Raw genomic sequence first — 54,678 nt, 5'->3', positions numbered from 1 at the left:
GCTCCGCCGACAGCGAGCCGCCGAGGTTGATCTCACGCTGACCGAGCGACGCGCCGAGGTCGACCAGGGCCGAGTTCGGGTTGGCGGCGGTCTTGCCACCACGGAGGGCGATCGTGACCGGCAGCTTGAAGTTCACCAGCGACGCGCGCTTGACGAACGACTTCCGGTTGATGACCGCCGGGTTCTTCTTGATTTCCTTCTTGAGCTGCGTGCGGACAGCGGCACGCTGCTTCGCTGAGAGCTTCTTCGCGGACGCCGGGCCGGCAAGAACGCCGACCGCCAGAGCGGCAACCGCGAGGAGCCCGAGGTAGCGCCAAAGGCTACTTCTAAGGGACACCAGTCCTCCTCCTTGATGATTTGACCTTCCCCTGCGCCTCTCGTGCTGCTCTCCCGGTTCCTCCCTGGAGCCGGACTCCCGCAGCACGAGGGGCGACCGTAGAGGGGGCCCGTCACCCGGGGCATCCACCCGAAGGCTGATCTTCGTCATCCCAAAGGGTGAAATCCGGTTCAGGAATGCAGGAACCGGGCGATGGGCGCGACGGATGCCCTGGAAATCCGGGGCAAACTGCGGTTACAGTCGCGCACCCCACCGCTGGTACCCGCGTGGAGACGGGTGCCGCGCAACGGAACGCAGGGATGCGCGACGTGCCCGGACCGAGACCTTCTCGCCAGCCCCTGCTGGCGCTGCTGGCTGCGACCTCGCTGGTCGCCGGCATCCTCGTCGTGCCCGCGGCGGCGGGGGCGAGCGCCAAGCCGGCCTCCGCTGCCGCCAAGCAGCGCGAGCGCGAGCGCCGCTCGCTGCGCGCGCAGGCGGCCAAGCAGCCAACCATCACCCTCAAGTCGAGCTTCATCCGCCGCGCCCAAGCAGCCTCCTCGGTGCTCCCGTTCACCCTCCGGCTGCGGCGCCCGTACGAGGGCGGGCCGGGCGACGACGCCGTCTCGCTCGCGTGGGATCCCAGCGCCACGCCGTGGCCGCTTCCCGGCACCGCGCCGGCCCCGACGCCCGCCGTCACGAACCTCGACGGCGCGCTCACCTACCAGTGGGACTACGGCGCCGACACCAGCGGCTACGCGACGCTGGGCACCGTCGAGACGCACATCGGCGGCGGGGTATCGCTGGTCGGCACGGGCTTCCCCATGGCCACGCCCGAGGGGTCGACCTGCACCTCGCTGGCCTCGCTGAGCGCGACGGGGATCTCGCTCACCGCGGCCGGGGCGCGGTTCGGGACCGTCAACCCGTTCTCGGGCGAGGTCAACGGCACGATCAGCCTGCGGACGACGATCCGCACCAAGGCGGTCCCGTGCTCGGGGACGCTCACGCCCGAGACCGCGGTCGCGACGACCACGGGCGCCGACCCGCCGCTGCCCGTGGCGTTCTCCGGGCGGTTCACGGTCAGCCCGTCGGTGATGGCCGACGGCCGCGTGCGCTTCGGCGTCCTGCGGATCTTCGACACCCCGTCCACGCCGCAGCGCAGCACCTTCGGGCTCATGCACGCCTGCACGGACCCGACGGCCGCCGACGGCTGCGCCCGGCGGGCGTTCCCGGTGCGGACCAAGGTGCTGAGCATGGTCGCCGACGTCCTGGCCGGCGACGCGATGCCCGGCCCGCCGCCGGCGCCGCCCGAGCCCGCCGCGCCGCTGCCGGCCCCGGAACCCACGCCGCCCGACCCCGCGCCGGCCGCGCCCGCCGGTCCGTAGGTGCGCCCACCGCCCCTGAACGCGACCAGGATCCTGGTCGTCGTCGCGTTCTCCCTCACCTGCTTCGGCCTGTTCCTGTTCCTCTGGAACGCGTTCGGCGGCGACGCGCCGCTCAAGCCCAAGGGCTACCGGGTCACGGTCGCGCTGCCGCAGGCCGACCTGCTCTCCACGCAGGCCGACGTCCGGATCTCGGGCGTCACGGTCGGGCGCGTGGTCAGCTCCCCGCGCAACGCCTCGGCGGCCGACCCGAACCGCAAGGACGCGCTGCTGGAGATCGATCCCGAGTACGCGCCGCTGCACGGCGACGTCCGGGCGATCGTCCGGATGAAGTCGCTGGCCGGAGAGGAGTACCTCGAGCTGACGCCGGGCACGCCCGCGACGCCCGCGATCCCCGACGGCGGGCGGTTGCCGGGCGCCAACGTCGCCGCGTCGGTGAAGATCGACGAGGTGCTGCGGGCGTTCGACCCCGCCACGCGGCGGGCGTTCGGGACCTGGGTGCAGGAGCAGGGCGCGTCGTTCAGCGGCCGCGGCGCCGACGTCAACCAGGCGCTCGGCGCGCTCCCCGCGTTCGAGCAGGACCTCACCGAGGTGCTCGCCACGCTCAACCGCCAGACGCGGGCGGTGCGCGCGGCGGTGCGCAGCACGGGCACCGTCTTCGACGCCCTGAGCGAACGCGACGGTGCGCTGCGCGGCCTGATCGTCAACGGCGAGCGGGTGACCGACGTGCTCGCCCGTCGCGGCGACGCGATCGCCGCGACGTTCCGCGCGCTGCCCACCTTCGAGGACGAGTCGCGCCGGCTGCTGGAGCGGGCCGACCGCTTCCGGCTCGACACCGATCCCGTGCTGACGGCGCTGCGTCCCGGCTTCCGCGACTTCAGCGCCGCGGCGGTCGAGCTGCCCGGCACCGCGAAGGAGCTCAACGGGCTGGTCCAGCGCGTGCCGGCCCTCAACGCCGCGGGCGAGCGCGGCCTGCCCGCCGCGCGGACGTTTGTCGACGAGGCGCGCCCGCTGCTGGCGCAGTTCGTGCCGTTCCTGGGCCAGCTGCAGCCGGCGCTGGCCTACATCGGACCCAACGCCGACACGCTCAACACGCTGGTGGCCAACCTGGCCGCGCTGACCCAGCCGGTCGCCGCCGGCTACGGCAGCCAGGGCGAGGGCGTGCACTACCTCCGCGCGGGGATGGCCCTGCAGCCCGACGGCCTCGCGCTCTATCCGCGCCGCCAGCCCGACAACCGGTCCAACCCCTATGACTCGGGCGCCGCGCGGTTCGGCGCCGCCCAGCCCTACACGGTCTTCGACGACCGCCATTGCTCCCAGCCGCTGACGTTCCCGAAGCTGGGGCCGGCCGACGCCGACGCCAAGCTGCCCGCCGAGCTGATGGACCGCATCCGCCACTTCGTGCTCAACGACGACCAGCCGATCGCCCCGCCCTGCCTGCTGCAGAAGACCCCGGGCTCCGCGTTCCCCCAGGTCGCCGCCCTGTCCCAGACCCCCAGAGGAGCTCCATGACCCGCCTGACCCGCCGCCTCGTCGTGGCCTGCGCCGCCGCCACGGCCCTCGCCGCGCTCGGGGCGCCGGCCGCGCTGGCGGCCGACCACACCCAGCGCCTGGACATCGGCGCCGAGCTCGTCCGCCAGCAGGCGGGCGGCAAGCCGTGGATCGTGAACCTGTCGATCGGGGCCGAGCTGGGGATGAGCGACGGCTCGGTGCCGGCGCCGATCAGCCACATGCGCTTCTCCTTCACGCGCGGCGCGAAGGTGCACCCCGACGCGTTCGCCACGTGCGCCAAGCAGGTCCTCGACGAGCACCACCCGTCGCAGTGCCCGTCGACGTCGGTGCTGGGCACCGGCACGGCGGTGGTCAACGCGCTGGAGACCGTGATCCCGGCGACGCTCAAGGTGTTCAACGGCCCGGCGACCAAGTCCGGTCGCAAGCTCTTCATCTACGCCAACGCGCTGGGCACCGTGACGGTGCTGCTGGAGGGCACGCTGAAGAAGAGCACGGGCCGTTACGGTTGGGTGCTCGACGTGCCGGTCGAGAAGATCCAGATCGTCGGCGACCAGTACGCGTCGATCACGGGCTTCTCGGTGAGCGTCGGCGGGATCGGCCGCAAGGGCGTGCCGTTCATCGAGGCGCCGACGTCCTGCGCCAAGCCGGGCTGGCCGTTCCTGGGCGAGTTCGACTACAGCGACGGATCGTCGGGCTCGTCCTCGGCGATCATCAACTGCCTGCTGAAGGCCACCAACAACGACTGATCCCGGCAGAGAGCGAAGGGACTGCGACGCCCGCGGCGAAACATTGCTTAATGCGCGAGGACCGAAACTCCGCGCCGGTTCTCGCGTAGAAGGAGATAGACATGCCGCCCTCCCACACCTTCCAGTACCCCAAGGTCACCCCGCTCGCCGTGCCGGCGCCGCCCAAGCCCGCGACGCCCAAGAGCGCCGCGCCCCGCCCGCAGCGGTAGGAGCGCCCGCAGCGGTAGGCCCGCCGGTCGCCTAGAAGGCAATGCCCTCCAGGCGCAGGAGCGCTTCCTTGCGATGCATCCCGCCGGTGTAGCCGGTGAGCTTGCCGCTCGTGCCGATCACGCGATGGCACGGAACGACGATCGGGATCGGGTTGGCGCCCAGCGCGCGCCCCGCCGCCCGCGACGCCTTGGCGTTGCCCGCCTGCGCGGCGACCTGCCCGTAGGTGGCGGTGTGGCCGAACGGGATCGCCGCGGTGGCCTGCAGCACGCGCCTGCCGAAGTCCGAGTACAGCGTCCAGTCGATCGGGAAGTCGAACGCCTCGCGGCGGCCCGCGAAGTACTCCTCCAGCTCGCGGCGCACGGCGTCCAGGCGCGCGGGCGCCTCGAGGATCCGCGGGCTCAGCCGGGCGGCCAGGCTGTCGAGCACCTCGTCCAACCCGCCGTTGAAGTCCTCGTAGGCGAGGCGGACCAGGCCCTGCGGGGTGACGGCCGCGACCAGCGCGCCGACCGGCGAGTCGACGACGGCGTAGGCGACGTCGGGCTCGGCGAGCGCGGCGAAGCGCGCGGCGGCGGCGGCCGCGTCGGCGGGGTCGAACGGGGGTGGGCGAAGGGCGGTCATGGGGTGGGGCTCATCTCGAGTCGGAGCTTCTTGAGGCCCTCGTGGGCGGAGCGCCGGGCGGCCTCCTCGGAGCAGTCCAGCGCGATCGCGACCTCGGCGTGGCTGAGGTCTGCGGCGTAGCGCAGCAGCAGGGCGGCCCGTTGCTTGGGCGGCAGATCCCGCACGCGCGCCCACGTCTCGTCGTCGCGCAGCGGCGCGTCGTGCACCGCGACCTGCGGGACGTCGGGCACCGGGATCGCGTTCCTGGCGCGGGCGCGGTGGTGGTCGAGCGCCTTGCGGTGCGCGATCGTCAGGACCCAGGCCCGCAGGTTGGAGCCGGCCCGCAGCCGCGGATAGGCGTTCATCGCCGCCAGGAAGGTCTCCTGGAAGCAGTCGTCGGCGGCGTCCCGGCCCACGGACGCGACGAGGAACCGCCACACGGGCTCTCGCTGCTCGTCGAGGAAGCGCTGGAACGGGATCACTGCACGCACAACGCTACGCGGGCGCGCGGCGTGAGATCAGGCGATGACGAGCGCGACGACGTTGATCGACGCGATGCCGAGCATCACGAACCCGAGGATCCGCCACCGGTGCGGCGGCGTGCCGTCGGTGGCCTTCGAGGGATCCTCCTCCAGACGCTTGGCCTGCAGGAGGAAGAGCGCTGCCAGCAGCAACCACAGCACGGTGAGGGCCGCGGCGAACCCATTCATGATCGATCGTCCTTCGGCTCGTGGAACACGGCGTCGACGTTGTAGCCGTCAGGATCCCGCACGACGGTGCTCATGGCTCCCCATGGTCGTGCTCGAAGTGCTCGTGCTCGTGGAAGCCCGTGATGCGGCGCAGGAGGGGTGCGGTGCGGTAGCGCTCCTCGCCGTACTCCTCGCGGAGTCCGTCGAGGATCATCACCACGTGGTCGAGGCTGATCAGGTCCGCCCAGGCCAGCGGGCCCTGCGGGTAGTTCATCCCGAGCTGCATCCCGGCGTCGACGTCCGCGGCGGTGCCGACGCCCTCGCCGACCGCGAACGCGCACTCGTTGACGACCTGGGCGAGGATCCGGCCGAGGACCAGGCCGGGCGCGTCGGCGACCCACACCGTGCGGTGGCCGAGCGCGGCGAAGAACTGCTCGGCGCGCTGCGCGGCGACGTCGGCGGTCGCGGGCGTGCGCGTCAGCTCGACGATGCCCAGCGGCGAGAGCGCGTGGAAGCCCGCGGCGGCGCCTCCCTGGTCCAGCGCCTGGAGCGCGCCCTCGGCGCACAGCAGCACCCGCGGCGCGCCCTGCAACGGCGGGGCATCCTCCTCCGACGGTCCGCACTCCACGATCAGCCACGGCACTTCGCCGTCGGCGTCCTCGGCGACGTCGAAGCCGGCGTCGGCCGCCAGCTCGCGCAGCTCGTCGGCGATCGGCAGGAACCCGCTGATCAGCACGAGGCCCTCGGCGTCGGTGGCTGGCTCGGGCGCCGGCGGGTCGGCCGGGCGGTGGGGTTCGCCATTGTTGTAGGTGTACCAGCCCCGGCCGACCTTGCGGCCGAGCCGGCCGGCGTCGACCATCTGCGCGCTCAGCGGCGACGGGCGCCAGCGCGGCTCACCGAAGCTGAGCGTGTGAAACGACTTGGAGACCTCGAAGCCGACGTCGATGCCCACGAGGTCCTGCAGCTCGAACGGACCCATCCGGAAGCCCGCCGCGCGGACGATCGCGTCGATCGTCTCGACGTCGGCGATGCGCTCCTGCAGCAGCCGCAGCGCCTCCAGCCCGAACGGCCGGTTGCAGCGGTTGACGAGGAAGCCCGGCCCGTCGGCGGCGTCGATCACGCGCCGGCCCATCGCCTCGCCTGCGGCGCGCGCCACGGCCAGCGCCTCGTCCGAGGACTCCAGGCCCGCGATGAGCTCCACCAGCCGCATGAGCGGCGCGGGGTTGAAGAAGTGCAGGCCCACGACGCGCGTCGGGTCGGCCGCGGCGCGCGCGATCGCGGTGATCGGGATCGACGAGGTGTTGGACGCCAGGACGGCGGTCGGCGCGATCCGCGACAGCTCCGCGAACAGCTCGTGCTTGAGCTCCAGGCGCTCGGGCGCCGCCTCGACGATCAGCTCGCATCCCGCGAGGCCGGGGAGCGTCGTGGCGACCTCCAGTCGCGCGCCGATCTCGGTCGCGTCGCCGGGCAGCCGGCCCTTGGCCACCAACTTCGCGATCCCGGCGCGCGCGGCGTCCGCGCCTGTGGCGGCGGCGCCCTCCACCGGGTCGAACAGCAGCGTCCGCGCACCCGACTGGGCGGCCAGCTGCGCGATCCCCGATCCCATCGTCCCGGCGCCGACGACGCCGATCACCTGCGGTGCGCTCATGGCGTCAGCTTGACGATGACCTCGCTCGGGCGCTTGGTCGTATGGCCGAGGACGTCGGTGGCGCGCACCAGCAGGCGGTAGGTCCCGGGTCCGCGATGGAGCGTGCCCTCGAACGCGCCGGACTTGGTGACGTCCTGCCAGCGCGGGCGCTCCCGGCCCTGGACCCACGCCACGGAGATCGCGCGGATGCCGGTCTGGTCGACGGTGGCGAGCGTCGTGTCGATCTGGTTCGCGGTGACGGTGCGCGGCCGGTCGCGGCGCAGCGCGACGAGGCGCCCGTGGGCGTCGGAGAGGACCGACTCGGGCGCCTCGCGGTCGTCGGCGGCGCGGAAGGGCTGTCGCGGCGCGGGCGTCCACCACGCCGGCGCGCCGAACGCCGCGCCCGCCAGCCCCTGCTCGGTCGCCGCCACCGGCTGCGGCGGGCGGTGGCCGGCGAGGTCGATCACCGCTCCCCGGGCCTTGGCGTCGTTGAGTGTGCCGACCAGCAGGCGCGCGCCGTTGCGCGAGAACGCGATCGGCATGCGCCCGGCGCCGGCGACGGCCCGCAGGCCTCCGCCCACGTAGTCCACCATGTACACCGGCCCGCCGGGCTGCGTGAGCGCATAGGCGCTGCCGTCGGGGGCGGAGACCGCGTCGAGGCGGCCGACCGCGGCGACGCGCCGCAGCCGGCTGCCGTCCGGCCGGACGTCCCAGAGGTCGCCGCCGCCCTCGAACCGGATGCGCGAGCCGTCGGCGAGGTAGTGCGGATCGGTGTCGGCGTGGTCGGGGCCGGCGGCCGCGACGAGCCGGCGCGCGCCGCTGCCGTCGGCGGCGACGGTCCAGACGTCGCTGCCGCGCAGCGTGGCGCGGAGGAACGCCAGGTGCGTGCCGTCAGGCGACCAGCTCGGCATGAGGTCGCCGAAGAACCCGGGGGCCTGCGCTTCGGCCTCGGTGGTGGCCACCGGGGTGGTGGTCAGCACCGCGGGCGAGGAGCCGTCGGCGCCGGCGATGCCCAGGCCGTCGGGTGGCGACATCCGCGTGAAGGCCAGCCGCGTCCCGTCCGGCGACCACGACGGCCACTCGCCGCGGGGCAGGACGACCTGCGGCGCGGCGGCGAGGTCGCCCGCGACGACCGTGATGCCCGCGCTCGTGCCGAACGCGATCTTGTCGCCGGCGCCGGCCGCGTGGGCGGCGCCCGCCGGCGCGGCCGCGGCGAGCACGAGCGCCGCGACCGCCGCCCCACGGCGTGCGCTCACGCCGGCACCAGCGCGTTGATCCCCGTCTCGGCCCGCCCGATGATCAGCTTCTGGATCTGCGACGTGCCCTCGTAGAGCGTTGTCACGCGCACGTCGCGGAAGTGGCGCTCCACGGGGTGATCGTCGGCGTAGCCGGCGCCGCCGTGCAGCTGGATCGCCTCGTTGGCACACCAGACCGCCGCCTCCGAGGCGTACAACTTGGCGATCGACGTCTCGGTCGTGTTCGGTTGGCCCGTGTCCTTCAGCCAACCGGCGCGCCACACCAGCAGCCGCGCCGCGTCGGTCCGCACGCGCATCTCGGCGATCATCGCCTGCACCAGCTGGAAGGACGCGATCGGGCGACCGAACTGCTCGCGCTCCTTGGCGTACTTGACCGACTCCTCCAGGCAGGCGCGGCAGACGCCGACGCAGCCGGCGGCCACCGAGAAGCGCCCGGAGTCCAGCGCGGTCATCGCCACGCGGAAGCCGTTGCCGACCTCGCCGAGCACGGCGTCGTCGGCGGCGAAGACGTCGTCGAGCTGGATCTCCGCCGTGTCGGAGCCGTGCAGGCCCATCTTGTGCTCGATCGGCGACGGCCGGAAGCCCTCCTGATCGGTGTCGACGAGGAAGCAGGCGACGCCCTTGTGCTGATCGGTCCCACCCACCCCGGTCTGCGCGAAGATCAGCGCGACCCCGGCGTGGTTGCCGAGCGAGATCCACATCTTGGACCCGTTGATGCGCCAGCCGCCGTCGACCTTGACCGCGCGCGTCTTCTGGTTGGCCGCGTCGGCGCCGGTGTCGGGCTCGGTCAGCCCGAAGCACCCCAACATCTCCCCGGAGCAGAGCTTGGGAAGGTACCGCTGCTTCTGCTCCTCTGTTCCGAACTTCACGATCGTCGAGCACACCAGCGAGGTCTGCACCGAGATCACCGTGCGCATGGAGCTGTCGCCGCGCCCGACCTCCTCGACCACCAGGCCGTAGGTCCGGTAGTCGAGGCCCGCGCCGCCGTACTCGCGACCGACGATCGCGCCCAGATAGCCCTGGTCGGCGATCTTCCGCACGAGGTCCAGATCGAAGTGGTGATCGCGCGAGTTCTGCTTCGCGGCCGGCACCACCTCGTTGTCGGTGAACTCGCGCGCGGTGGCGCGGATGAGCTCCTGCTCATCGGTCAGGCTGAAGTCCATGGCGCGGACCGTACTCGGTGCGGGCGACGCCCCGACTGGTCTCCCGCGGGCGCGTAGACTCGCCGCGGTGGACCCCTTCACCGCGATCATGGTGGCGATCGGGGCCGGCTTCCTGGTCGGCCTGCTGCTGCTGGGGCTCCTCCACCCGCGCACCGGTGCGCAGGCGCTGGACTGGAGGCCGACGCGGTCGGCCGAGCTGGAGGTCCAGAACGAGATCGACGACCTCGACCAGATGCTCGAGGCCACCAACGCCCGGCGGCGCCGCCGCGGCGAGCCCGAGCTGACCGAGACGAGCCTGCGCGCCTCGATCGGCGCGGACGTCGCCCAGACGGCCAAGCGCCGCGACGACTACCTGGAGGACCTGGACATCGCTCAGATGCTGAACGCCAAGAACGCGCGACGCCGCGCCAAGGGACTGCCGGAGATCACCGCGGAGGAGTACCGCGCCCAGATCGCGGGTGAGCGCCGATGAGGGCGCTGCTGGTCGGCGGCGGCCGCCCCGGCCTGGCCCTGACGCGTGAGCTCGTCGCCGACGGCCACGCCGTGCGCTTCGTCACGCGCCACGACGCGTTCCGGCCCGAGATCGAGGCCGCCGGCGCGGAGTGCTTCATCGGCGATCCCGACCGCATCGGGTCGCTGCGCTACGCCCTCGACAACGTCACGGTCCTGCTGTGGCTGATGGGCCCGGCGCCTGACGGCGACCTGCACGGGTCGCGCCTGACGATGATGCTCGAGCGGACCATCGACACGACGGTGCGCGGCGTGCTCTACGAGGGCACCGCGGCGGGCGCCGCGGAGGTCGCGCGCATGGCCGGCTACAACGAGATCCCGCACGCGATCCTCGACGCGCCGCGGGCGGACGAGAGCGCCTGGGTCGCGGCGGTGCTGGCCGGGATCGACGGTGTTCTCGCGGCGCCGCGCGGGCGCTAGACTCGGCAAAACCCCTGAAAGCCGACTGGAATAAAGGAGCGTACGCGTGGCCGATTACGCGAAGGACGTCCTGGTGGAGACGAGCTGGGTCGAGGAGCATCTCGACGACGACTCGATCCGCATCGTGGAGGTCGACGAGAACCCCGCGCTCTACGCCGAGGCGCACATCCCCGGCGCCATCGGGTTCGACTGGCGCAACGACCTCCAGGACCAGGTCAAGCGCGACTTCCTCGGGCCGGAGGCCTTCGGCGAGCTGTTCGGCTCCCACGGCATCTCCAACGACCACACGATCGTGCTCTACGGCGATCGCAACAACTGGTTCGCGGCCTACACCTACTGGTACCTGAAGTACTACGGCCACGACAACGTCGTGCTGGTCAACGGCCCGCGCGAGAAGTGGATCTCCGAGGGTCGCCCGACCAACTCCGACGTGCCGAGCTACGACCCGGTGACGTTCACCGCGCAGCCCGGCGACGACGAGATCCGCGCCCTGCGCAACGAGGTCCTCACCGCACTGGACTCCGACCGCAAGCTGGTCGACGTCCGCTCACCGCAGGAGTTCTCCGGCGAGCTGATCGCCATGGCCGGCTACGAGCAGGAGGGCGCCCAGCGCGGCGGCCACATCCCCGGCGCCGCGTCGATCCCGTGGGCCCAGGCGGTCCAGGAGGACGGCACGTTCAAGTCGGCCGCCGCCCTGAAGGAGCTCTACGGCGGCAAGGGCGTGCTCGACGGGCCGTCGATCATCGCCTACTGCCGCATCGGCGAGCGCTCGGCGCACACGTGGTTCGTGCTGCACGAGCTGCTCGGCCGCGAGGACGTCAAGAACTACGACGGCTCGTGGACCGAGTGGGGCAACCTCGTCAACGTGCCCATCGAGAAGGGCTGATCGCCCACCTCGGTCACCGCGCGCCCGGCGCGGTGACCGACCGCGCTCACGCGGCGCGCCGCGCCCCGAGCGTCCGGACCGCGTCGATCACCAGCGCCCAGAAGCCCCCGTGGTCGAGCTCGACCGCGACCCGCGCGTTGGGCGCCGCGCCCGTGACGCCGAACCGGTCGACCACCGTCGCACCGCGCGTGTGCGTCCCCGCCAGCTCGATCGCCACGTGCGCGTCGACGCACGCGACGACCTCCGGCGCGATCACGCGCGCCACTGCGACGGGGTCGTGCACCGGCGCGGCCGCAAACCCCCAGAGCGCCTGGTAGCGATCGGCGAAGAAGCCGAGCAGGTCGACGACCGTCGTCGCCAGCGGCGTGCCCAGCCCGCGCAGCTGCGCCAGCACGTCCTCGGTCGCCAGCGCCTGATGCGTGACGTCCAGCCCGCACATCGTCAACGGCAGGCCGCTCGAGAAGACCACGTGCGCCGCCTCCGGGTCGGCCCAGATGTTGAACTCGGCCAGCGGCCGCCAGTTGCCGGCGCCCGTGCTGCCGCCCATGACGACGATCTCGCCGATCGCGCTGCGCAGCTCCGGATGTCGCCGCAGCAGCAGCGCCACGTTGGTCAGCGGCCCGGTGGCCACGACGGTGGTCGGCTCGCCGTCGCGCGCGTCGCGCAGCACGTCGGCCAGCAGGTCGACCGCGTGGCGCTCATCCGGCACGACGTCCGGCTCGCCAAGCTCCGCGCCGTCCATCGCCGACGCGCCGTGGACCTCGCCCGCGGTGTGCAAGGCCCCCAACAACGGCGCGTCGCACCCGGCCGCGACGGGCACGTCCCGGAGGTCGGCGAGCGTGCACGTCAGCAGCGCGTTGCGCGTGGTCTGCTCGAGCGTCCCGTTGCCCGCGACCGTCGTGATCGCGCGCAGCTCCACGGCCGGGCTGCCCGCAGCCAGCAGGATGGCCACCATGTCGTCGTGGCCGGGGTCGCAGTCGAGGACGAGGGGGATCGGCGACACGGCGGCGTCAGCCCGCGCGGTCGAGGCGATCGAGCAGGTCGGCGAGCATCCGCGCCGTCGCGCCCCAGACGAGGTGCTCGCCCACCATGTAGGTGTCGGTCCGGAACGGGATGCCGCGGCGCAGCATCGGCCGGCGGGCGTAGCCGGCCCGGACCTCGCGGAGCGTGGGCTCGAGCACCTCGGCGACCTCGGCCTCGGCCGGCCGCCAGGTCTGGCCCGGCTGGATGATGCCGACGAAGGGGTAGACGGCATAGCCCGTCGCGATCGTCGGCGTCGGCTGCAGCGCGCCGACGATGTCGACGCTCTCGGGGTCCAGGCCGATCTCCTCCTGCGCCTCGCGCAGGGCGGTCGCGACGAGGTCGGCGTCCTCGGGGTCCTGGCGGCCGCCGGGGAACGAGATCTCGCCCGCGTGGCGGCGCAGGTCGTCGCGCCGCCGGGTCAGCACGACGGCGGGCTCGCCGTCGCCGTCGAGGTACAGCCCGACCAGCACGGCCGCGTCGGTGCCGCCGTGGACGTCGAGGGCGGTCGCCTCGACCGGGTCGAGCAGGACCGCCTTCAGCCGGTCGCGCAGGTCGGTGCGCCTGCTAGCGCGCGAGCGTGACGCGCTCGACCCGCTCGTCGAACATCACCTCGCCCTCGAGGGTCCGGTGCACGGGACACTTGGCCGCGATGACGCGCAGGCGCTCGACCTGCTCGTCGCTCATCGAGTCCGGGAAGCGCATGACGAGGTTGAACCGCGTGGGGCAGCCGCGCTCGGCGGGCGTGTAGTCGCAGGCGACCTCGACGTCGCCGACGTCCCAGCCCTTGCGGTTGGCGTACATCTCCATCGTGATGGCGGTGCAGGCCGCGAGGCTGGCGGCCAGCAGCTCCTGCGGGCTCGGGCCCGTGTCCTCGCCACCCTTGTCCGTGGGCTCGTCGATGGTGAGCTGATGGTCGCGGATCCGGATCGCCTGACGGAGCGTTCCGGATCGGTTGGCGGTCGCCTTCATGCGGATGCCTTTGCTGCGAGGAGGTCGGGTCGTTGGTCCTTCAGGGCGTCGATGATGGCAAACCGCTCACGCGAGGGGGTTGAACATAAGTCCAGTCGGCACCTTCGGAAAGAAGTACGTCGACTTCGGCGGCATGTTGACGCCCGCCGCGGCGATCTCCTGCACCTGGCCGACGGGGCTGCCGCGCAAAAAGAACGCGCAGTCGTAGTCCTTGGACAGGACAGCCTGCAGCGCCTCGTCGTCGGTGCGCGAGTAGCCGAGGCCGTTGAGGTGCGAGATGTCGTCCTCGGTCATGCCCAGGACACCCTCGAAGACCAGCGCCTCGAGGACCGCCGTGTCGAGGTGGCGGTAGGGCTCGGGGTAGTCGGCCAGCGCGGCGTCGGCGATCGCCTGGTCCTTGAGCACGAGCCGGTAGGCCTGCTGGTGGAAGCTGTCGATGTAGCCCATCGTGAGCGGGGTCGGTGCGCCGGCGTCGCCGGGCGGGCGCAGCTCGGACTGCTCGATCGGCGCGATGTCGAACGTCTCGCGCAGGTACCTGCCCAGGCGCTGCTGGACCTCGGGATCCTTGACCTGGTTCAGCAGCCGGTGCGTCGGGAAGATCGTCAGCCCGGGATCCTGCAGCGCCACCAGGCACATGAGCACGTAGCGGTGGTCGCCCTCGCCGCCGATCTCCTCGGCGTAGACACGCGCGGTCTCGTAGCGGTGGTGGCCGTCGGCGATCAGCAGCTCGGTCTCGCCCATGGCCATCCTGACGCGGGCGATCGCCGCCCCGTCGTCGATGCGCCAGAGGGAGTTGACCGTGCCGTCGGCGTCGGTCGCCGTGCCCCACGGGTCGCCGGTGACGTGCGGCGCCAGCGCGCCCCAGGCGGCGCCGGCCGGGTCGTCGTAGAGGCTGAAGATCGGCGAGAGGTTCGCCCTGGTCGCGCGCGTGAGGCGCAGGCGATCCTCCTTCGGACCGGGGTGCGTGCGCTCGTGCGGGCGGATCCGCCCGGCGCCGTACTCCTCGACGCGCACGCGCGCGAAGATCCCGCGGCGCGTGAGCGACCGGCCGTCGGGACCGACGTAGTCCTGTCGCAGGGCCCACAGCGCGGGCGTCTCGTCGCGGACGACGGCGCCCTGCCTGCGCCACAGCTCGAACAGACGCGCGGCCTCCTCGTAGGCGTCGCCGCCGAGCGGCGCCTCGGGCAGGTCGACGTTCACGACGTTGTGGGACGAGCGCGCGGCGAGGCGCGCGCGCTGCTCGGGATCGATGACGTCGTACGGCGGGGCGATCACCGACTCGAGGGAGCCGACGACGCCGAGGTCGTAGCGGAGGGCGCGGAAGGCTTGGACGTCGGCCATAGGGCCGCGACACTAGTGGGTCGCGTTTCCGCGTGGCCGACGCGCGCCGCGGGCGGGGGACCGGCCCGGTCCGCGGCCGGGCGCTACCGGCCGGTGCGGTGGCCAAGCTCGTTGACGTACGTCGCGCCCCCGCCGCCGGTGCGGCGCGGAGCGCCGGTGGCGAGGCCGACGCCGATCTCGCGGAAGCCGCCGTCGAGGATGTTGCGCCGGTGGCCGGGCGAGCGCATCCAGGCCTCGACGATGTGCGCGGGGGTCGCGGCCGCGCCCGAGCGCCAGGCGAGGTTCTCGCCGAGCGACCAGCCGCGGACGCCGTCGAGGTATGGCGCAGACCAGGGTTCTGGACGGTTGTTCTCGTCAGTGTCAGGGGGCAGACGCACCAACGTCGGCAACCCTCACCACGCCGCGAGAGGCGCGCGTGTACGCACCCGGCCGGGGCGGTGGTGGCGACCACTAGACTCGCCTCATCGGGGCGTGGCGCAGCCTGGTAGCGCACCTGCTTTGGGAGCAGGGGGTCGCCGGTTCAAATCCGGCCGCCCCGACTGACGAAGTGCCTGCAGAACCGGCTAGCCGGGGGCGGACGGCTCTCGCCCGAGCAGGCGTGCGGCCGGTGCTGACCCTGAGCTGAAGGCGCGGGCTCAGCGGCCGGCGGCGAGGCCTGACGGCTCGAGGCCCCCGCGGCGCAGACGCAGCTCGAAGCGTGGGGGCGACGTGCGGGTGAGGCGGAGGCTGCCGCCGTCCGAACGGGCCAGCGCACGGGCGAGCTGGAGACCGATGCCGGTGCCGCCGGTGCGCGTGGCCCCGCGCTCGAAGATGCGCTCGGCGCTGTCCTCGGGAATGCCCGCGCCCTGGTCGTCGACGGTGATGGACGCGTATCGGGCGTCGTGAGTCACGCTGACGTTCACCGGTCCGGCACCGTGCTGCAGGGCGTTGTCGAGGAGCACGTCGAGAACCTGGCCCACGGTGCCGCGCGAGGCGAGCGCATGCACGGCGCCGTCGTCGTGGACCGCCAGCCGACGGCCCGAACGTGAGAAGAGCGCGTTCCAGGCGGCCGTGTGCTCGCGCGCGATCCGCGACAACTCGATCGTGACCTGACCGCCGCGGGTGGAGGATCGGGCGTGGGCGAGCAGATCGGCGATCATCGCCTCGAGGCGGTCGGCCTCGCGCAGCGCGGCGTCGAGCTCCTCGCGCAAGGCGTCCGGATCGCCGGCGCGCGCGCTCTCTTCGAGGCGCAGCCGCAGCGCCGTCAGTGGCGTGCGGAGCTGATGGGAGACGTTGCTCGAGAACTCGCGCTCGCGGGCGACGAGCTCGGCGATGCGCCCCGCGCTGGTGTCGAGCGCCTGCCCGATCGCGTCGATCTCGGGCACGCCGGAGCGCGGCGCACGAACGGAGAAGTCACCTTCGCCGAGGAGCTCGGATGTGCGCGCGACGCGCTCCAGCGGGCGCGAAAGGCGCCGGGCCTGGATCGTTGCCAACGCGACGGCGACGGCGATGCCCCCGATGCCGAGGGCGGCGATCAGCAGCCACGAGTGCCACACACGCTCGTCGGTCTCGCGCGCCGGCGCCGAGGCGGTGACGATCGCGGCGCGGGTCGTGCCCGCGCGCACCGTGATGACGTTGCCGGAGAGGCGCGCGCCGGCGCTCACCGTCCGGCCGTCGGCGGTGACGGCGACCCGGTGGCCCCGCCGCACCAGCGGGGCGAGCTGGGCCGGCGTCAACGCGACGCCGTGCTCGAGGCGGTCGTCGATGACGCCGGCGACGGCGTCGGCCTCGCGCTCCAGGCGACCGGTCTGATCGGAACGCACGCGGGCGGCTTCGACGGCGCCGAGCGGGACGCCCAGGACGACGACGGCGGCGAGCGCGATCAGCGCCGTCGAGGTCGTGAGGCGCCGCCGGACCGTCACGGCTCGAAGCGCAGGCCGACGCCGCGGACGGTCTGCACGTGGCGGGGGTCGCTGGCGTCCTCGCCCAGCTTGCGTCGCAGCCACGAGACGTGCATGTCCAGGGTCTTGGTCGACCCGAACCAGTTCTCGTCCCACACCTCGGCCATGATCCGCTCGCGCGTGACGACGCGGCCGGCCTCCCGCACGAGCAGGGCGAGCAGGTCGAACTCCTTGGGCGAGAGCTCGAGCTCGTCGGCGCCGCGCCAGGCACGGCGGGCCGCCTGGTCGATGCGCACGTCGCCGGCCTCGGCCAGCTCGACGGTGGTGCGGCGCAGGTGCGCGCGGACGCGCGCGAGCAGCTCGCTGACGCGAAACGGCTTGGTGACGTAGTCGTCGGCGCCGGCGTCGAGCCCGTCGACGATGTCCAGCTCGCCGTCCTGAGCGGTCAGGAAGAGGATCGGGACGGACGGCCGCTGCTCGCGGATCCGGCGGCAGACCTCGAGCCCGTCGATGCCGGGCAGCCCGACGTCGATGATGATGAGGTCGTGCTCCGCCGCTGCGGCGCGCGCCAGGGCCTCGTGGCCGTCGCCGCAGCCGTCCACGGCGTAGCCCTCGCGCTCGAGCGCCCGCGTCAAGGGGACGCGGATCCCCTCGTCGTCCTCGACGATCAGCAGCCGGGCCACACGGCCATCGTAGGCGCGCGCGGCTGCGACTACGGGCGGCTCAGCGTGTCCAGGGGCCACGCGGGTCGCGACCGTCCTGGATCGCGACCCGGGCGAGGGCGGTGGACAGCGGGCCCATGGCCGGGCTCCTCAGGCCGCGGCGAGGTCGCGGCGACGGCCGGCCAGGACGCCACCGGCGACGCCGGCGATACGACCGGTGACGGCGAACCCGGCGAGGCTGACGGCGAGCACGGCGGCTTCGACGAAGAGCGACGCGAGGCCGAGGGGCTCGGTCCAGTTGCCGATGTCGCCGGTGGCGTTCGGCATGCCGACGGTGCGGTTGACGACGTAGCCGATCAGCGCGCTGGCGGCGACGGCCGCGGCGGCCAACCAGGCCGCCCGGTGGCGGCTGAACAGGACGGCGCCCGCGGTGGCGAGCGAGCCGACCATCAGCGCGATGTACATCCAGAACAGGTAGCGCGTCTCCGACCACTTGCCGATCGAGTCGAGCAGGTGGATGAGGGCGATGCCGGCGAGGCCGACGGCCACGGTGGCGCGGGCGGCGATCTCGGAGACCATGGCGCGCAGCGTCTCGTGGTCGGGGAGGTGGCGATCCATCGGGGTGACTCCTGACGGTGAGGGGAGGGGCACGGAAGCCAGCATCGGCGACCGCCTGTCAAGCTCCGGCCACCGCGAGGCAAAGCTTGGGCAAAGGGAGGCGAACCTTTGCCGACCCTTGACCTGCGGTGGGCGACCATCGGCGTCCATGCCGCGCCGAACGCCCGCCATCCCGTCCAGCCCGTCGGCGCGCGACCGCGCGGTCACGCGATTGCGGGCGGTGACTTGGACGGTGGGGGTCGCGGCGGCCTCGCTAACCGCAGCGCTGTCGGCCGTGGCGGCCCAGGCGTTCAAGGGCCACAGCGGCACGGCGGCTGCGAAGGTCAGCACGCCCGTCGCGCCGCGCGTCCCACACGTCCGGGTCCCTGGACCGCAACATGTGCCGGCGATCGCCCGCAAGCCGGCGCCGCTGCAGCCGCCCGCTCAGCCTCCGGCCACCCCCGCCCCGGCGCCGCAGTCGGCGCCCCAGCCAGCCCCGGCTCCGGCCCCGCAGTCTGCGCCCCAGCCGGCGCCCCAGCCGGCCCCGGCCCCGGCCCCGGCGCCGGCACCGCAGCCGGCCCCGGCGCCGCACGTCTCGTCGGGGGGCTCGTGAGCGTCGATCCGGCACAGGCGAGCTGGCCCGCCCTGGGCACGACGGCGACCGTGGTCGTGACCGACGCGACCGCCCTCGAGGTCGCGAGCGATCGTGTGCGCGCGGAGCTCGAGGCGATCGACGCCGCCTGCAGCCGGTTCCGCCCCGATTCGGAGCTCTCACGCCTCAACGCCGCGCGAGGCCGCTCGGTCGTGGTCGGCGCGCTGCTGTTCGGGGCGATCGCCGTCGCCCTGCGTGCGGCGGCGCTGACTGACGGCGCCGTCGACCCGACCGTCGGCGTGGCGCTGGTCAACGCCGGCTACGACCGCGACTTCGCGTCGCTGCCGGCGTCAGGCGGCCCGCGCCCGGCGATCCCGGTTGTCCCCGTGTCCTGGCGCGCGCTGCGCGTCGACGCCGCCGCCCGCCGCGTCGCGATCCCGCCCGCCGCGCGGCTCGACCTCGGCGCAACCGCCAAGGCGCTGGCGGCAGACCGCGCTGCCGCCTCCGTGGCGGCGGCCGTGCCCGGCCTCGGCGTGCTCGTCAGCCTCGGCGGGGACATCGCCGCCGCCGGGCCACCCCCGGAGGGCGGTTGGCGGGTGCGGGTGACCGACGACCACCGCGCCGGCCCGGAGGCTCCCGGCCAGACGGTCACCGTGCGCTCCGGCGGTCTGGCGACGTCGAGCACCACGGCGCGCCGGTGGGGAGCCAAGGACCATCACATCATCGATCCGGCGACCGGGCACCCGGCCGACGCTCCCTGGCGCACGGTCAGCGTCGCGGCCGCCAGCTGCGTCGACGCCAACGTCGCCAGCACCGCAGCGATCGTGCTCGGCGCGGCGGCCCCCGACTGGCTCGCCCAGCGCGCGCTGCCGTCGCGCCTCGTCGCGCACGACGGGACGGAGCTGGCACTGGCCGGCTGGCCGCAGGAGCAGGAGGAGGCGTGATCGCGGCCGCTCACGGCCCGTCGACGCTCTGGTACGTGACGCGCGGCGCCGGGGCGATGGTCCTCGTCCTGCTCACCTTCAGCACCGTGCTCGGCATCGCCGAGGTGCGGCGCTGGCAGCCGCTCGGCGCCCCGCGATTCGGCGTCGCCGCGCTCCATCGCTCGGTGTCGCTGCTCGCGCTGGTGCTGCTCGGCGTGCACATCGCCACGACGCTGGTCGACCCCTTCCCGCGGATCGGCGTGCTCAACGCCGCCGTCCCGTTCGACACGAGCTACCGGCCCCTGTGGCTCGGCCTCGGCACGCTCGCCTCGGATTTGATGCTGGCCGTCGTGGTCAACAGCCTGGTGCGCCGGCGGCTCGGCTATCGCACGTGGCGTGGCCTGCACTGGCTGTCCTACGCCTGTTGGCCGGTCGCGCTGCTGCACGGCCTCGGAGCAGGCTCGGACACCAAGACCACGTGGATGCTCGTGCTGACGGTCGCCTGTGCGGCGGCGGTCCTGGTCGCGCTCATCGCGCGCGTGTCCACCGCGCGTCTCTCCGGGCATGGGCGCGCCGGCGCGGTCGTCGGGATGGGCATGGCCGCGGTGGCGCTCGCGGCGTGGGTCGCGCAAGGCCCGCTGGCCAGCGGATGGGCGAGCCGTGCGGGAACGCCGAGCAGCGTGCTCACCGCGTTCGCGCCGCCGGCGGTGGCGAAGGTTCCCGCGGTGCGCAGCCCGACCCTTGCGCGCGGGTTCACCGCCCGGTTCTCGGGTCCGCTGCACAGCGGCTCATCCGCCGGCGGCCGCGCGGTCATCGACCTCGCGCTGCGACTCGAAGGGCACCCCGCCGGCCGGTTGCGGATCCGGTTGAGCGGCCAGGCCGACGCCGGTGGCGGACTGCGCATGGACCGCAGCGCCGTGACGCTCGGTCCGCCGTCCGCTCCCGGCGAGTACCAGGGTCGCGTCAGCATCCTGAACGGCGCTGACATCGAGTCCCTCGTCGACAACGCCGATGGCCGTGCGTTGCGTATCGCGGTGCATCTCGACTCCGCCGGTGCCCGCGCAACCGGAAGCGTGCGTGCCACCCCGGTGAGGAGGGTCAACGGATGACGCCACCCCGACTTCTCCGCGGCATCGACGGACAGGGCGCGCTGTCGCTCACCGAGCACGGCGCGATCCACGGGCCCATGCCCGAGACCTCCACAGAGCTCATCGACGTCGTCGAGCGCGCCGGCCTGCGCGGTCGCGGCGGCGCGTCGTTTCCCACCGCGATCAAGCTCCGCGCGGTCGCCGCCGGCCGGGGGCGCCGCAGCGTGCTCGTCAACGCGGCAGAGGGCGAGCCGATGAGCGCCAAGGACCGCACGCTGTTGCGCCTTGCGCCGCACCTCGTGCTCGACGGAGCGCTCGCCGCCGCCGAGATCGTCGGGGCGGCGCGCGTCGTCGTCGCGATGCCCGAGACCTCCGCCGAGGCGCTCGTGGCCGTACGCGATGCGGTCAGCGAGCGGGGAGCGCGCAACATCGCGGTGGAGCCGGTCCCCGTCGCCTACCTCGCCGGGGAGGAGAGCGCCCTCATCCGCCACCTCGAGGGCGGACCGCTCAAGCCGACCGTCGTCCCGCCGCGCCCGGCCCAACGCGGCCTGCGCGGGCGGCCGACGCTCGTGCAGAACCCGGAGACGCTCGCGCACCTGGCGCTCGTCGCCCGCCACGGCGCCGACTGGTTCCGCCAGGTCGGCACCCCGCCGATCCCGGCTCCACCCTCGTCACCGTCTCAGGTGCGGTGAGCCGGCCCGGCGTCCAGGAGATCGCGGTCGGCACGCCGCTGGAGACCGTCCTGTCGACCGCCGGCGGCGCCACCGAGCCGCTGCGCGCCGTGTTGATCGGCGGCTACCACGGCACGTGGCTCCCGGCGCGCGCGATCCCTGAGATCAGCCTCGACGACCAGTGCCTGCTGCGGTACGGCGGCGCGCGGCTGGCCGCGGGGGTCGTCGTCGTCCTCGGCGAGTCGGCCTGCCCATCGCACGAGCTCGCCCGGGCCATGGCCTGGCTGGCGCACCAGAGCGCGCACCAATGCGGGCCGTGTCGTAACGGAATGCCGGCGATCGCCGAGCTCCTGGCCGCGATGGTCGCGGGGCGCGCACCCTCCTACGCGCAGCATGTCCTGGCCCGCTGGAGCGCCCAGCTGCCCGGCCGCGGCGCCTGCCATCTGCCCGACGGCGCGACCCACTTCCTGGCCAGCGGGCTGGACGTGTTCGCCGCCGACCTCATGGAGCACGAGCGGTACGGACCGTGCCTGCGCTGCCGGCGCCCGGGCGCGCTCGCCGTCCCGCGCCAGCGCCCAGGGCGGGTGGTCGCATGACGGAGCAGTTGCGCGTCGACCCGATCGCCTGCACGGGGCACGGCCTGTGCGCCGAGCTGCTGCCGGAGTGGATCAGCCTCGACGACTGGGGCTATCCGATCATCGACCCGCGGCCCATCCCCGACGGCCTGCGCGACCAGGCGCGCCGCGCCGCCGACGCCTGCCCCAAGCTGGCGCTCGTCGTCGCCGCACGCCGGCGCGACACCTCCTAGCAGCCGTCGCCTGGAGTACCGTCGGCCGATGCAGGGACCACGTTCAGCGTTCGTCGCGCGAGACGTCGGGCCGACGACCATCGCTGCGCTCGCGGTCGCCCAGGTGGTCCTGTGGATCGTGGCGCGACCGGCGGGCGAGCCGACCGGGAGCTACATCGGTCAGCTCCTGGGTGCCGAGTCGATCCTGCTGCTGTCGATCGGCTTGGTCCTGATCAGCACCCTGCCGTGGGTGGAGGAGTGGTTCGACGGCATCGATCGCGCCGCGATCTGGCACCGCCGCCTGGCGATCACCGGCCTCTTGCTGCTCGTGCCGCACATCCTGTTGTCGTCCAACCCGAACGGCACGACCCTCGGCGGACCGCTGGGGATCATCGGCGCGGTCGGCATGGTCGCCCTCGCCCTGTGGGCGATCCTGCCTCGCTGGCGGTCGGTCGTGCCGCGCCCGTTGCGCCGCCTCGTCGTCGCCGCGCGCGAGGCGCCGGTGGCGCGCGACGTCCGCGAGATCTTCGGCGGCTACGAGCGCTGGCGGGCACTGCACCGCACGACGGGCCTGTTCGTGGCGGCCGCCTTCGTCCACGGCGTCCTCGACGGCACGCCGTTCGACGACGCCCCGGTCCTGCGCTGGAGCTACGTCGGGATCGGCGGGATCGGCTTGGCCTTCTATGTGTACCGCGAGCTGCTGGCCCGCCACTTCCAGTCGCTGCACGACTACCAGGTCGACGCGGTCCGCGAGATCGCGCCCGGCGTGGTCGAGGTCGCCATGCGACCACTGGGGCGCGGCGTCGACTTCGTGCCCGGCCAGTTCGCGATGATCTACCTGGAGGCCAAGGACGGCTGGCACCGCCATCCGTTCACGATCTCCAGTGCCCCGCGCGAGGGGCTCCTGCGGCTGACCGTCAAAGCGCTGGGCGACTACACATCTCGTCTGGCCGAGCTGATCGAGCCGGGCATGCCCGCCGTCATCGGCGGGCCGCACGGACGGTTCAACCATGCTAAGGGCACCGATCGCCAGGTCTGGATCGCGGGCGGCGTCGGCGTCGCGCCGTTCCTCAGCTGGCTCCGGGCGCTCGACGGCGACCTGCCCCAGCGCGTGGACCTCTTCTACAGCGCCGACGGCGAAGCGCCTTTCGCGCAGGAGATCCGCGACATCGCCGATCGCCACGCATCGTTGCGAGCCCACATCATCGACACCGCGGTCGAGGGACGGCTGACGATAGAGCGCGTCCTGGCGACCGCGGACGGCGCCCGATCCGCCCTCTCGGTGTTCATGTGTGGCCCGCGGGGGATGCTGCGCACGTTCCAGACGCAACTGCGCATGGCGGGCGTTCCGGCCCGGCGCATCCACCGCGAGTACTTCGACTGGCGTTAGGCCGCTGGCCTGACCCGCCCCGGGCACCGCGTGCGTGCGGACACCGCGGCGTACCTCCCGGGTCCATGGCGACCGACTACGCGGGTTCGCGCCACCGCATCGTGCGGGCTGGGGCCGGGCGGTCGCAGGTTCAAATCCTGTCTCCCCGATGAACACCCCCGGTACGACAGGAACGTGCCGGGGGCGACTCGAAGAGGCGCCCAGCCCAGGTGTTGCAAGGGCTGGCGGGGATTGAGGGCAGGTCCGGCGCGCGGCTCGTGATGAGCCGCTCTGGAGGCGAACCGCCCACGGACCGCCCACGCCGGCCGGGGTGGACCGCCCACGCCGCGACAGCTTGGGCTTGCTTCTTTACGCGCAAGTACGAGCCGACCCGACTGGCGCCGAAGAGACGCAGGCTGCGGCGTTGAGGTTGAAGTCTGTGTGCGCTCCACAGCTAGGACGGCGCGTTCGCCATGACGTAGTAGCTCGGCACGAGTGGCCGTCGAGTTTCCAACGCGGCGGCCGCCACCCGATCGCGACGCTCCGGCTGAGCACATACAGCGACGGCGTCATAAAGACCACCATAAGGAGCTGGGTCAGCTCGATGCCGAGTTGAAGCCCAGCAGCGAGGACACCAGCGCTCCGCCGCTGAGGCCCATGCTGGGTGCGGATCGTGGCGATCGCCTGCCTGTTTCCTCATTCCTCGTTGATGAGGCACGGGCGGCCCGGCGAAGGCTGTTCACGTGGTCGCGCCAGCTGCCGCGCGGATCGCGAACTTGCGAAACCCGCGCACGCCGAGGTCGAGGAACAGCGCTGCGTCCGGCGGACGGCCTACGGTCGCGGAAGCGTCATGTGGAACGACAACGAGACGGACATCGACCTCCTGGGCTTCGAGTACCTCGTCGACAGCCTCGACATCCTGCTCTCGGAGCAGTCGATGCTCCCGCTGACGGTCGGTGTTCTGGGTGACTGGGGGGGCGGCAAGAGCAGCCTGATGAACATCGCCAAGGCCCGCCTTGACGCGCGGACGGCCGCGGCTTGCGCCGCCGCCAAAGCTGCGGCGGACAAGAAGCTGGACGGTGAAGGCAACGGTGTCGCCGCGGAAGAAGGTGTCGACCAGAACGGCGCGGGTGAGGGTGACGCCGACGAGCATCGGTCGTTCATCACGGTCGCGTTCAGCCCGTGGCGCTTCGAGGGGTACAACCAGGTCAAGCTCGCGCTGATGACGGCGGTGCTTGATGCGATCGACGACTACATCGCCAAGCTGCCCGGCGACAACGTCGAGCAGGTCAAGAAGGCGGCCACCGTCCGCCGGCTCCTCCACCGCCTGAAGGCCCTCAGGCCGGCCATATATACCGTGGCGGCGACAGGCGTGGCGGTCGGCGCCGCCGCCGCCGGCGCACCAACGGAAGTCATGCCGGTCATCGCGGCGGGCGCCGATATGGTGGCGTCTACTGCCTCAGACCGCGCTGCCGAGGGAGACCAGCTGTCAGCAGCGCAGCCGCCCACGCAGCTCGACGAGCTGTCGTCGATTGCTGACTTCCACACCGAGTTCGAGGCCCTGCTCGACGAGATCACCGACGTCCAGGCGGTCGTGGTGTTCATCGACGATATGGATCGGTGCACCACGTCGGCGATCGTCGATACGTTCGAGGCGATCCGCCTGTTCCTGCATGCGCCGAAGACCGCCTACGTCCTTGGTCTCAACGAGCCGATCATCACCGCCGCGCTCGAAGAGCGGTACCCGGACCGGACGGCTGCCAACGACTCCCGCGGCCAGCAGTACCTGGAGAAGATGATCCAGGCGCGCGTGTCGATCCCGCCGCTGTCACAGCCGGAAGTGCTCGCCTACGTGACGCTGCTCTACGCGGAGCGACACGTCACGAAGGAGCAATTCGCGACGCTGCGCGAGCAAACGAACGACAACCGGACGCAGAACCCGAACGGCGAGGCGATGAACGAGGGGATGGTGCGCGACGCCCTGTTCGCCGGCGCCGCGATGCCCGCACCGCTGGAAGAGGCGCTGCGGATCGCAGCGAACGTGGGACATCCGCTGGCGCGCGGACTCCGGGGCAACCCGCGGCAGATCAAGCGGTTTCTCACAACGCTCGAGCTTCGCCGTCGGGTCGCCGACCGTCGCCACCTGAACCTCAACCCGGCGATCCTCGCGAAGCTGATGGTGCTCGAAGAAACGTCCCTCCCCGACTTCGAGAAGCTCTACAACTGGCAGGTCGAAAACGACGGCGTGCCGCCGCAGCTCCAGCTCGCCGAAGACCACGCGCGGCGCGTGAAGACGATCAAGGGCGCAAGCGAAGTCAAGACGTGGGCTGGACAGGCCAAGGTCCAGGAGTGGTTGATCAGCGACCCTCCGCTGGCTGGCGAGCCGTTGAGTCCGTACTTCACCTTCTCCCGCGACCGGCTGAAGACCAGCGCACGCGCTGCACGCCTGTCCCCGGCACAGCAGAAGCGAGTCAACGACCTGAGGAGCAGTACGGACTTCACGCGCAACGAGGCCGTCAAGGAAGCACTCACGCTCGACGACCGCGATCTCTCGGAGATCACGGCCGTCCTATGGGAGCACGCCCAGCAGGCCCTGAACGGCCCGGCATCGAAGGCACTGATCGACATTGCCGCGGATCACCCGAGCACCGCCACCTCGCTCTTCAACGACCTGGACAGCATGCCGAAGAAGGCGATCACCCACACGTTCGTCCTGAACTTCGGGAACAAGCTCGTTAAGGACGACCGCCTCAGCGACCTCCTCGCCAAATGGCACGGCGTCAGCGTCGCCGTGAGCCGGGCGATCGACTCCGTTACCAAGGCGCAGGAGAAGCGCGCCTGATGGGCACCTCAGCTGACTTCGGCGGCCAGACCGGCGGAGCATGGAAGACGTACAAGACGTCGGCCTTCAACTACGCGCGCTTTGGCGGGGAGAAGCACCGCAAGAAGGTCATCAAGAACTATGCCGCCGCGGCGCTCGGAGGAGGGGGAGGAGGCGGCGGAGGCGGCGCGACCGGTGGGGGAGGCGGCGGCGGAGCCGGCGGCCTCGGCGGCCTGGTGCCGGCGGCGCAGACGATCGGCGCGTTCGGCACACGCCTGGCCGAAGACGGACTCGATGCCGCACTGGAAGAAGTCGGTCTCGGGCACCTCGTCGGGAGCGATCGCTGGGACGTCATGGACGGCCTCATGGAGTCGCTGATCGGCGACGGATCCACCCTCGACGAAGCCGCGGCCACCAGCGCGATCGTCCAGACCCTGGAGCAGATCTTCCCTGACGGCGCCGACACCTACGAGGAGCTGTCGGCCGCGACGCTTGACGCTGCGGGCGTCAAGCAGCTCGTTGAGAAGTTCTTCGGCAACTACATCTACAACCACATGGGCCACACCTTGGGCAAGTACCTGCAGAACTGCGAGCCCGCGCAGGCCCAAGAGCGCGAAGCGGAGATGCGCGACACGGCACACTCGCTGTTCTCCCTCCAGCTCGGTGACCGCGATCCACTCACCATCGACTGGAAAGGACCCGAGGGAAAAGCCGAGGTCGAGGCCGTCATCGCCGAGTTCCATGGCTACGTAGGCGACGCCGACACATGACCAGCTTCCAGATCCGCACATCCCCCGACCAGGCCGACGCCGGCGCCGACCACGTACTCGACTGGTTCCCCGGCAGCAAGGCGCGCTCGACGGTCGCGTACGAGCCGGACTTCTTGAAAAACGCCGTGCCCAGCGACGTCGCGCTCGACTTCCTCCGGATCGGCGGGGCGGTCTTCTGCGCCGACAAGGTCGCCCTGCGACGCGACACCGACGACGGGTGGACCCGTGACCTCGCGCTGTCCATCCCCCTGTCTGACATCGACCTCTGGCAGGCCACAGCGGCGCACCTTGAACGAACCCTCGGCTTTCTCAGCGGAGATCGCTGGACACTGACCTTCACCGAGCTGGGCGACGAGCCAGCACAGCCGCTCAGCGGTGAGCAGGCGACCCTCCCGGACGTCGACGCCGTGTGCCTGTTCTCGGGCGGCCTGGACTCACTGGCCGGCGCGGTCGACCTGCTGCACGCCGGCAAGCGTGTCCTGCTCGTGGGCCACCACGACAGCCCCAAAGCCGATCACCACCAGAAGCTCCTGAAGGCCAAGCTCGACGCGGCCTACCCTCAGCAACTCGTCGAGCAGCGCCGCATGTGGCTGCGCCCCAACGCCGCCCACCCGGCGCAGGCCCGGTCCCTACCCGAGGGTGATGACCTGGTCGAGAGCACCACGCGTAGTCGGTCGTTTCTCTTCCTGGCCGCAGCTGTCGCGATTGCCGACGCGGCCGGGCCGACCGTGCCGGTGGTCATGCCGGAGAACGGCTTCATCGGCATCAACGTCCCGCTGACCCCGTCCCGCTCGGGGAGCCTCAGCACACGGACCACCCACCCGCTCTACGTCGCCCACATGCGCGCGCTGCTCGACAGCGTCGGGCTGCGTTACGAGATCGAGAACCCGTTCCGCCTGATGACCAAGGGGGAGATCCTCCGCGACAGTCCGAACACGCAGCTCCTCTGGAGCCTCGCGAACGACAGCATCTCTTGCTCGCGCCCCGAGACGGGCCGCTGGCAGAAAGGCTCCACCGCCGCCGACCAGGGCAACTGCGGCGCGTGCTTTCCGTGCCTAATCCGGCGGGCGTCCATGCACGTCGTCGGTCTCGATCGGCGCGCCGACTACCTCTATGACGCGTTCGCGGACCCGCGGCTTGCGTACCCGAACCTCACGGGAGCTTCGCTGCGGGCCCTGCTGGACAGTCTCCACCGCCCCGAGAAGCCGTCGGACGTCCTGATCAACGGACGGATCCCGAACGGCGAAGCGAAGGCGTTCTTCGAGGTCTACTCGCGCGGCCGCGACGAACTTCGCGCCTGGCTATCGTCAGGCGCGCACCCGCTCCTGCCATGACCCAGCTCCCCGCTCAGTTCGTGGACTCCCACTGTCACCTCGACCGCTACGACCGACCGATGGACGTGATCCGTGCGGCCGAGGCCTCGGGCGTCGTCACCGTCGTCGTAACGGAGCTGCCCTCGTCGTTTCAGCGCCTGAGCGTGATGCTCGGCAAGCGACCTCGCGTTCGCTTGGCGCTCGGCTGCCACCCCCTTCGAGCGACGCAGGTCACGGCAACAGAGCGCGCGCTGTTCGGCCGCCTGATCGAGCAGACCGACTACGTCGGCGAGGTCGGCCTTGACGGCTCCAAGCACGGCCGCGAGAGCCTCCAGGTCCAGCGCAAGGTGTTCGATTTCGTGCTGAACGATCCGCGCACCGCGAACAAGGTTCTGACCGTTCACTCTCGCGGAGCAGAGGAAGAAACAATCGAGCGTCTCGCAGCGGCGAAGACGACCGCGATCCTCCACTGGTACACCGGCGCGCTGAAGCACATCGACGCGGCAGCAGACACCGGCCTGTGGTTCTCCGTGAACCCCGCCATGGTCGAGTCTCAGAAGGGCCGCAAGACCATCGCCTCACTCCCCCGAGAGCGCGTGGTCACCGAGACCGACGGTCCGTTCGCCACGGTGCGCGGCGTTCCGTGCGTCCCCGCCGATGTGCCGCCACTGGTATCGGCACTCGCCGCGATCTGGGATGAAGACGTGGCCGACACACGCGACCGCATTTTCAGGGGGATGACGACCCTCACGAAGCTCGCAAGCACACCTCCTGCCGACCCAAGCTCGAAGACCGCACCGGACGCGACGGGGCACTCGACGGCTTTGACGAGCGCCGAGCGCGATCGCTAGCGGTCTCTCCAGACCTGAACCGAGTGGCGCTCTACAGGTCGATGACGGCCCTCCACGCGCGCCCTTCAAGAGAAGCTCGCCGAGTTGGGTCGCGCGCAGGTCGGCCGGCGTGAACGTCTCCGGCTTCTCGTTGATCTCCGCGACAAATGCATCGACGAGGCCAGGCGGCACCCCGTGGCGCGCTGCGGCTTGAACGAACCCGGACTGCCCTGAGCCAGGTTCATCGTCCAGTGCCCACGCCACGAGCATGGGCCTCGGGTTGTCGGGGTGGAAGAATCGGACGGGATCCCGCGCCCAGACCGTGCGTCCGTCCTTCTCGGCAGTGAAGAGGACACGATCGACCCCGAGCAACGCGTACTGCTTGAGAGAGGCGTCCCGGTACTCGCCTCCGAACCCGGAACGTCGGACGTCCTCATCGAGGTTGATGTTGACGTGCTCGACGCACAGCCCGTCTTTGGGAAACGCTGTGACCTTGCGTCGTAAGACTCCGACCTTCTCGCCGTCGCGGAAGATGCCCCCGCAATACCGCTGCACTGCCGGGGCACCCGGCTCTAGCTCTGGTCGCGTCTGCCATGTCGACTGCTCGCCATCAGTCCACGTGAACTCGAACGCCTTGCACATCAACTTCGGGTCTGGAAGCGCGGGTATCCGGTCGGCCATGCCGCTCAGTATGAGTATCCCTCCTCGCCGTAGAGGCGATGCAGCACCTCGAAGGGCAACCGATCGGCGAGGTCCAGACCTCCCGCTCTGTGCCCACAAGCGGGTTCGCCGCCACGCGAGCGGGATATCGAGCTGAGCGAATGAGTGGAGCCACGAGCTGCGCCTGGTCAGCCCCGGCGGACCGGTTGCGCAAGAGAACTGAGCGCCTCGCGCCCTCTCAACCGTCGCGGTTGCCGTGGGCGGGGCTCAGTGCGCCGCGCCAGCGCCCCGAAAGCGTCAGACGTTGCGCAAGAGGTCGGCGGCGGTGACGCCGAGACCGACGGCGATTTTCGCGACTGTGCGAACGCTCGGGTCGTGGTGGCCGCCTTCGACCTTGGAGTAGTAGGCCTGCGTGGTGCCGATGGCGTTGGCCAGCTCTTCCTGGGTGAGGCCAGCGGCTTCGCGGGCGGCGCGGAGGTTGGTCGTGAAGGCGTCGAGGGGGTCCACGGCCTGGACCATTCGCCAGCGCCGCTATGACCGCAATGCCATATGTGGCACATTGGGTCCCGAAATCCTCGTTCGCCTCCGTGAGCAGGAGGCAGCGGCATGACCACGCACCGTCGCATCGGCTTCGGCAGCACATCTGCGAAGCAGAGCTAGAACCCTATGTTGATCGGCAGCCGATGGCGCGCCTGATGGGCGTCCACGTGCGAACGATCGACCGCATGGTTCGCGACGGGATGCCGACTGAGAGCTGGGTCTTCGAGCGCGTCGTTTTCTGCCGAGCAGCGCGCTCGCCTGGGCTCGCACTCGGGTCCGTGGCGACCATGAAGGGCGATCGGCCGCATGAGCCTGTCGAAGCTGGCTAGTGGCCGCTGGGGCGCACAGGTCTACGACCCAGCGCTCAAGCGCAACGTCCGCGTCTCGAAGGTCCTCGGCGAGGACTACGTCACCAGCGCCGGCCACGTCGGGTCGCGCTCGTTCGCAACCAAGACCGAGGCCAAGGCCGCCCGCGAGGACGCGCGCCGGCGGCTGTCGGCGCCACGCGGCGGCCTCACGGTCGCCGAGTGGCGCACCCGGTGGACGACCGATCCGCTCTTCGCACGCCCGAAGCGGTCGACCGACCTCCACAACGCCGAGCGCACGAGCGAGTTCGCCGAGGTCTATGGCGATGTTCCGCCGACGGCGATCGCGAGCGACCGCGGCGACGCGATCGTGGCCGAGTGGCTCGCGGGTGGTCGACGCAACGGCACGATCGGCGCGCTGCGCGTGATGTTCAATGACGCGATGTCGGCCAAGGCTGGACGCCTCCTCGGGCGCAATCCGTTCGCGGGGCTCGGGATCGCCAAGACCAAGGGCAACAAGGAGAAGTCACCGCCCAACGCCGAGCAGATGGAGACGGTGCTTCACCACGCCCGCGAGCTGACGCCGCCATCCTTTGCCGCCTACCTGGAGTTCGCCTGCGTCACGGGCATCCGGCCCGGCGAGCTCGACGCGCTGGAGTGGTCGGCAATCCGCTGGGACGAGCACGAGATCGACGTCACCGTCCAATGGTCGGTCAAGCTCCGCGAGCTCGACCTGCCCAAGTACGGGAAGTACACCGTGGCGCTGACGGCGCGAGCGCGTGAGGTCCTGCTGACGATGAAGCGCACGGCGGGCGACTCGCCGTTTGTCTTCACGACGTTGCGCGGCACGCACTACACGCCTTCGTCCCGAACGCACCACTGGAACCGCGTCCGCGCCGCGGCCGGGCTCGGCGACACCACCCTCTACATGGCGACCCGCCACCACTTCGGCTGGTACGCGCTCAACGTCCTCGGGCTGGAATCCGCCGTCATCGCCGAGCAGTTCGGCCACAAGGACGGCGGCAAGCTCGTCGAACAGCTCTACGGCCACCCCGATCGGGCGCGCCGGCGTCAGCGACTGCGCGAAGCACATGACGGCGCCCGTCGAGCGCAGACGCTGCGGGTGGTCTCCATCCACGCGTGATCTGTTGTTCAGATCGGGGTCTGACCGGGTGACGCTGGCGATCATGCCGACCTAGCTGGGTCGAGCGGGCTACAGCGCACAGCTGCGACCCGCAGTGTCAGCGCTAAGCGTCCTAGCCGCGGTGCGCAAGACCCTTGACGGTCAACGATGAGATTTCACCGGGACGGTGGGATGCGACCAGTTGGCGTCGTTCAGCGCCAGATAGACCGTCATGGGGTGGGGTTACTTCGCGCGCCAGTCGGCCGAGTTCAGACAACGCGCCGCCGTGGTCATCGGCGTGCTCCGGGTAATGGGGCGGAAACCAGCTTCCGTCCTCATGACCGAGGGCGGATGCGACCGCAGCGGCAGCGCCGCCAAATCCACCAGCCACGTACATCGGCTGAGACGCCTTGACGGACATCATTGCCTCCTCAAGGACGCCGGGCATTGAGCCCTGGTGTCCTTGGAGCCGCCCTCCCACGAGCACTCGAGCGCCGCACCGGTCAGTGATGTGTCGCCGCATCGCGGTTAGGTCCGCGGCGGGATCCCCCGGCTCAGCCTCTTTCGGCCGATTGTGGATGTTGATCATGTTGCCGTTGGCGTCCAGGCAAACGAGTTCTGCCGACGTGTGGAGCTCCGACTCACAGCGTGCGAGTTCGTCGTCGCTCAGTCGGCGATGTTCTGAAGCGGGGACGCAGAGCACCAACGCGTCGCGGTCCTCGCGATAGCGCCGCACCTCGTCAATCAGGATGTCGGTGAAGCCCGAAGGAATCAGTCGCCCGCCGTAGACGATGGTGCCGCCGGCGATAAAAACGGCGCGAGCGAGTTCAGCTACCGCGAGTTCGCAGTGCTGTTGAGCAAGACCAAGGCGTGAGAGATCCGCGCTGTCAGACACCGAGATGCCGACGACGACTCCGCGCAAGGCGTCGCTCCGAACGAGTTCCAACTCGGTCATGGTTGGGATGTCCCACCACGCGTTGCGAAGGTTCGCGGGGTGAGGATGTCGAGTTGTCCGGTCAGTCCAGCCAGCTCGCAGAACTCAAGGATCACCGCTCGCTCTTTCGGGCCGAGGGGCGGGTCAGGATGCATGATCAGGAGGTTCGGGTCTTGCGTCGCGCGACGGTTGGATCGTAGCCACGCGGCGAGGGTGACCGGCTCGGGGGCGTGTACTGGGAGCCAATCGAAGTCGCGCTCGAGGTACACGCGCTGCGTGATCCAGAGTGCCCGCTTGAGCGCCTCATCCACGAGCCGATTGAGTCCTCTTTCGATCGCGCCGCGCTCGTCCTCCGGGAGACACGCGACAACCGGGACGTGGTCCATTAGGAACGAGCCTCGATGCTCTTCGTTGCGCACGGCGTACATGGAGACGATTGGGATGTCATGAACCTTCGCCGCGAGGACTTCGCGCTGGGTCCACTCGCGACTGGCGTACATGTCGGTGCGGAGCATCAGGAGCGCGTGCCGTGCTGCATGGGTATCGAGGATGTGTTCCCAGTCGTCTGCGACCTGGATGTCCTGCGCGTCGAAGAAACCGTCTAGATGCGTCGCTCGAAGCACTTCGCGGACGAGTCCGACGAGGTGGGCAGGTTCATCGCTCGACGCACCCGCATGCTTCGTGTGACTGATGAAGACCGTAATTCGCTCTTCAAGGTGAGCGTCTACGAACTCGCGCGCGATTCTTTGCGTGATGGCTTGGGCTACCTCGCGCGCGAGCACCGTGGAGGATGCGGCTGCTGCCCGGGGTAGAGCTTGGGGCCGAGCGGCAAGCCCGGCGAGCTGACTTCCCGATAGGTCGGCTTCGGGGATTGACAGCGGGTACACAGCAACAATCTGTCGGTCGGGAAGCGCGGACGCCGCATCCGCGTCGAAAATCGCCTCGAAGTACTCGCGCCACTCTTTGCTCTTGCGGACGGCCCGGGCGAGCGCCCGGCCGAGGATCGGAATCACGACTGTGATCTGACCCGCAGGGAGATCTGCTGGAAGAGGGGTCATGAACGGCAGGGGGCGAGGCGGACCCGCTCGGTCGCCCCATCCGGCACTACGGAGGTACACCTCGACTGCCCCGCCCGCGAGCCCGGCGTAGGCCGGGCCATGGAAGTGCTCAATTAGCGATTCGCTGACGGTGGTGCCGAGAAGGTCGTCGGGATGCCAGACGACGTAGATTTCAAGGATCGGAGGCGTGGGCATATGTCGCGGCCTTGTCGCCCTAGGCGCAGGTTCGATTGTTCTTCATCAAGTCGCTGGTCGACCCTGTTGTCGGCTCGAGCGAGTCTCGTCTGGCTACCGCGGCTTCGACCCACTCGGCGATGGTGTCGTCGCTTGGTGCTGGCGCGTAGAAGCGTGCGTAGCCGGCGTCGGTGCCATCCCCCGAGTCGAGGTTCAGTTCTAGTCGGGGCGGAAGCTGCGACCAACCATGGTCTTGCGCCGACGGCAGCTGAACTGCGATGAGCCCGCCGCGCGCGCTCTCGCCAAAATCACGCAGCGTCGCAGCGATTTCCCAGTCGACATAGCGTCGCGCCCAGGTGCATTTTCCGATGAGCACCACCGTGCACGAGGTACCGGCGATTTTCTTCTTGCGAATCTGACGCATGACGTAGTCGCTGTCGCCACTGTTGATCCGCTCTGCAAACTCGTCGCCGAGCTCGTCGAGTCCCAACGTCCTGATCTCGTTGAAGTATGGACTGAACCGGCGGCACCACACGTTCGCTTCGAGTTCGTCGGCCTGGTGAAATGAGAGGAAGACGTTCCGCATTCGGTTCTCCTAGAAGGCGCTTCGTTCCGATGTGCCAATTTCGCGTAGGTCCTGTAGGGGCAGCGAGCGAGTAGTGGGCTCCTTGGACCACGTCTCTACACGGCCTTCGAAGATCACTCCGACCTGAGGACACAGCTCACCATGGCGGGCCGGATCCGCCAGGATCTCGGAGTTGAAGCGCACCCAGTAGCGAGGGCTCAGCCCCTTCTTCGCAGCGACGCCGGCGAAGCGTCGGCCGAGGACGATCGCCTCGGGGGACCCATTGTCCTCCCAGCCGGGAAGATCACTCGCAAATTCGAGTTCTGCGAGGTCGGAGTGGGCCGACCAGTTGATTCGCGCCTCAACCTCGTAGACCCGGAGTCCGTCGCGCACGAGGTAGAGCCCCACGGCGACGAGCCATCTCTCCTGGACGCCCCGACACACTTTGTCCGCGCTTGTGCCGTTGATCCCGGCCTCGCGAAAGAGGGTCGATACCTGATCGACGACGGCTTGCGCTCGTGTATACGCATTGGTGTAGGTGTACGTCGACATGAAACGGCTACTTCTCCAGGTGCGATTGGGTTGCCAGCATGCGGTCGTGCCACATGGCGAGGGCCAGTTCGCCGATCTCGCTTGGGGCCAACCTCCGCTTATAAACGAGGCGTTCCAGCGCCTCGCGGCCGTCGCTGTCCGGTCGAATAATTCGCGTGAGATTGCGCGCTTGCTTGCGGACTTCGTCCCGGGCGACCGCCGCGAGCACTTCCACGCGCAGGTCGGAAAAGAACGCGACGGGCGCATCAGGCAGCCTCATCAGCAGTTCCGGGATCTCGTACGGCTCAAGGACGGTCGCGAGAATCTCGGCGACGATGTCCTTCCGCTCCTCATCGGTGGGGAGCCACGGGAACGCGCGCATGCGACCGGGCCGGCGCAGCGGCGGGTAGACCTTAGACAGGTCGTTGCCGGTGATGAACACAGGTACTCGCCGGAGCCGTTTTCCTGCCGCTTCCGTCGGACTGTCGGCAAGGTGCATGAGCTGTGCGAGAACCTGCTGGTGGTTCACCGTCGTGGTGCTGTGCTCCCATTCGCCGACTGTTGTGTCGAAGTCGTCAACGATCACCGCCGCTGGTGTTGCTTCGTCAAGACGGTGGCCGGCGTTCGCGTACATGTCGAGGACGAGCTTTCCTGGGGCGCCCGCTCGATCACTCTCGAGGTCAGCCGCGTTGACTGAAACGGCCAAGACCCCTCGTCGTTCGAGGTGCGTCCGGATCTGGAAGCTCTTGCCATCTCCAGGGCGGCCAAATACTCCGAGAACAAGGGGCCAGGCGACTACGTTCGCGTAGTTGAAGACCAAGTGCTGATCGAGCTCGTCCTCGAATCGGGCAGGGATGATGTAGCTCACTGCCTGTATCTCCTCAGGGCGTGCGGGTGGTCGGGGAATCCGGCTCGTCGTACATGCGTAGATACAGCTTCGTGTATGCGTCGGACGGAACGGGCAAGGGCAAGCTTGGCGCCGCACGGCAGTCGTCGGAGATGTCCGCTTGCCGGCGTAGGTTGTGGGACGTGAACACAGAAGTGGAGTTCGCTACCTCGGCCGACGTAGCGCTAGCGCATGAGTACTTGGATCTCAAGAATCGTGTGCTTGAGGCGCGCCAGCGCGCCGACCGTCTCCGGCAGCTCGCCGAGCACCTCGACACGCAGGCGGCACGCGACGAGCACGCGCTCAAGGAACTCGAAGGCGTGCTTGGCCTATCTGCTCAGCTGCAAATTGAAAACCTTGATCGGGAGCTCGGCGGAAAGCGACTTCAAGAGATCGCCGTTGCTGTGCTCGCTCGCGAAGTTGCCCCTGGCCAGGCTGTTCACTACCGCGACTGGTACGCCCTCCTATGTGCCGCGGGCTACCGGGCCCGCGGAAAGGACCCGCTCGCGAGCTTCCTGTCCCAGATCAACCGAGCCGACGATGTCGAGCCGGTCGGGAGTCGATCGGGGCGCTACCGGCTTCGCACCGCGTAGCGACCGAAGGTCCGGGGCGGGCTTGGTTCGACAGCGTTCGCTGACCCCAGCTTGTGTGTGCTTGCAGCAACGACCCGGACTACGCGCCCGCAGCGCTGATCGAACTGTCCGAGCGACTCCTTGCCGCGTAAGGCTCCCAACGGCGAGTGCGCGTGGGATGCACTCCGCCCACGAAACCGCCCATACCGGGCCGCGACCCCCGCAACCACGCGCTCCGCATCCTGTCTCCCCGATCGACGGAAAAGGGAAAGGGCATGGTGCTGTTGCGTCCGGTCGACCTTGTCTGCCCCGCGGGAGAGCTGATCGGCGACCTGGCCGCATTGGTCGAGCCTTGGTTGGCGATCACGCTTGCGCTGTGGGAGGACCCGGCGACGCGGGCCGCGCAAGCGCACCAACCAGCCGTGGGCCGATCTGAGCGATCGTGCATCATCGGCATACGATCCATTGCGGACGTTCGCCCGTGTGGCCCGGCGGGCTTCGCCAGCGGAGGCGCCGATCGGTGCGCAGCATGAGAGCACGATGTGACCGACGAGTGATGGGGGCGCTGGGCAGCGCGGTGGCGCTGATGCTCGTCGCCGGGTGCGCGGCGTTGGGCAGCGATGGCACGAGCGCGCCGAAACAGCGACCGCCCGAGGCAGTGGCGGCCTCCGCTGCGCCCCGGATTGCCTACGCGTACTTGGTGTCGGGCGAGGTCGTCGCCGTGTCGCTGGCGACGGGCAGGATCCTCGCGCGCCGGGACCTCGGGACCGGTCCGTCGATCCGCCTTTCCACGCCGCTGCTGACGCAGGGTGCTGACCATTCGCAGTTGTACGCCTTGACGCCGCAGCGGACGGGTCGCGCGCAGCGGGTCGTCCGGTTCGGCGCCGACGACCTCGCGGTGCGCTCGGACCTGCGGCTGCCCGGCGACGTTACCTTCACGGCGATCGAGGCCGGGCCGCGCACCGGGTCTCTGTACCTGCTCGGCACGCGGCGCGGCGCGCCGGTGCTGGCGACCGCGGATCGGGCGCTCACGCGCATCGATACGTCCCAGCAGCTCCGAGCCGGCGGCGGGCGGCAGTGGCTCGTGATCGCGGCGACGGTCGATGCGGCGGAGAGCCGGCTGATCGTCAGCTATCACGGCGAGACGACGACCGGCGCTGACGTCGTCGACGTGTCCGGCGCGCCGGCGTTGCCGACCGTGGTCGCGTGCGCCTTCCCCGGCGGCCGCGGTCTCGGCTGCCTGCACGACGTCCACGGCACGGCGGCGTTCGTCGGTGACGAGCTCGCCGCGACGACCGGGAGCCTCGAGGTCGTGGTGCTTGACGCAGCGCGGGGGACCGTCAAGCGCCGACTTGACAGCAAGCTGCCACAAAACCATCTGATGACCCTGGCCGCCGGACCCGGCGCAGACACTGTGGTCGTGGTCGGCTCGTGTATGCAGGCGGGTGGCGTGAGCGTCCTAGACGTTGTCAACGGCGACACCACCCGGCGCGGCTATCCAGCGATACGGCAGCGGAGCGGCTACCGCGGCGTCTGCGGCGACAGCGTCGCGACGTGGGGCGACACCGCGGTCATCGCCGCACCGGACCCCGTAGGGCGCGGGCAGTATCCAACCGGGCTGTTCCTCCTCGACCTCCGCGCGGGCGGCGGCGACCGGACGCGCTTCGTCCGAATGGCGTCCCCGCTGGCACTCCTGCTCTGGTAGATGAGTTGTTCCCCTCAGCTTTCGGCGCCGGAGGCCGACCCGGCGTGCAGCCGCACGTCTGCCGCGGCGCGACGCGCGTCCTCGGGGGAGCCGAAGCTCACGGAGGAGACGGCCAGCTCGGCGCCGTCGTCACGGACGAGGTGCCAGTGGAACTGCCCGTCGTTGTCCTGCTCGATCACAAACTGCATCTCTTCAGCTCCTCGCGGCGGCAGCCGGGGAGGCCGGTCACCTCAGAACCCAAGCTGCCACCCTCGTCGACCGCGGTCCGTGTGTCCAGTCGCGCCTGGGTTGTAGCGCGCCTTGCCGTCGACTTTTGCGGCGATCTTAGGATTCGGCGTGCCGGCGGACGTCGTTGTTGCCGTCGCGCGCGGCCGCACCGGTGCGCCGGGCGACGGTCTGCGGCGGATACTCGGTCGGTCCACCGAGCGACGCGAGGAGAAGGTCATGCATGCACGGGTCAGCCGTTACAGCGGGGACGCTGAGCTGCTCCGCGCCGGGTTCGAAGCGGTGAGCGCCGAGCTCGAGCAGCTGCAGGGGTTCGCCCAGGCGCTGTTCCTGGCCGATGCCACGACGTCGAGGGCGATGAGCATCACCCTCTGGGACAGCGAGGAGGCGATGGCGGCGAGCGCCGAGCCCGCGCACCAGATGCGAACACGGGCCACAGAGCCGGCGAGCGCGACGATCGACTCCGTCGAGAGCTACGAGGTCGTGCTGACCGTTGCACCCGGCGCGCGGTAGCACCCGTCGGGCTCCCGCTTGCGGCTCGGGAGAGCCCACCGCGCGTCCGGCTGGGCGTAGCATGGCGGTGAGGCTGCAAGGAGGTTCAACATGGCTGGACGACACCAGATGGAGGCCCACGGTATCGAGGCGGTGACCGACGTTCTCGAGCGGCGTGGCGTGTCCTTCGAGGTCGTCGAGCACGATCCGACGTACTCTGCGGCGGCCGAGGCGCGCGCCGCGGCCGCCGATCCCGAGGCGACGGCCAAGACGGTCGTCCTGCACGACCATGACGGCTATAGGCTGGCCGTCGTGCCGGCGTCGGAGCGCCTTGACGTGAGCCGCGCACGCGAGCTCCTGGGCGCCAGCCATCATCTGCGGCTCGCCACCGAGCAGGAACTGCGCGAGGACTTCCCGGCCTTCGAGGTGGGCGCGGTGCCGCCGTTCGGGACGGCGCGGCTGCCGGAGGTCGTCGACGTGAGGCTTCTTCGCCACCAGCGGATCGTGTGCGCGGCCGGCGAGCACCGGTGCTCCGTGGTGATCGCCGCGGTCGACCTGTTACGCATCGCCGAACCGCGGGTGGCGGACATCTGCCAGCACCCTGAAGAGCGCTTCCGGGCAGACGAGCCGCCCTCCTCCTGAGCGACGCTCAGAACCAAAGAAATGTGGTCTGCCAAGAACGAGCGGGGAGGGCTTCCTGATGGACCTGAACATCAAGCTCGAGCACGAGGACGCGCCACGCTGCTTTGCGGTCAACGTTGACCCGGAAGGTTGCACTTGCCGGCCCGACGTGTGGGTCCAGGTCGGCGGCAAGGCCCGCGGCTGGGTGTCGCTAGGCCCGGTCCTCCCGCTCGCCTGGACGCGCGACGACTACAACCGCATCGTCAAGACCTGGGTCGACGAGCACCAGCGGCCGAACACAGCCACCGAGAACAAAGCCATCGTGCTCGAGAAGATCCGGCGCGACTGGAAGCCGTCGGCTGAGTAGCCACTGCTTGTCGAGTCCGAGTTGCCCGGGCAACTAGGGGTCTTCGCCCCCGGTCGCTGGTTGTGGCGGTGAGCCCGGCGCCTCCGGAGCCTCGAGCGTTCCGTCGGCGCCCAGTTGCTGACACGAACGACCCGCCACGTCGCTAGGGGCCGAGGCGTCGCGCTGCCCTCCCGACCTGACCCGCGGTTCGCTTCACGGCTGAGACCGATGCGACACTGTGCTGCGCCTCGAGCGCCCCGATACTGCGCGACGATGAGACTCTTGCGCCGGGCCTTGATGGTGGCCGTTCTCGCCACCGCGATCGGATCGGGCGAGGCGCTGGGGGCGGATTACTGCGTCGCGCCGGCGACGGGTTGCACCGTCGGCAATACGTTCGCGGCGACGGGCGCCGGTGTGCAGGCCGCGCTCAATGCCGCCGCTGGCACGAGCGATCGGGTGCTGCTCGGCGCCGCCGTCTACACCGCGCCGAGCACGAGCGGGTTCTCCTACAACCACCCGACGTTCACGCCGCAGATCATCGGCGCCGGGTCCGGTTTGACGGTGCTCACCGGCCCGACCGACACGGCGACCGTCCTATGTCTCAACGCGGCGGCCGGCGCCGTCCTTCGAGACGTCGGGATCGTCATCCTGCTGCGGGCGGCCGCGCAGGGGTTCCTCATTGCGCTCAACCTCCACGGGGCGACCGCGCGGCGCATCGCGGTCACGTCGAACCCGGCGCTCAACGGCGCCAACGCCGTCCAGGTCTCCGGCGCAACGCTCGAGGACAGCACGATCACGCTGCCGCTCAGCGGGCCGATCGCCGGGATCGGCGCCAACGGACCGGGCGGGACGGTCCGCAACACGACGATCACGGCGACCAAGCCGCTCAACATCAACACCGACAACATGACCTTCGAGCGCGTGCGCGCCACCGCCGGTCCCGGCGGCAACGCGGTCTCGGTTCGAGGCGCCAACGCCCGGATCAGCGATTCGGTGATCGTCCAGCCCGGCACCTCCGCGGCGGTCGTCGCGAGCACCGGCAACAGCACCAACCCGACGCTGCGCCTGGACCACGACACGGTGATCGGGACCTCGGGCGCGACCTCCGGCCTCTGGGCCGACGGCACCAACGCCGGCTACGCGGCGCTGATCGACGTGCACAACACGATCATCCGTGGCTTCACCCACGCTCGGACCCGCGTCCTGGGCGGCGCGGGCACCGCGGCGACCATCACCACCAGCTACTCCGACTACGACCCGGCCGGCGACCAGGTCCTCGGGACCGTCGCAGGCAGCTCGGGCTCGACGACGCCGTTTCCGGGCGTGGGCGACGTCAACGTCGACCCCCGCTTCGTCGACCCGGCCGGTGGCGACTACCGCCTCTTGAAGGACTCGCCCCTGATCGACGCCGGCGATCCGGCGGCGCCCTTCGCCCTCGAGTCGCCGATCGACCTGGCGGGCCGGCCGCGGTCGCTCGACGGCAACGGCGACTGCACCGCCCGCACCGACCTCGGCGCGCTCGAGTTCCACGACGTCCCCACCGCCCGCGCCACACGGGCCGCCGCGGCGGTCGCGGGAGAGCCGGTGGCGTTCGACGGCTCCACCTCCTGCGACCCCGACGGCAACGCGCTGACCTACGCGTGGACGTTCGACGACGGTGGCTCGGCCGGCGGCGTGGCGGCCAGCCACGTCTTCGCGTCGCCCGGGGCCCACACGGCGACGCTGACCGTGACCGATCCCGGCGCGGACTCCGGATCGGTCGTCCTGGCCTTCGACGTCGCCGCCGCGCCCGTCGGCGCGCCCGCTCCCGGCGGCGCAACGCCGGCCCTCCTCGACACCACCGCACCCCGGCTGACGCGCCTGCGCGCGGCGCCGGCGTCCTTCGCGGTGCGATCCGCCGCGCGCCGTGGGAAGAAGGCCAAGGGCGGGACGATGCTGGGCTTCACGCTGAGCGAGGCCGCGAAGGTCACGATCGCGCTGCAGCGCGAGGTCGCCGGCCATCGCTCCGGCTCGCGCTGCGTCGCGGGAGCGCCGGCGCGCGGCAGCGGTGCCAAGCCCTGCACGGCGCTGCGCACGGCGGGCTCGATCACGGCCGCGGGACGCGCCGGCGCCAACACCATCGCCTTCTCGGGCCGGATCGGCAAGCGCGCCCTGGCGCCGGCGCGCTACCGGGCCTCGGCGACCGCCGCCGACGCCGCCGGCAACAAGACCGCGGCGGCCGTGACGCTACGCCTCAGGATCGTCCGCGCCCGCTGAGCACGGCGTTCGCGGGCGTTCGGCGCTCCGCGGTGGCAACGGGTGCGCTGGCCGAGGCTGCCGACCGCCGCGATGCCTTGCTCGAACAGGCGGCGTCGACGTCGTCACCATCCAGAAGTGGGCGGGAGACCGAGATCTCAAGACCACACGCACCAGCCGCACTCCTCAGGCGCTTCGGGAACCGGTGCGAGAGCGTTCGTCCGGCGGCGCGATGAGTTTCGCGCCGCCGGCCGGTCTCTACTCCATGTTCGGCGACACGAAGGCATTCAGCGGCTTCGCCGTGGACGACATCGCAGCGGCGCAGCACTTCTACGGCGACACCCTCGGCATCAGGACCTCGGAGGAGCACGGCCTGCTCACGCTGCACCTGGCCGGCGGCGCGCGCCCGACCCTCGTCTACCCCAAGCCGGGTCACACGCCGGCCGACTACACGATCCTGAACTTCCCGGTCGATGACATCGAGGCGGCCGTCGCCGCGCTCGCCGAGCGCGGCGTGCAGTTCGAGCGCTACCCGGACATGCCGCAGGACGAACGCGGCATCATGCGCGAGGGCGGCCCCTACATCGCCTGGTTCAAGGACCCGGCCGGGAACGTGCTGTCGATGCTCCAGGAGCGCTAGATGTCGGTCGTCAAGCTGCGGAGCGGGCCGTTGCGCGACCTTGCCGGAGGCTGCGGCGAGCACGCGGTCGCGGGCGACAGCGTCGGTGACCTGCTGCGTGAGCTGGAGCGGCTGCACCCCGCGATGGGCGGCTGGATCCTCGACGAGCGGGGGCGGATCCGGCGGCACATCAACGTGTTCGTCAACGGCGAGCACGGCACCGAGGACACGCCGGTCGGCGCCGCCGACCGGGTCGAGGTCCTCCAGGCGATCTCAGGAGGGTGAGATGACGGAGCTGCTGGTTGGGACCAAGAAGGGCCTGTTCGTGCTCGACGGCGCGCCGGCGGACGGGTTCGAGGTCACGGCGCGGGCGTTCGCCGGTGAGCCGGTGGAGTACGCGATGCGCGATCCGTCGACCGGGCGGGCGCTGGCGACGGTGACATCGCCGTTCTACGGCCCCAAGATCTGGTTCACGGACGACCCGTCCGGCGACTGGCAGCAGGCGGAGGGCATCGCGCTCCCGGCCGGCGGCGACGCTGCCCTGGAGCGCATCTGGGTGATCGTCGGCGACGGGAACGGCACGCTGTACGCGGGCGGCGACCCGGGTGTGCTCTTCTCGAGCACGGATGGCGGTGCGAGCTGGGAGCTGTGCCGCACGCTGTGGGAGCACCCCACCCGCCCCGACTGGCAGCCGGGGGGCGGCGGGCTGTGCCTGCACTCGATCGTGCCGTGGCCGGGTGAGCCCGACCGGCTCGCGCTCGGTCTCTCCGCGGTGGGCGTGTGGCTCACCGAGGACGGCACCCGGACCTGGCGGCACGGCAACGGCGGCCTGAGCGCGCGCTACCTGCCCGACGACGCGCCGGAGGACACGATGACGCTGTGCGTCCATGACATGGTGCGCGCCCCGCGCCGCCCGGAGCGGATGTTCATGCAGTTCCACGGCGGCGTCTTCCGGTCAGACGACGCGGGGGAGAGCTGGACTGAGGTGGGCGGCGGCCTGCCGTCGGACTTCGGCTTCCCGCTCGTCGTGGACCCCGCCGACCCTGACAGCGCGTACGTGATCCCGCTCAGCGGCGACTTCGACCGCGTCACGCCCGAGGGGCGGGTCGCGGTGTACGAGACCCGCGACGCCGGCGCCACCTGGACCGCCCGCGGCAACGGGCTGCCGGCCCGCGACGCCTACCTCACGGTGCTGCGCCAGGCGTTCGACCGCGCCGGCGAGGGGGAGACGCTCGAGCTGTACTTCGGCGCGACGTCGGGCGACGTGTTCGGGTCGGGCGACGCCGGGGCGAGCTGGCACACCGCCGCCGCGCACCTGCCGCCGGTGTACAGCGTGCGCGCCTCGGAGACGACCGGCTAGGCCGGATCGGGCGGATCGCCGGGTCGGGACCCGCGCGCCGCGATGACCGGCGGTGGTCAGCCGCTCCCGCGCGGCGCTCCCACCGCGTAGGAGCCGAGACCCAGCTCGAGCAGCGCGAAGGCCTGCTCGCCGCCGGCGCGGATCTCCTTGGCCAGAGCGGGGTGGCGGGCGCCGTCGCGAACGCGCCCGCGAGCGTGCCGCACGAGCGCGCGATGGACGCCCATCATCGCGTTTGCCGCGATCCATGGCTCGATGTCGCCGGCGTCGGCGGACGTCTCCTCGGCGAGCAGCGTCGCCAGGGCGTCGGTGTAGCCGGCGAAGATCTGCTGCTCGCGGGCCAGCAGCGCCGGGCTCTCGTCGATCGTGCGCGTCAGCGCTGCCAGCTGCTCGCGCGCCTCGGGCTGCGCGGAGCGCAGCAGGCCCCGCCCGCCGAGCACGAAGCGCCGGAACGCGGCCAACGCGGACTCCCCCGGGGAGCGGTCGCGGACGGTCGCCAGCAGGTCGTCCTCGAACGCGCCCAGCCGCCAGAAGACGAGGTCTTCCTTGGTTGGGAAGTAGTTGAAGACCGTCTGCTGGGACACGTCGGCCGCGCGGGCGACCTCCGCGACGGTGACGCGCTCGAAGCCGCGTTCGGCGAACAGCTGCCGCGCCGTCTCGGCGATCAACCGGCGCGTCTGCTGCTTCTTGCGCTCCCGCAGCCCCGGCGGGGACTCGTCGTGCGTTTCTCGCATCGCGGCCGAGTGTATCGACACGAACCTTTGGCTTGCACTTGTTTTGGAGCTGCACTAGGTTTTGAGCAACACCATCTGTTTGGAGGCGACATGGACAGTGCTGGTCGTAGTGGTCGCAGTTCCCAGGTCACCGTCGCGTTTGCGGCCATCGTGCTCGCGATGCTGCCCGCGGTCCTCGACCAGACGGTCCTCGCGACCGCCCTGCCGACGATCGCCGGCGACCTCGGCCGGCTGACCGACGTCTCTTGGGTCGTCACCGCCTACGTGGTCGCCGCCGCCGCAACGACGCCACTCTGGGGCAAGCTCGGTGATCGGCACGGGCGTAAACGCCTCATCGAGATCGCGCTCGTGACGTTCCTGGCCGCGTCGGCGCTCTGCGGCCTGGCCCAGACCATCACGATGCTGATCGTCGCCCGCGCCGTCCAGGGCGCGGCGGCGGGCGGCCTGATGTCGCTGGCGATGGCGGCGGTCGGCGATCTCGTCAGCCCGCGCGAACGGGCCCGCTACCAGGGCTACATCGCGGCCACCTTCGCGGTCGCCACCATCGCGGGGCCGCTCGCCGGCGGCCTCGTCGTCGAGCACGTCAGCTGGCGCTGGGTCTTCTACCTCAACCTGCCGCTCGGGCTCGCCGCGCTCGGCGGGCTGCACCTGCACCTCCCCGCTGGCACCGTCGAGCGGCCGGCCCACCGGCTCGACCTCGGCGGTGCCGGAATGCTCGCCGCAGCCACCGGCGCGCTGCTGCTCGCGTGCGTCTGGGGCGGCGACCGCTACGCCTGGAGCTCGGCGACGATCATCGGCCTGCTCGCGGCCACGCTCGTCCTTGCGCTCGCGCTCGTCGTCCGCGAGCGGCGCGCGGCGGACCCGATCGTCCCGCTCCAGCTCCTGCGCACACGCACCGTCGGGGTCGTCAGCGCGAGCCTGTTCCTCACCACCGCCGCGCTGTTCGCCGTCATGGTGTTCGTGCCCCTGTTCCTGCAGGCCACCACGGGCGCCACGCCGACGCAGGCCGGGCTGCTGCTCGTGCCGATGATGCTCGGCATCACGCTCTCGACCCACGTGGCCGGCCGCGTGATCGCCCGCACCGGGCGCTACAAGGCATTCCCGATCGGCGGGCTGGCGCTCATGACCGCCGGCCTCGTCGGGCTCGCCGTCACCGCGACGCAGACGTCGCGCACGCTGACCGCGATCGGCCTCGTCGTCTTCGGCCTCGGCTTCGGCGTCGTCGGCCAGGTGCTCACCGTCGCCGTGCAGAACGACGTCGACCGGCGCCAACTGGGCATCGCCATGGCCGCGACCTCGTTCTTCCGCGGCCTGGGCGGCGCGATCGGCGCCGCAGTCCTCGGCGCCGTGTTCGCCGCCCACGCCGGCACGACCGGCGGCGACGTCGCGACCCTGAGCCGCGCCGGCCGCGCCGACGTCGCCGAGGCAGCCCAGACGGTGTTCCTTGTCGCCGCGCCGCTCGCCGCGCTGGCCCTGCTCATCGTGCTCTTCCTCGAGGAGCGCCCGCTGCAGCAGGCGCCGCCCGGCACCCCGGCGCCCGCAGACCGTGCGTCCGCGCGCGAGCCGACCCCGGCCCCGTCATGACCGACGCTGCCCATCTCGATGACCAAGGAGCCACCATGCCCGACCAACCGATCGACGCCACGATCCTCTTGCGCAATGAGGAGACCGGCGCGGCGGTGAGCGCGATTGCCCTCACCGTCCCCGCCGGCTGGCCCGGCCCGCCGCTGCACCACCACGCCTTCGACGAGACCTTCTACGTGCTCGAGGGGGAGCTGACCTTCCAGGTCGGCGACGAGCTCGTCAGCGCGGGCCCGAACACGCTGCTCTTCGCGCCCGGCGACACGGTCCACACGCTGGCCAACCTCAGCGACGCGCCGAGCCGGTACCTGCTGGGCGTTCGCGCCTCGCGGCGTCCACGACACGTGGGCCAACCACAGCGACGCGCCTGGGCGGACGCTGATCGTCTGCACGCCCGCCGGCTTCGAGCCCTATTTCGGGCAGATGGCCGCACGACGAGCCGGGGTGCAACCGCCCGCCTGGGCACAGCGGCCCGTGCCGCCAACCACGGTGGTCGGCCCCCAGATCCCCCGCGAGGCGACGCCGAACACCGACCGATGACGCCGACGACGACCGGCACCCGGGCGACGCTGGGGGCCTGCGGGTGCGCCGGCGCACGAACGCGTACGACCTGCCGACAGCTGCTCAGCGCTTCATGCGCGGAGGCGGCCCGGCGGCGCGCTCACCGCGGCGGAGTGCCGGCGTCGTCGGCCTCGTCGCGCGCCTGCTTGGCGGCGGCGGCACGGCGCTCGGCGAGATGCAGCCGATCCTCGGCGCCTGCCAGCTCGCGCTCGAGCTCGCGCATGCGGCCCGGCGTCGTGGGACGCGACCCGTACATCTTGGCCTGGTACAGATCGCGACGCTCACGCGCGTGGCGCGCCTCGGCCTTCAGGTCATCGATCCGTTCTTGCATTGGCGCTCTGAGGCTGAGGCTAGGGCATCAGGCTCGCGCCGGGGCGATGCCGCCATGAGGAAGATCGATCACCTTGACACCGGTCTGCCGACTCCGGTATTTCTGGGCCGGACGACCGTGGATCACGCAACTTCGGAACGTCAGTCTTGAGGAATCCAAGAAATGAATGAGCCGCCGGTCCCATGAAGCTCGACGAGATCGACAAGCGCATCATCGGCGCCCTACAGGCCGACGGGCGCCGGCCCTACAGCCGCATCGCGACCGAGCTCGGCGTCTCGGAGAGCGTCGTCCGCTACCGCGCGCAGAAGCTCGAGCAGGCCGGGGTCCTGCAGGTCGTCGGCATCGCCGATCCGCTGCGCATCGGCTTCGACCGCATGGCCCTCATCGGTCTGAAGGTGCGCCCCGGCTCGCTCGACGCGGTCTGCCATGCGATCACCGCGTTCCCGGAGACGTCGTACGTGGCCGCGATCGCCGGGTCCTACGACGTGATCGTCGAGGTCGTCTGCCGCGACACCGCGCACTTCACCGAGGTGCTGACGCAGCGGCTGCACCACGTCGACGGGGTGCTGTCGACCGAGTCGTTCCTGGTGCTGGAGATCCACAAGATGGCGTACGGCTGGGGCGTCGGCGAGGTCGCGACGACGGCTGAGCTCGCATGAGCCCGCAGGAGCCCACCGTCGGGCCGGTCTTCTGGCTCGAGCAGGCGCTCGCCGAGGATCAGGGAGCGGCGTGCCCGCCCCTGGCCGGGACCGTGCGCGCCGACGTCTGCATCGTCGGCGGCGGGTTCCTCGGCCTGTGGACCGCGCTGGAGATCACCGAGCAGGCGCCCGACGCGTCGGTCGTGCTGCTGGACGCCGAGGGCTGCGGCTTCGGCGCCAGCGGCCGCAACGGCGGCTGGGCCACCAGCTGGCACGACGAGCTCGACGCGCTGCTGGCGCGCTTCGGGGCCGAGCAGGCCACATGGTTGGCGGAGCAGTCGACCGCGGCGATCGACCGCATCGAGGCGCTCTGCGCGCAGGAGGGCATCGACTGCCACCTGCGACGCGCCGGGTCCTTGTGGACCGCGACCGCGCCCGCCCAGCTCGGTGCGTTCGACGGGCCGATGCGCGCCGCGCGCGCGATCGGGCGCGAGCGCTTCCTGGAGCCGATGGAGGCCGGTGAGCTGCGCGCGCGGACCGGCTCGCCGCTGATCGTCGGCGGCGTGCGCGTCACCGACTCGGCGGCGATCCAGCCGGCGCTGCTGGCGCGCGGGCTGCGGCGGGTCGCGTTGCGCCGCGGCGTGCGGATCTTCGAGGGCACGCGCATGATCGGGCTGGGCCGCGGCGCGCCGGCGGTCGTCACCACGTCCGCGGGGCGGGTCGAAGCCGGCCGGGTCGTGCTGGCCCTCGGCGCATGGGCGTCGCAGCTGCGCGAGCTGCGCCGGGCGGTCGTGCCCGTCGGATCGCACATCGTGCTGACCGAGCCGATCCCGGAGCGCCTGGAGGAGCTGGGGTGGACCGGCGGCGAGCTGCTGAGCGACGCGCGGCTGTTGGTGCACTACGCGCAGGTCACGCGCGACGGCCGGATCGCCTTCGGCCGCGGGGGCGGCGCGATCGGGTCGTTCGGACGTGTCCTGCCGGGCCACTTCGTCGATCCGGCGACCGTCGGCGTCGTCGCCGGTGACCTGCGCCGCTGGTTCCCGCAGCTGGCCGACGTCGCGCTCACCCACGCCTGGGGCGGCGCCGTGGACCGGGCGCCGGGGCACCTGCCGTTCGCCGGCACGCTCGGCGACCACGACACCGTGCACTACGCCACGGGGTTCTCGGGCAACGGCGTCGCGCCCAGCGCGTTCCTGGCGCGGATCCTGGGACGGCGGGCGCTCGGCATGGCCGACGCGTTCACCGACAACGCGCTGACCCACGGGCCGCCGAGCTACCTTCCGCCCGAGCCGGCCCGGATCCTGGGCGGCGTCGTCGTCCGCGACGCGGTGCGGCGGGCCGAGGCGGCCGAGGAGCGCGGCGAGGCGCCGGGACGCATCACCGAGGCGCTGCGCAAGTTGGTGTGGTTCACGACGCCGCGGGCGCTGGAGCCACGCCTGTGGGGGCGTCGCCGCTGACGCTCAGCGGTTGCCGCGGCGGCCCATGAACCCGCGGACGGTCTCGACGATGCCGCCGCCGCGGCGCCCCGGAGGCGGAGCGGGCGGAGGCGCGGCCGGTGCGTCCGGCGGGCGGTCGTCGTGGGCGCGCATCGCCTTCTCGACGGTCCGGAGCTCGTGCTCGGTCTCCTCGTCGTCCTGGGGCGCCGCGGGCTCGACGGGCTCGGGCTCGACCGCGTCGACGAGGTCGTAGTGCTGGGTGGCGATCCAGGCGGCGCCGACGGCGGCGCGGCCCGCGCGCTCGGGCCGGTAGGCGAACCAGGCCGGCTGCGCGCCGACCGGGCAGAGGTGAGCGACGAGGGCGTCGCCGGCGATGGGCTCGTGGATCAGGTCGGCCTGCCAGAGCAGCACGTCGCCGGGGCTGAGGGTGAGCGCGGTGGGTGCCGCCTCACCCGTGGCGAGCGCTGCGGCGACCTCGGCGCGGTGGCGCGCCAGGGCGGCCTCGCCGTCTCGCTCGAGGTTGACGTGGCGGTAGCGGCCGCTGAACGGCGTGGTCGCGATCCGCTGTGAGCCGGCGAAGACGGTGATCTCGACCGGCCCGTCGCCGAGCGCGACGGCGGCGGCGACCAGCGCCTCGGGGGGCGAGACCGCCACGTAGGTCGCGTCGCGGTACGGGCCCGGTTCGGGGGCGCCGGCGAGCGCCTCGGTGGCGTCGAACAGGAGGGGCGCGGCACCGTCGAGGAGCTCGGTCAGGGTCGCCACGGCCGCCTCGCCGAGCAGCACGGCGCGCGCGGCCTCCGAGATCGAGTAGGGGTCGATCGCCCCCGCTTCGCCCGGCTCGGCGTGGGCGGCCAGCGACGCCTGGTCGTCGCCGGGCCGGCGCACCAGGAGGCCGTCGCGCAGTCGCCGCACGTCGCCGGCGTAGGCGCCGACCGCCTCGGCGGGGACCGCACCGCGCAGGACGAGGTAGCCGTCCTGCTCCCACTGCTGCTGGACGTCCATGTACTCGCACAATCTAGTGGGCCGCGCGGGAACCTCTCACCGGAAATCCCGGCGAAGGTTCCCGCGCGACCCACCAGTGGGGCGGCATGCGCCCGCCCCGAGGCGGTACACCTACAGACGTGGCACGCCTCCGCGAGCTCGCGCGCTTCGGCCTGGTCGGCGGCTTCAACGCCGCCACGTACTTCGGCCTTTACACGGCCGGGGTGCTGGTCGGCGTGCCGTACCTGCTGTCGGCGATCGTGGCGTTCGCGCTGTCGGCGTCGCTGGGCTACTGGCTGCACGAGCACTGGACGTTCGGCGGCGGGCTGCCGACCGTGCGGGGCTGGATGAGCTGGCTGGCCGCGCAGGGCGGCGCCACGGCGCTGAACCTCGTGCTGCTGGCCGTCGCGGTCGACGTGCTGGGCGCCGACAAGATCGTCGCCCAGGCCGTGCTGCTCCCGGTGACGCCCGCCGCCACCTACCTCGTCGGGCGCCGCTGGGTCTTCAGCCGCGCGTGACGGTGGGCTGCAGGACCGCGGCGTCCAGCGCCTCGGTGCGCAGATGGGTGATCCGCTGGTACTCGGGGTCGGCGACCATCTGCGAGAACGCCGCGCGCGACGGGTAGCGCACGAGCAGCACGGCGTCCCAGTCGGTGTCGGCGTCGGGGCGGACGAGGGCGGTGCCGGTCTCGCCGAAGTACACGACCGTGCCGCCCACGCGCTCGAGGAACGGCACGATGGCCTCCGAGTACGCCGCGTAGGACCGGCGGCCGCCGTCGCGCTTGAAGCGCAGCAGGTTCAGCATCGTGACGGGCGCGCCGTCGTCCTCCTCGAGGAAGCGCTTGAGGTCCTGGCCGGTGGGATCGACGCTCATGGCGCGCAGCCTCGCAGGTGCGGGGCGGTCAGCGCGGCGGGATCGCCAGCACGGTGATGGTGCCCGGCGGGACCTCGGTCAGGCCGGCGTCCTCGACCCTGGCCGACAGGGTGGGGGAGGCGCAGAGGTCGTCGAAGATCGGCTGGCGCTCGGGGACGAGCACGCGGCCGGGGCAGCCCTGCTCGACCCAGGGTTCGAGCGCGCCGGTGGCCGCCGACATCGTGGCGGCGTGGGCGATCTGGGCGATGGTCTTGCCCGAGCTCATCTCCAGGCGTGGGTTCAAGATGTAGGTCATGCGCCCGTCGGTGTCGGGCGCCGGCGCGGACGCGGTGACCGGCGCGGGTGCGAGCTCCGACGACATCGCCTGCAGCTTGGTGAGCAGCTCGCCGCGCTCCGAGCGACGCCGCGGCGGCAGGGCGAGCACCGCGGCGCCGTCGGCATCGCCGGCGATCGCGTGATCCTCGGTCTGCAGGACCTCTGGCCACTGCCCGCCTCGCGCGCGCAAGGTGACCTTGCCGGGCCGCTCCCTCCATGCCTCGATGGCTTCTGCGTACTCGGCGTCGTCGGCGAACCGGCGCAGGCACGCGACCGCGGCCGCCCCCGCGAGGACCCCACCCGTCTCGAGATCGTCGAACGCCCCTCGCCTCACGACGAGGAACATCCGGTACGGGTCGTCGGGCTCCATGGGCGGCCACGCTAGCGGTGCTGGGCGCCCGGGCTGACACATGCGAGGATTCGCACGTCGGCACCGACCGACCCCGCCCCTGTAGCTCAGCTGGATAGAGCAGCGGACTTCTAATCCGCAGGTCGTTGGTTCGAGTCCAACCGGGGGCGCTCACGAAATACCTCAAGCAGGTCCTCGCACGGCACGATCAGCGCGTCGGCAGTGCGAGCGAGGATCGCGTCGACCGTCCCCGTCGAGATGCGCGAGCTGAACAACTGCTCGCAGAGCTCCACGACGTCGCGACGGCTGATGCGGTTGCGCACCGACAACGTCACGATCGCGGACTGCAGCCTCGGGCCGAACGCACTGGCGGCCACACCGGCCGGGAACGTGCCGCGGCGTTGGGCGCCGCAGCCGGGGCAGCGCACGCGCTGGCACCGATGCTCGGTCACGCGCACCGCCATCACCGGCAGCTCCTCGACCCGGCGGCGCGCCGGCTCACCATCAGCGACCCGGTCAGCCTCAGCGAACACATGGCCGCAGTCGCAGCCCGCCGGCCAGTGCCCGACGATCTCACTCCAGCGCCCACGCCGCCAGCAACGGGCGACCCTTGCCCTCATGCCCGGTCTGCGCACCCTGCTTGCGACCCGACCCGATCCGTGCCGCGCTTGGGCGGCGTGCTCGGCGGATCGGCGCTCGGCGGCCGCGAAGAGTTCCGCGAGCAACGACCCAGCTGACGCTCGAGCGTGGCGATCCGCTCGTCCTGCCGGGCGACCGTCGCGGTCAGCTTCTGCACCTGCGCCTCAAGCCGCTCGTTCTGCGCCGACAACGCCAACAACACCGACACGACCGCATCACGACCCCGCTCATAGATCGCTTCGGCGTCCGCCCGCCTCCACACCACGAGATTCGACACCGCCCGGTCATGTCCCCCAAACCAACTGAACGCTTACATAATACGATCGGGTTCGAACTGCTCCGACTTGAACCCGTGTTCCCAACTCGTGTTCCCTACGTGTCCGAAGCGCGGTCGCGGCGGGGGAACACATGAGCCAGCTCACCAAGCCAACAGGGCATCTCCAGGTCAAGGGTGAACGGGGCTCGCGCCGCTGGTTTGCGCTCTGGCGCGACGCCGACGGGAGGCACCAGCGCCTCCTGGGTCCCGCGCACGTGAAGGACTCGGGACGCAAGACTCAACGCGGGGCGATCATCTGGCGATCGGCGGATGGGCAGAAGCCGACGCCCAGCCACCTGACGCCGGAGGAGGCCGCGGCGGCGCTGCGCGCGATCCTCGAGGCTGCGCCACGGGAGCCGGCTGCCACCGAGTTCGCGCTGGCCGGACCGGGAGCCACGGCGACCTTCGGGGACGCGGTCGCGGAATGGCTGGCGTACGTCGAGCACGAGAAGCAGCGCAAGCCATCGACGGTGCGCGATTATCGCAACGTCGCGCGGCACGATCTGCTGCCGCGCTTCGGTGCCGAGACGCCTTTGCGTCGTGTTGTCAGGGGCCGAGTCGTGGGTGACACGTTCTCGATCGACGACGTCGAGCGGTTCCGTCGCGACCTCCTGGCGCGTGAAGACCTCTCGTCCCGGACGGCGCAGAAGGTCATGACGTTGTGCAGCAGCGTGTTCAAGCTGGCCAAGCGTCGCAAGATGATTGACGCCAATCCCTGCGTGGATGCCGAGCGCATCTCGGTCAGGGCAAGCGACGACTTCAACATCTTGTCGCCGATCGACTTTGAGGCCGTCGTCCGTGCGTGCACTGGCCCGCGCGAAGTCGCGGTCGTTTCGGTGGCGTTTTACGCGGGGCTGCGGCTCGGCGAGATCCGAGAGCTGCGTCGGGGTGACGTCGACTGGGCCAAGCGGATGATCTATGTCCGGGCCAACGCGTCGGCGGGGCAGCGCTCGACGACGAAGGGCGGGCGCGTACGGTCGGTACCGCTGGTTGATGAACTTGCTCGGCGGCTCGAGACGCTGAGCCGGCGGAGGCACTGGACGGACGCAGACGACTACGTGTTCGCGACCGATCGTGGAGCGAGAATCGCCGACAAGGACGTACGGAGCTTGTTCTATGACTCGCTGGACGGTGCGGGGTTCGCGAACCTGCGCGGAGATGTCGACAAGCACGGCGATCCGCAGAAGCCGATCGTGTTCCATGACCTGCGCCACTCCTACTGCTCGTGGGCAGTCGATGTCTGGCCCGTCCCAGACGTCAGGGCGTTCGCGGGGCACCGCGACATCTCGACGACGATGAAGTGCGTGCACCGGACGGCTAAGGCGACGCACGCGACCATGGCCGATGAGGCGCTCCGCAGGATGCTCGCGTCGGCCGGTGACGCGGTGGGGCTCACAGCGGCGCACGCTGACGCTCGATGAAACCGAGGATGTCGTCGCGGACGAATCGTCGATGACGCCCGATCTTCACACTCGGTAGGTAGCCGCTTCGTGCCCACGCGTGAACCGTGGAGGCCGGCACTCCGTTGTGGAGGTCTCCGACCTGCTGAGCTGTCATGAGACTTGGTGTGACGCGCTCGGGCTTCGGAGGGATCTGGGGCCGCGGGTCGCCGGGCGATCGTGGGCCGGACGAAGGGGCCCGTCATGGCTCCGGCCTCAAGGTCTGGGCGCAATCGGCTTGCGTTGACGTCCTGAGGTGGCTCACATCTACGGAGTCGACTGACCTACCGATCACCCCTCGGATGAGTTGGCTCCGCCGCGTTGGGGACGATGAGAGGGCGCGGCATCCGCAGGTGACTTCCTCACCGATCGCTGGCTGGGGGCCGGGCGGTCGCAGGTTCAAATCCTGTCTCCCCGACTCACGGAAGCCCTGGTAATTCCAGGGTTTTCGTAGGCGTTCAGTGTCCTGCTGGCCGGTTAGGTCAGCAGCGGCGCTGGATGGCCGGCGGCGCGGGCGGTGAGGACGTCGATGAGGTAGGCGTGCAGGCTGCGGTGTTGGAGGCGGCAGGTGGTGTGTGCGGAGAGCAGTC

General features: G+C 71.3%; 61 protein-coding genes, 2 tRNA genes and 1 pseudogene (1 of these 64 only partly in view). 34 read left to right on the top strand and 30 right to left on the bottom strand.

Translation table 11 applies throughout. The features are described 5' to 3' along the window. A protein-coding gene (locus VK501_RS16165) for a hypothetical protein (RefSeq protein ID WP_324339072.1) crosses the window boundary here: on the bottom strand, positions 1-487 show its beginning. 1,292 nt of this gene lie to the left of the window's left edge; only the first 487 of its 1,779 coding nucleotides appear in the window; the start codon lies at positions 485-487; its stop codon lies beyond the left edge, outside the window. A 158-nt stretch (positions 488-645) separates the two neighbouring features. On the opposite strand from VK501_RS16165, the gene VK501_RS16160 reads away from it, so the two are divergent. Genes VK501_RS16160 through VK501_RS16150 form a run of 3 tightly spaced genes read left to right on the top strand, consistent with a single transcriptional unit; the run spans position 646 to position 3,953 of the window. Beyond that, positions 646-1,698 (top strand): hypothetical protein, encoded by a 1,053-nt coding sequence (locus VK501_RS16160; protein ID WP_324339070.1) that lies wholly within the window; start codon positions 646-648, stop codon positions 1,696-1,698. Continuing rightward, a complete protein-coding gene (locus VK501_RS16155; protein WP_324339068.1) occupies positions 1,699-3,207 on the top strand; it encodes an MlaD family protein in 1,509 nt (502 codons plus the stop codon). After that, positions 3,204-3,953: a hypothetical protein gene (locus tag VK501_RS16150; RefSeq protein WP_324339066.1), complete on the top strand. Its 750-nt coding sequence runs from the start codon at positions 3,204-3,206 to the stop codon at positions 3,951-3,953. The genes VK501_RS16155 and VK501_RS16150 overlap by 4 nt, the downstream gene beginning before the upstream one ends. A 240-nt stretch (positions 3,954-4,193) precedes the next feature. Here VK501_RS16150 and VK501_RS16145 read toward each other — a convergent pair whose 3' ends face one another. The 6 genes from VK501_RS16145 to VK501_RS16120 all read right to left on the bottom strand — a co-directional run bounded on the left by VK501_RS16145 (position 4,194) and on the right by VK501_RS16120 (position 9,495). Beyond that, on the bottom strand, positions 4,194-4,781 hold the full coding sequence (locus VK501_RS16145) for a methylated-DNA--[protein]-cysteine S-methyltransferase (RefSeq protein WP_324339063.1): 588 nt from the start codon (positions 4,779-4,781) through the stop codon (positions 4,194-4,196). After that, complete coding sequence (locus VK501_RS16140) at positions 4,778-5,242, bottom strand: RNA polymerase sigma factor (protein WP_324339061.1); 465 nt, start codon at positions 5,240-5,242, stop codon at positions 4,778-4,780. The genes VK501_RS16145 and VK501_RS16140 overlap by 4 nt, the downstream gene beginning before the upstream one ends. Before the next feature lie 36 nt (positions 5,243-5,278). Continuing rightward, entirely contained in the window at positions 5,279-5,470 is a 192-nt protein-coding gene (locus VK501_RS16135; protein ID WP_324339059.1) for a hypothetical protein, read from the bottom strand. 70 nt (positions 5,471-5,540) lie between these two features. Continuing rightward, complete coding sequence (locus tag VK501_RS16130) at positions 5,541-7,097, bottom strand: 3-hydroxyacyl-CoA dehydrogenase NAD-binding domain-containing protein (protein WP_324339057.1); 1,557 nt, start codon at positions 7,095-7,097, stop codon at positions 5,541-5,543. Beyond that, complete coding sequence (locus tag VK501_RS16125; RefSeq protein ID WP_324339055.1) at positions 7,094-8,332, bottom strand: hypothetical protein; 1,239 nt, start codon at positions 8,330-8,332, stop codon at positions 7,094-7,096. Before VK501_RS16125 ends, VK501_RS16130 begins: the two co-directional genes overlap by 4 nt. Continuing rightward, entirely contained in the window at positions 8,329-9,495 is a 1,167-nt protein-coding gene (locus tag VK501_RS16120; RefSeq protein WP_324339053.1) for an acyl-CoA dehydrogenase family protein, read from the bottom strand. The genes VK501_RS16125 and VK501_RS16120 overlap by 4 nt, the downstream gene beginning before the upstream one ends. 67 nt (positions 9,496-9,562) lie before the next feature. Here VK501_RS16120 and VK501_RS16115 point away from each other — a divergent pair, with 67 nt between their 5' ends. Genes VK501_RS16115 through VK501_RS16105 form a run of 3 tightly spaced genes read left to right on the top strand, consistent with a single transcriptional unit; the run spans position 9,563 to position 11,311 of the window. After that, positions 9,563-9,967, top strand: a complete 405-nt coding sequence (locus VK501_RS16115; RefSeq protein ID WP_324339051.1) for a hypothetical protein — start codon at positions 9,563-9,565, stop codon at positions 9,965-9,967. Beyond that, a complete protein-coding gene (locus VK501_RS16110) occupies positions 9,964-10,425 on the top strand; it encodes a hypothetical protein (protein WP_324339049.1) in 462 nt (153 codons plus the stop codon). The genes VK501_RS16115 and VK501_RS16110 overlap by 4 nt, the downstream gene beginning before the upstream one ends. A gap of 46 nt (positions 10,426-10,471) precedes the next feature. Then, positions 10,472-11,311, top strand: a complete 840-nt coding sequence (locus VK501_RS16105; RefSeq protein WP_324339048.1) for a sulfurtransferase — start codon at positions 10,472-10,474, stop codon at positions 11,309-11,311. 46 nt (positions 11,312-11,357) lie between these two features. On the opposite strand, the gene VK501_RS16100 is transcribed toward VK501_RS16105, so the two are convergent. The 5 genes from VK501_RS16100 to VK501_RS16080 all read right to left on the bottom strand — a co-directional run bounded on the left by VK501_RS16100 (position 11,358) and on the right by VK501_RS16080 (position 15,021). Further along, positions 11,358-12,314 carry a nucleoside hydrolase gene (locus VK501_RS16100; RefSeq protein ID WP_324339046.1) on the bottom strand — a complete coding sequence of 319 codons (957 nt, stop codon included), beginning with the start codon at positions 12,312-12,314 and terminating at the stop codon, positions 11,358-11,360. Between the two features lie 7 nt (positions 12,315-12,321). Further along, positions 12,322-12,804: a CoA pyrophosphatase gene (locus VK501_RS16095; protein ID WP_324339044.1), complete on the bottom strand. Its 483-nt coding sequence runs from the start codon at positions 12,802-12,804 to the stop codon at positions 12,322-12,324. Between the two features lie 94 nt (positions 12,805-12,898). Further along, on the bottom strand, positions 12,899-13,303 hold the full coding sequence (locus VK501_RS16090; RefSeq protein WP_324339043.1) for an OsmC family protein: 405 nt from the start codon (positions 13,301-13,303) through the stop codon (positions 12,899-12,901). A gap of 66 nt (positions 13,304-13,369) precedes the next feature. Beyond that, positions 13,370-14,644 carry a DUF1015 domain-containing protein gene (locus tag VK501_RS16085; RefSeq protein WP_324339042.1) on the bottom strand — a complete coding sequence of 425 codons (1,275 nt, stop codon included), beginning with the start codon at positions 14,642-14,644 and terminating at the stop codon, positions 13,370-13,372. A gap of 83 nt (positions 14,645-14,727) precedes the next feature. Next, the gene (locus VK501_RS16080; protein WP_324339041.1) at positions 14,728-15,021 is read right to left on the bottom strand and encodes a CAP domain-containing protein; all 294 of its coding nucleotides are present in this window, start codon (positions 15,019-15,021) and stop codon (positions 14,728-14,730) included. Positions 15,022-15,109: 88 nt separating this feature from the next. Here VK501_RS16080 and VK501_RS16075 point away from each other — a divergent pair. Continuing rightward, positions 15,110-15,183: transfer RNA gene (locus tag VK501_RS16075), tRNA-Pro, on the top strand. Between the two features lie 96 nt (positions 15,184-15,279). Here the strand turns inward: VK501_RS16075 and VK501_RS16070 are convergent. From VK501_RS16070 to VK501_RS16060, 3 genes are all read right to left on the bottom strand, one after another. Beyond that, positions 15,280-16,545 carry an ATP-binding protein gene (locus VK501_RS16070; protein WP_324339040.1) on the bottom strand — a complete coding sequence of 422 codons (1,266 nt, stop codon included), beginning with the start codon at positions 16,543-16,545 and terminating at the stop codon, positions 15,280-15,282. Beyond that, entirely contained in the window at positions 16,542-17,207 is a 666-nt protein-coding gene (locus tag VK501_RS16065; protein WP_324339039.1) for a response regulator transcription factor, read from the bottom strand. Before VK501_RS16065 ends, VK501_RS16070 begins: the two co-directional genes overlap by 4 nt. Positions 17,208-17,336: 129 nt before the next feature. Then, a complete protein-coding gene (locus VK501_RS16060; protein WP_324339038.1) occupies positions 17,337-17,804 on the bottom strand; it encodes a hypothetical protein in 468 nt (155 codons plus the stop codon). Between the two features lie 588 nt (positions 17,805-18,392). Here VK501_RS16060 and VK501_RS16055 point away from each other — a divergent pair. The 10 genes from VK501_RS16055 to qatD all read left to right on the top strand — a co-directional run bounded on the left by VK501_RS16055 (position 18,393) and on the right by qatD (position 28,968). Next, entirely contained in the window at positions 18,393-19,319 is a 927-nt protein-coding gene (locus VK501_RS16055) for an FAD:protein FMN transferase (protein ID WP_324339037.1), read from the top strand. Beyond that, the gene (locus tag VK501_RS16050; RefSeq protein ID WP_324339036.1) at positions 19,316-20,407 is read left to right on the top strand and encodes a ferric reductase-like transmembrane domain-containing protein; all 1,092 of its coding nucleotides are present in this window, start codon (positions 19,316-19,318) and stop codon (positions 20,405-20,407) included. Before VK501_RS16055 ends, VK501_RS16050 begins: the two co-directional genes overlap by 4 nt. Beyond that, positions 20,404-21,078 carry a hypothetical protein gene (locus VK501_RS16045; RefSeq protein WP_324339035.1) on the top strand — a complete coding sequence of 225 codons (675 nt, stop codon included), beginning with the start codon at positions 20,404-20,406 and terminating at the stop codon, positions 21,076-21,078. The genes VK501_RS16050 and VK501_RS16045 overlap by 4 nt, the downstream gene beginning before the upstream one ends. Then, on the top strand, positions 21,075-21,653 hold the full coding sequence (locus VK501_RS16040; protein WP_324339034.1) for an NADH-ubiquinone oxidoreductase-F iron-sulfur binding region domain-containing protein: 579 nt from the start codon (positions 21,075-21,077) through the stop codon (positions 21,651-21,653). The genes VK501_RS16045 and VK501_RS16040 overlap by 4 nt, the downstream gene beginning before the upstream one ends. Continuing rightward, positions 21,650-21,865: a ferredoxin gene (locus VK501_RS16035; RefSeq protein WP_324339033.1), complete on the top strand. Its 216-nt coding sequence runs from the start codon at positions 21,650-21,652 to the stop codon at positions 21,863-21,865. Before VK501_RS16040 ends, VK501_RS16035 begins: the two co-directional genes overlap by 4 nt. A 28-nt stretch (positions 21,866-21,893) precedes the next feature. After that, the gene (locus tag VK501_RS16030) at positions 21,894-23,234 is read left to right on the top strand and encodes a hypothetical protein (protein WP_324339031.1); all 1,341 of its coding nucleotides are present in this window, start codon (positions 21,894-21,896) and stop codon (positions 23,232-23,234) included. An 829-nt stretch (positions 23,235-24,063) separates the two neighbouring features. Further along, positions 24,064-26,055, top strand: a complete 1,992-nt coding sequence (locus tag VK501_RS16025; RefSeq protein WP_324339029.1) for a KAP family P-loop NTPase fold protein — start codon at positions 24,064-24,066, stop codon at positions 26,053-26,055. Continuing rightward, a complete protein-coding gene (locus VK501_RS16020) occupies positions 26,055-26,804 on the top strand; it encodes a hypothetical protein (protein WP_324339027.1) in 750 nt (249 codons plus the stop codon). The genes VK501_RS16025 and VK501_RS16020 overlap by 1 nt, the downstream gene beginning before the upstream one ends. Further along, a complete protein-coding gene (gene qatC, locus VK501_RS16015) occupies positions 26,801-28,138 on the top strand; it encodes a Qat anti-phage system QueC-like protein QatC (RefSeq protein ID WP_324339025.1) in 1,338 nt (445 codons plus the stop codon). Before VK501_RS16020 ends, qatC begins: the two co-directional genes overlap by 4 nt. Then, positions 28,135-28,968 (top strand): Qat anti-phage system TatD family nuclease QatD, encoded by an 834-nt coding sequence (qatD, locus tag VK501_RS16010; RefSeq protein ID WP_324339024.1) that lies wholly within the window; start codon positions 28,135-28,137, stop codon positions 28,966-28,968. Before qatC ends, qatD begins: the two co-directional genes overlap by 4 nt. A 936-nt stretch (positions 28,969-29,904) precedes the next feature. Here qatD and VK501_RS16005 read toward each other — a convergent pair. Next, complete coding sequence (locus tag VK501_RS16005; RefSeq protein WP_324339022.1) at positions 29,905-30,114, bottom strand: helix-turn-helix transcriptional regulator; 210 nt, start codon at positions 30,112-30,114, stop codon at positions 29,905-29,907. Between the two features lie 339 nt (positions 30,115-30,453). Here VK501_RS16005 and VK501_RS16000 point away from each other — a divergent pair, with 339 nt between their 5' ends. Further along, complete coding sequence (locus tag VK501_RS16000; RefSeq protein ID WP_324339020.1) at positions 30,454-31,596, top strand: tyrosine-type recombinase/integrase; 1,143 nt, start codon at positions 30,454-30,456, stop codon at positions 31,594-31,596. Between the two features lie 112 nt (positions 31,597-31,708). Here VK501_RS16000 and VK501_RS15995 read toward each other — a convergent pair whose 3' ends face one another. The 5 genes from VK501_RS15995 to VK501_RS15975 are packed head-to-tail and all read right to left on the bottom strand — an operon-like array spanning position 31,709 to position 35,705. Further along, the gene (locus VK501_RS15995; protein ID WP_324339018.1) at positions 31,709-32,530 is read right to left on the bottom strand and encodes a hypothetical protein; all 822 of its coding nucleotides are present in this window, start codon (positions 32,528-32,530) and stop codon (positions 31,709-31,711) included. Beyond that, positions 32,527-33,762 (bottom strand): hypothetical protein, encoded by a 1,236-nt coding sequence (locus VK501_RS15990; RefSeq protein WP_324339016.1) that lies wholly within the window; start codon positions 33,760-33,762, stop codon positions 32,527-32,529. The genes VK501_RS15995 and VK501_RS15990 overlap by 4 nt, the downstream gene beginning before the upstream one ends. A 19-nt stretch (positions 33,763-33,781) precedes the next feature. Beyond that, the gene (locus tag VK501_RS15985; protein ID WP_324339014.1) at positions 33,782-34,327 is read right to left on the bottom strand and encodes a TIR domain-containing protein; all 546 of its coding nucleotides are present in this window, start codon (positions 34,325-34,327) and stop codon (positions 33,782-33,784) included. 9 nt (positions 34,328-34,336) lie between these two features. Next, positions 34,337-34,858, bottom strand: a complete 522-nt coding sequence (locus tag VK501_RS15980; RefSeq protein ID WP_324339012.1) for a hypothetical protein — start codon at positions 34,856-34,858, stop codon at positions 34,337-34,339. Positions 34,859-34,865: 7 nt separating this feature from the next. Then, positions 34,866-35,705 (bottom strand): AAA family ATPase, encoded by an 840-nt coding sequence (locus VK501_RS15975; RefSeq protein ID WP_324339010.1) that lies wholly within the window; start codon positions 35,703-35,705, stop codon positions 34,866-34,868. A 161-nt stretch (positions 35,706-35,866) separates the two neighbouring features. On the opposite strand from VK501_RS15975, the gene VK501_RS15970 reads away from it, so the two are divergent. Continuing rightward, positions 35,867-36,316 carry a hypothetical protein gene (locus VK501_RS15970; RefSeq protein ID WP_324339008.1) on the top strand — a complete coding sequence of 150 codons (450 nt, stop codon included), beginning with the start codon at positions 35,867-35,869 and terminating at the stop codon, positions 36,314-36,316. 679 nt (positions 36,317-36,995) lie between these two features. Next, positions 36,996-38,000, top strand: a complete 1,005-nt coding sequence (locus VK501_RS15965) for a hypothetical protein (protein ID WP_324339006.1) — start codon at positions 36,996-36,998, stop codon at positions 37,998-38,000. A 14-nt stretch (positions 38,001-38,014) separates the two neighbouring features. Here the strand turns inward: VK501_RS15965 and VK501_RS15960 are convergent, their stop codons facing one another. Together VK501_RS15960 and VK501_RS15955 are read right to left on the bottom strand one after the other, a co-directional pair. Further along, a complete protein-coding gene (locus VK501_RS15960; protein ID WP_324339005.1) occupies positions 38,015-38,188 on the bottom strand; it encodes a YegP family protein in 174 nt (57 codons plus the stop codon). Positions 38,189-38,324: 136 nt separating this feature from the next. Then, positions 38,325-38,450: a hypothetical protein gene (locus VK501_RS15955; RefSeq protein WP_324339004.1), complete on the bottom strand. Its 126-nt coding sequence runs from the start codon at positions 38,448-38,450 to the stop codon at positions 38,325-38,327. Here VK501_RS15955 and VK501_RS15950 point away from each other — a divergent pair. The 7 genes from VK501_RS15950 (at position 38,445) to VK501_RS15920 (ending at position 43,898) form a co-directional block, all read left to right on the top strand. Beyond that, entirely contained in the window at positions 38,445-38,738 is a 294-nt protein-coding gene (locus tag VK501_RS15950; RefSeq protein WP_324339002.1) for a hypothetical protein, read from the top strand. The two genes, VK501_RS15955 and VK501_RS15950, sit on opposite strands and share 6 nt — an antisense overlap. 90 nt (positions 38,739-38,828) lie before the next feature. Next, a complete protein-coding gene (locus VK501_RS15945; RefSeq protein WP_324339001.1) occupies positions 38,829-39,359 on the top strand; it encodes a YbaK/EbsC family protein in 531 nt (176 codons plus the stop codon). Between the two features lie 58 nt (positions 39,360-39,417). After that, positions 39,418-39,705, top strand: a complete 288-nt coding sequence (locus tag VK501_RS15940) for a hypothetical protein (RefSeq protein ID WP_324338999.1) — start codon at positions 39,418-39,420, stop codon at positions 39,703-39,705. Positions 39,706-39,957: 252 nt separating this feature from the next. Further along, positions 39,958-41,940 (top strand): PKD domain-containing protein, encoded by a 1,983-nt coding sequence (locus VK501_RS15935; protein WP_324338997.1) that lies wholly within the window; start codon positions 39,958-39,960, stop codon positions 41,938-41,940. A 244-nt stretch (positions 41,941-42,184) separates the two neighbouring features. Continuing rightward, positions 42,185-42,559, top strand: coding sequence for a VOC family protein (locus tag VK501_RS15930; protein ID WP_349261028.1), 375 nt, complete (start codon positions 42,185-42,187; stop codon positions 42,557-42,559). Next, positions 42,560-42,823, top strand: a complete 264-nt coding sequence (locus tag VK501_RS15925; protein ID WP_324338994.1) for a MoaD/ThiS family protein — start codon at positions 42,560-42,562, stop codon at positions 42,821-42,823. It begins immediately after the preceding gene. Between the two features lies 1 nt (position 42,824). After that, positions 42,825-43,898 carry a hypothetical protein gene (locus VK501_RS15920; RefSeq protein WP_324338992.1) on the top strand — a complete coding sequence of 358 codons (1,074 nt, stop codon included), beginning with the start codon at positions 42,825-42,827 and terminating at the stop codon, positions 43,896-43,898. A gap of 56 nt (positions 43,899-43,954) precedes the next feature. On the opposite strand, the gene VK501_RS15915 is transcribed toward VK501_RS15920, so the two are convergent. After that, positions 43,955-44,629: a TetR family transcriptional regulator gene (locus VK501_RS15915; protein WP_324338991.1), complete on the bottom strand. Its 675-nt coding sequence runs from the start codon at positions 44,627-44,629 to the stop codon at positions 43,955-43,957. A gap of 90 nt (positions 44,630-44,719) precedes the next feature. Between VK501_RS15915 and VK501_RS15910 the strand changes: the two genes are divergently transcribed. Further along, complete coding sequence (locus VK501_RS15910; RefSeq protein ID WP_324338990.1) at positions 44,720-46,213, top strand: MDR family MFS transporter; 1,494 nt, start codon at positions 44,720-44,722, stop codon at positions 46,211-46,213. Continuing rightward, positions 46,210-46,509: pseudogene (locus tag VK501_RS28970) on the top strand (cupin domain-containing protein); the annotation flags it as partial. The gene VK501_RS15910 and the pseudogene VK501_RS28970, both read left to right, overlap by 4 nt. A 362-nt stretch (positions 46,510-46,871) precedes the next feature. Here the strand turns inward: VK501_RS28970 and VK501_RS15905 are convergent. After that, positions 46,872-47,102: a hypothetical protein gene (locus VK501_RS15905; protein ID WP_324338989.1), complete on the bottom strand. Its 231-nt coding sequence runs from the start codon at positions 47,100-47,102 to the stop codon at positions 46,872-46,874. A gap of 182 nt (positions 47,103-47,284) precedes the next feature. Here VK501_RS15905 and VK501_RS15900 point away from each other — a divergent pair, with 182 nt between their 5' ends. Next, positions 47,285-47,761 (top strand): Lrp/AsnC family transcriptional regulator, encoded by a 477-nt coding sequence (locus VK501_RS15900; RefSeq protein WP_324338988.1) that lies wholly within the window; start codon positions 47,285-47,287, stop codon positions 47,759-47,761. Continuing rightward, a complete protein-coding gene (locus VK501_RS15895; protein WP_324338987.1) occupies positions 47,758-49,197 on the top strand; it encodes an FAD-dependent oxidoreductase in 1,440 nt (479 codons plus the stop codon). Before VK501_RS15900 ends, VK501_RS15895 begins: the two co-directional genes overlap by 4 nt. Before the next feature lie 3 nt (positions 49,198-49,200). On the opposite strand, the gene VK501_RS15890 is transcribed toward VK501_RS15895, so the two are convergent. Beyond that, the gene (locus VK501_RS15890) at positions 49,201-50,178 is read right to left on the bottom strand and encodes a phytanoyl-CoA dioxygenase family protein (protein WP_324338985.1); all 978 of its coding nucleotides are present in this window, start codon (positions 50,176-50,178) and stop codon (positions 49,201-49,203) included. Positions 50,179-50,297: 119 nt separating this feature from the next. Between VK501_RS15890 and VK501_RS15885 the strand changes: the two genes are divergently transcribed. Then, a complete protein-coding gene (locus tag VK501_RS15885) occupies positions 50,298-50,675 on the top strand; it encodes a GtrA family protein (RefSeq protein WP_324338983.1) in 378 nt (125 codons plus the stop codon). On the opposite strand, the gene VK501_RS15880 is transcribed toward VK501_RS15885, so the two are convergent. Both VK501_RS15880 and VK501_RS15875 read right to left on the bottom strand, forming a co-directional pair. Then, the gene (locus VK501_RS15880; RefSeq protein ID WP_324338980.1) at positions 50,662-51,030 is read right to left on the bottom strand and encodes a DUF1330 domain-containing protein; all 369 of its coding nucleotides are present in this window, start codon (positions 51,028-51,030) and stop codon (positions 50,662-50,664) included. The two genes, VK501_RS15885 and VK501_RS15880, sit on opposite strands and share 14 nt — an antisense overlap. A gap of 28 nt (positions 51,031-51,058) precedes the next feature. Further along, entirely contained in the window at positions 51,059-51,715 is a 657-nt protein-coding gene (locus VK501_RS15875) for a peptidyl-tRNA hydrolase (protein ID WP_324338979.1), read from the bottom strand. A gap of 75 nt (positions 51,716-51,790) precedes the next feature. Here VK501_RS15875 and VK501_RS15870 point away from each other — a divergent pair. Continuing rightward, a tRNA-Arg gene (locus tag VK501_RS15870) sits at positions 51,791-51,864 on the top strand. Positions 51,865-52,310: 446 nt separating this feature from the next. Here VK501_RS15870 and VK501_RS15865 read toward each other — a convergent pair. Next, complete coding sequence (locus tag VK501_RS15865) at positions 52,311-52,610, bottom strand: DUF6444 domain-containing protein (RefSeq protein ID WP_414641186.1); 300 nt, start codon at positions 52,608-52,610, stop codon at positions 52,311-52,313. 131 nt (positions 52,611-52,741) lie between these two features. On the opposite strand from VK501_RS15865, the gene VK501_RS15860 reads away from it, so the two are divergent. Then, a complete protein-coding gene (locus VK501_RS15860) occupies positions 52,742-54,070 on the top strand; it encodes a tyrosine-type recombinase/integrase (protein ID WP_324338976.1) in 1,329 nt (442 codons plus the stop codon). Here the strand turns inward: VK501_RS15860 and VK501_RS28790 are convergent. After that, positions 54,042-54,206 (bottom strand): helix-turn-helix domain-containing protein, encoded by a 165-nt coding sequence (locus tag VK501_RS28790; protein ID WP_349261027.1) that lies wholly within the window; start codon positions 54,204-54,206, stop codon positions 54,042-54,044. The genes VK501_RS15860 and VK501_RS28790 overlap by 29 nt on opposite strands. Positions 54,207-54,678 lie beyond the last annotated feature (472 nt).

Source organism: Baekduia sp., assembly GCF_035318805.1.
In the GTDB taxonomy this organism is placed as follows: Bacteria; Actinomycetota; Thermoleophilia; order Solirubrobacterales; family Solirubrobacteraceae; genus Baekduia.
Note: the sequence above shows the minus strand (reverse complement) of the source record. Positions and strands in the feature narration are given on the sequence as shown.

Bases quoted from the DNA above. Each gene is read 5' to 3' on its own strand.
- VK501_RS16150 (WP_324339066.1), top strand. From the start codon at position 3,204: ATGACCCGCCTGACCCGCCGCCTCGTCGTGGCCTGCGCCGCCGCCACG.
- VK501_RS16145 (WP_324339063.1), bottom strand. From the start codon at position 4,781: ATGACCGCCCTTCGCCCACCCCCGTTCGACCCCGCCGACGCGGCCGCC.
- VK501_RS16135 (WP_324339059.1), bottom strand. From the start codon at position 5,470: ATGAATGGGTTCGCCGCGGCCCTCACCGTGCTGTGGTTGCTGCTGGCA.
- VK501_RS16130 (WP_324339057.1), bottom strand. From the start codon at position 7,097: ATGAGCGCACCGCAGGTGATCGGCGTCGTCGGCGCCGGGACGATGGGA.
- VK501_RS16120 (WP_324339053.1), bottom strand. From the start codon at position 9,495: ATGGACTTCAGCCTGACCGATGAGCAGGAGCTCATCCGCGCCACCGCG.
- VK501_RS16110 (WP_324339049.1), top strand. From the start codon at position 9,964: ATGAGGGCGCTGCTGGTCGGCGGCGGCCGCCCCGGCCTGGCCCTGACG.
- VK501_RS16090 (WP_324339043.1), bottom strand. From the start codon at position 13,303: ATGAAGGCGACCGCCAACCGATCCGGAACGCTCCGTCAGGCGATCCGG.
- VK501_RS16085 (WP_324339042.1), bottom strand. From the start codon at position 14,644: ATGGCCGACGTCCAAGCCTTCCGCGCCCTCCGCTACGACCTCGGCGTC.
- VK501_RS16060 (WP_324339038.1), bottom strand. From the start codon at position 17,804: ATGGATCGCCACCTCCCCGACCACGAGACGCTGCGCGCCATGGTCTCC.
- VK501_RS16045 (WP_324339035.1), top strand. From the start codon at position 20,404: ATGACGCCACCCCGACTTCTCCGCGGCATCGACGGACAGGGCGCGCTG.
- VK501_RS16035 (WP_324339033.1), top strand. From the start codon at position 21,650: ATGACGGAGCAGTTGCGCGTCGACCCGATCGCCTGCACGGGGCACGGC.
- VK501_RS16030 (WP_324339031.1), top strand. From the start codon at position 21,894: ATGCAGGGACCACGTTCAGCGTTCGTCGCGCGAGACGTCGGGCCGACG.
- VK501_RS16025 (WP_324339029.1), top strand. From the start codon at position 24,064: ATGTGGAACGACAACGAGACGGACATCGACCTCCTGGGCTTCGAGTAC.
- VK501_RS16020 (WP_324339027.1), top strand. From the start codon at position 26,055: ATGGGCACCTCAGCTGACTTCGGCGGCCAGACCGGCGGAGCATGGAAG.
- qatC (WP_324339025.1), top strand. From the start codon at position 26,801: ATGACCAGCTTCCAGATCCGCACATCCCCCGACCAGGCCGACGCCGGC.
- qatD (WP_324339024.1), top strand. From the start codon at position 28,135: ATGACCCAGCTCCCCGCTCAGTTCGTGGACTCCCACTGTCACCTCGAC.
- VK501_RS16000 (WP_324339020.1), top strand. From the start codon at position 30,454: ATGAGCCTGTCGAAGCTGGCTAGTGGCCGCTGGGGCGCACAGGTCTAC.
- VK501_RS15995 (WP_324339018.1), bottom strand. From the start codon at position 32,530: ATGACCGAGTTGGAACTCGTTCGGAGCGACGCCTTGCGCGGAGTCGTC.
- VK501_RS15990 (WP_324339016.1), bottom strand. From the start codon at position 33,762: ATGCCCACGCCTCCGATCCTTGAAATCTACGTCGTCTGGCATCCCGAC.
- VK501_RS15985 (WP_324339014.1), bottom strand. From the start codon at position 34,327: ATGCGGAACGTCTTCCTCTCATTTCACCAGGCCGACGAACTCGAAGCG.
- VK501_RS15980 (WP_324339012.1), bottom strand. From the start codon at position 34,858: ATGTCGACGTACACCTACACCAATGCGTATACACGAGCGCAAGCCGTC.
- VK501_RS15960 (WP_324339005.1), bottom strand. From the start codon at position 38,188: ATGCAGTTTGTGATCGAGCAGGACAACGACGGGCAGTTCCACTGGCAC.
- VK501_RS15950 (WP_324339002.1), top strand. From the start codon at position 38,445: ATGCATGCACGGGTCAGCCGTTACAGCGGGGACGCTGAGCTGCTCCGC.
- VK501_RS15955 (WP_324339004.1), bottom strand. From the start codon at position 38,450: ATGCATGACCTTCTCCTCGCGTCGCTCGGTGGACCGACCGAGTATCCG.
- VK501_RS15945 (WP_324339001.1), top strand. From the start codon at position 38,829: ATGGCTGGACGACACCAGATGGAGGCCCACGGTATCGAGGCGGTGACC.
- VK501_RS15940 (WP_324338999.1), top strand. From the start codon at position 39,418: ATGGACCTGAACATCAAGCTCGAGCACGAGGACGCGCCACGCTGCTTT.
- VK501_RS15935 (WP_324338997.1), top strand. From the start codon at position 39,958: ATGAGACTCTTGCGCCGGGCCTTGATGGTGGCCGTTCTCGCCACCGCG.
- VK501_RS15930 (WP_349261028.1), top strand. From the start codon at position 42,185: ATGTTCGGCGACACGAAGGCATTCAGCGGCTTCGCCGTGGACGACATC.
- VK501_RS15925 (WP_324338994.1), top strand. From the start codon at position 42,560: ATGTCGGTCGTCAAGCTGCGGAGCGGGCCGTTGCGCGACCTTGCCGGA.
- VK501_RS15920 (WP_324338992.1), top strand. From the start codon at position 42,825: ATGACGGAGCTGCTGGTTGGGACCAAGAAGGGCCTGTTCGTGCTCGAC.
- VK501_RS15915 (WP_324338991.1), bottom strand. From the start codon at position 44,629: ATGCGAGAAACGCACGACGAGTCCCCGCCGGGGCTGCGGGAGCGCAAG.
- VK501_RS15910 (WP_324338990.1), top strand. From the start codon at position 44,720: ATGGACAGTGCTGGTCGTAGTGGTCGCAGTTCCCAGGTCACCGTCGCG.
- VK501_RS15905 (WP_324338989.1), bottom strand. From the start codon at position 47,102: ATGCAAGAACGGATCGATGACCTGAAGGCCGAGGCGCGCCACGCGCGT.
- VK501_RS15900 (WP_324338988.1), top strand. From the start codon at position 47,285: ATGAAGCTCGACGAGATCGACAAGCGCATCATCGGCGCCCTACAGGCC.
- VK501_RS15895 (WP_324338987.1), top strand. From the start codon at position 47,758: ATGAGCCCGCAGGAGCCCACCGTCGGGCCGGTCTTCTGGCTCGAGCAG.
- VK501_RS15890 (WP_324338985.1), bottom strand. From the start codon at position 50,178: ATGGACGTCCAGCAGCAGTGGGAGCAGGACGGCTACCTCGTCCTGCGC.
- VK501_RS15880 (WP_324338980.1), bottom strand. From the start codon at position 51,030: ATGAGCGTCGATCCCACCGGCCAGGACCTCAAGCGCTTCCTCGAGGAG.
- VK501_RS15875 (WP_324338979.1), bottom strand. From the start codon at position 51,715: ATGGAGCCCGACGACCCGTACCGGATGTTCCTCGTCGTGAGGCGAGGG.
- VK501_RS15860 (WP_324338976.1), top strand. From the start codon at position 52,742: ATGAGCCAGCTCACCAAGCCAACAGGGCATCTCCAGGTCAAGGGTGAA.
- VK501_RS28790 (WP_349261027.1), bottom strand. From the start codon at position 54,206: ATGACAGCTCAGCAGGTCGGAGACCTCCACAACGGAGTGCCGGCCTCC.